Source organism: Kitasatospora sp. NPDC032150, assembly GCF_055579945.1.
The window spans coordinates 1-57,671 of the sequence record NZ_JBVIMH010000033.1; the positions used below are offsets into that span (position 1 = coordinate 1).

General features: G+C 70.8%; 46 protein-coding genes, 1 tRNA gene and 1 pseudogene (1 of these 48 running past the window's edge). 29 read left to right on the forward strand and 19 right to left on the reverse strand.

All coding sequences use genetic code 11. The features are described 5' to 3' along the window. From ACZ5ON_RS28900 to ACZ5ON_RS28910, 3 genes are all read left to right on the forward strand, one after another. A partial coding sequence (locus ACZ5ON_RS28900; protein ID WP_465598865.1) for a collagen-like domain-containing protein occupies positions 1-867 on the forward strand: 867 nt, incomplete at its 5' end. A gap of 313 nt (positions 868-1,180) precedes the next feature. Then, positions 1,181-1,678 (forward strand): tetratricopeptide repeat protein, encoded by a 498-nt coding sequence (locus tag ACZ5ON_RS28905; RefSeq protein ID WP_465598867.1) that lies wholly within the window; start codon positions 1,181-1,183, stop codon positions 1,676-1,678. After that, entirely contained in the window at positions 1,675-2,949 is a 1,275-nt protein-coding gene (locus ACZ5ON_RS28910; protein WP_465598868.1) for a glycosyltransferase, read from the forward strand. The genes ACZ5ON_RS28905 and ACZ5ON_RS28910 overlap by 4 nt, the downstream gene beginning before the upstream one ends. A 431-nt stretch (positions 2,950-3,380) precedes the next feature. Here the strand turns inward: ACZ5ON_RS28910 and ACZ5ON_RS28915 are convergent, their stop codons facing one another. From ACZ5ON_RS28915 to ACZ5ON_RS28930, 4 genes and pseudogenes are all read right to left on the reverse strand, one after another. Next, positions 3,381-3,677 (reverse strand): transposase, encoded by a 297-nt coding sequence (locus ACZ5ON_RS28915; RefSeq protein ID WP_465598986.1) that lies wholly within the window; start codon positions 3,675-3,677, stop codon positions 3,381-3,383. Next, positions 3,669-3,854 (reverse strand): annotated as a pseudogene (locus ACZ5ON_RS28920) (NF041680 family putative transposase); the annotation flags it as partial. The gene ACZ5ON_RS28915 and the pseudogene ACZ5ON_RS28920, both read right to left, overlap by 9 nt. 210 nt (positions 3,855-4,064) lie before the next feature. Further along, on the reverse strand, positions 4,065-4,943 hold the full coding sequence (locus ACZ5ON_RS28925; protein ID WP_465598870.1) for a hypothetical protein: 879 nt from the start codon (positions 4,941-4,943) through the stop codon (positions 4,065-4,067). A gap of 276 nt (positions 4,944-5,219) precedes the next feature. Then, positions 5,220-6,380 carry a GNAT family N-acetyltransferase gene (locus tag ACZ5ON_RS28930; protein ID WP_465598872.1) on the reverse strand — a complete coding sequence of 387 codons (1,161 nt, stop codon included), beginning with the start codon at positions 6,378-6,380 and terminating at the stop codon, positions 5,220-5,222. 556 nt (positions 6,381-6,936) lie between these two features. Between ACZ5ON_RS28930 and ACZ5ON_RS28935 the strand changes: the two genes are divergently transcribed. From ACZ5ON_RS28935 to ACZ5ON_RS28950, 4 genes are all read left to right on the forward strand, one after another. Beyond that, positions 6,937-7,833, forward strand: a complete 897-nt coding sequence (locus ACZ5ON_RS28935; RefSeq protein ID WP_465598874.1) for a hypothetical protein — start codon at positions 6,937-6,939, stop codon at positions 7,831-7,833. 138 nt (positions 7,834-7,971) lie between these two features. Then, positions 7,972-8,421 carry a hypothetical protein gene (locus tag ACZ5ON_RS28940; RefSeq protein WP_465598876.1) on the forward strand — a complete coding sequence of 150 codons (450 nt, stop codon included), beginning with the start codon at positions 7,972-7,974 and terminating at the stop codon, positions 8,419-8,421. A 335-nt stretch (positions 8,422-8,756) separates the two neighbouring features. Further along, positions 8,757-9,728, forward strand: a complete 972-nt coding sequence (locus ACZ5ON_RS28945; protein ID WP_465598878.1) for an aldo/keto reductase — start codon at positions 8,757-8,759, stop codon at positions 9,726-9,728. Positions 9,729-9,803: 75 nt separating this feature from the next. Beyond that, the gene (locus ACZ5ON_RS28950; protein ID WP_465598880.1) at positions 9,804-10,430 is read left to right on the forward strand and encodes a C39 family peptidase; all 627 of its coding nucleotides are present in this window, start codon (positions 9,804-9,806) and stop codon (positions 10,428-10,430) included. Between the two features lie 187 nt (positions 10,431-10,617). Here the strand turns inward: ACZ5ON_RS28950 and ACZ5ON_RS28955 are convergent, their stop codons facing one another. Next, positions 10,618-11,694 (reverse strand): hypothetical protein, encoded by a 1,077-nt coding sequence (locus ACZ5ON_RS28955; RefSeq protein WP_465598882.1) that lies wholly within the window; start codon positions 11,692-11,694, stop codon positions 10,618-10,620. 387 nt (positions 11,695-12,081) lie between these two features. Between ACZ5ON_RS28955 and ACZ5ON_RS28960 the strand changes: the two genes are divergently transcribed. Then, positions 12,082-13,116 carry a tetratricopeptide repeat-containing glycosyltransferase gene (locus tag ACZ5ON_RS28960; protein WP_465598884.1) on the forward strand — a complete coding sequence of 345 codons (1,035 nt, stop codon included), beginning with the start codon at positions 12,082-12,084 and terminating at the stop codon, positions 13,114-13,116. Positions 13,117-13,178: 62 nt separating this feature from the next. After that, on the forward strand, positions 13,179-14,717 hold the full coding sequence (locus ACZ5ON_RS28965; protein WP_465598886.1) for an ATP-dependent DNA ligase: 1,539 nt from the start codon (positions 13,179-13,181) through the stop codon (positions 14,715-14,717). 132 nt (positions 14,718-14,849) lie between these two features. On the opposite strand, the gene ACZ5ON_RS28970 is transcribed toward ACZ5ON_RS28965, so the two are convergent. Further along, entirely contained in the window at positions 14,850-15,704 is an 855-nt protein-coding gene (locus ACZ5ON_RS28970; RefSeq protein WP_465598888.1) for an SCO6745 family protein, read from the reverse strand. 235 nt (positions 15,705-15,939) lie between these two features. Here ACZ5ON_RS28970 and rpe point away from each other — a divergent pair, with 235 nt between their 5' ends. The 3 genes from rpe (at position 15,940) to ACZ5ON_RS28985 (ending at position 18,140) form a co-directional block, all read left to right on the forward strand. Then, positions 15,940-16,623, forward strand: a complete 684-nt coding sequence (gene rpe / locus ACZ5ON_RS28975) for a ribulose-phosphate 3-epimerase (protein ID WP_465598890.1) — start codon at positions 15,940-15,942, stop codon at positions 16,621-16,623. Positions 16,624-16,909: 286 nt separating this feature from the next. Continuing rightward, positions 16,910-17,869 (forward strand): pirin family protein, encoded by a 960-nt coding sequence (locus tag ACZ5ON_RS28980; protein ID WP_465598892.1) that lies wholly within the window; start codon positions 16,910-16,912, stop codon positions 17,867-17,869. A 197-nt stretch (positions 17,870-18,066) separates the two neighbouring features. Then, positions 18,067-18,140 (forward strand) — tRNA-Met (locus ACZ5ON_RS28985). A 427-nt stretch (positions 18,141-18,567) separates the two neighbouring features. On the opposite strand, the gene ACZ5ON_RS28990 is transcribed toward ACZ5ON_RS28985, so the two are convergent. The 3 genes from ACZ5ON_RS28990 to ACZ5ON_RS29000 all read right to left on the reverse strand — a co-directional run bounded on the left by ACZ5ON_RS28990 (position 18,568) and on the right by ACZ5ON_RS29000 (position 20,656). Further along, complete coding sequence (locus ACZ5ON_RS28990; protein WP_465598894.1) at positions 18,568-18,963, reverse strand: septal ring lytic transglycosylase RlpA family protein; 396 nt, start codon at positions 18,961-18,963, stop codon at positions 18,568-18,570. Positions 18,964-18,998: 35 nt separating this feature from the next. Next, positions 18,999-19,703, reverse strand: coding sequence for a polysaccharide deacetylase family protein (locus tag ACZ5ON_RS28995; protein WP_465598896.1), 705 nt, complete (start codon positions 19,701-19,703; stop codon positions 18,999-19,001). Positions 19,704-19,777: 74 nt separating this feature from the next. Next, positions 19,778-20,656 (reverse strand): RICIN domain-containing protein, encoded by an 879-nt coding sequence (locus ACZ5ON_RS29000; RefSeq protein ID WP_465598898.1) that lies wholly within the window; start codon positions 20,654-20,656, stop codon positions 19,778-19,780. A 444-nt stretch (positions 20,657-21,100) separates the two neighbouring features. Between ACZ5ON_RS29000 and ACZ5ON_RS29005 the strand changes: the two genes are divergently transcribed. Beyond that, positions 21,101-24,040: an AfsR/SARP family transcriptional regulator gene (locus ACZ5ON_RS29005; protein ID WP_465598900.1), complete on the forward strand. Its 2,940-nt coding sequence runs from the start codon at positions 21,101-21,103 to the stop codon at positions 24,038-24,040. A gap of 4 nt (positions 24,041-24,044) precedes the next feature. Here the strand turns inward: ACZ5ON_RS29005 and ACZ5ON_RS29010 are convergent, their stop codons facing one another. The 3 genes from ACZ5ON_RS29010 to ACZ5ON_RS29020 form a co-directional block, all read right to left on the reverse strand. After that, complete coding sequence (locus ACZ5ON_RS29010; RefSeq protein WP_465598902.1) at positions 24,045-25,769, reverse strand: serine/threonine protein kinase; 1,725 nt, start codon at positions 25,767-25,769, stop codon at positions 24,045-24,047. A gap of 100 nt (positions 25,770-25,869) precedes the next feature. Further along, complete coding sequence (locus ACZ5ON_RS29015; RefSeq protein ID WP_465598904.1) at positions 25,870-26,109, reverse strand: hypothetical protein; 240 nt, start codon at positions 26,107-26,109, stop codon at positions 25,870-25,872. Between the two features lie 79 nt (positions 26,110-26,188). Next, a complete protein-coding gene (locus tag ACZ5ON_RS29020) occupies positions 26,189-29,077 on the reverse strand; it encodes a BREX system ATP-binding domain-containing protein (protein ID WP_465598906.1) in 2,889 nt (962 codons plus the stop codon). A gap of 409 nt (positions 29,078-29,486) precedes the next feature. Here ACZ5ON_RS29020 and ACZ5ON_RS29025 point away from each other — a divergent pair, with 409 nt between their 5' ends. The 8 genes from ACZ5ON_RS29025 (at position 29,487) to ACZ5ON_RS29060 (ending at position 37,356) form a co-directional block, all read left to right on the forward strand. Beyond that, entirely contained in the window at positions 29,487-30,227 is a 741-nt protein-coding gene (locus ACZ5ON_RS29025) for a thioesterase II family protein (RefSeq protein ID WP_465598908.1), read from the forward strand. 73 nt (positions 30,228-30,300) lie between these two features. Next, positions 30,301-31,185, forward strand: coding sequence for a class I SAM-dependent methyltransferase (locus ACZ5ON_RS29030; RefSeq protein WP_465598910.1), 885 nt, complete (start codon positions 30,301-30,303; stop codon positions 31,183-31,185). A 491-nt stretch (positions 31,186-31,676) separates the two neighbouring features. Continuing rightward, on the forward strand, positions 31,677-32,504 hold the full coding sequence (locus tag ACZ5ON_RS29035; protein ID WP_465598912.1) for an AfsR/SARP family transcriptional regulator: 828 nt from the start codon (positions 31,677-31,679) through the stop codon (positions 32,502-32,504). 30 nt (positions 32,505-32,534) lie between these two features. Continuing rightward, positions 32,535-32,999 (forward strand): group II truncated hemoglobin, encoded by a 465-nt coding sequence (locus ACZ5ON_RS29040; protein ID WP_465598914.1) that lies wholly within the window; start codon positions 32,535-32,537, stop codon positions 32,997-32,999. 219 nt (positions 33,000-33,218) lie between these two features. Continuing rightward, positions 33,219-34,445 (forward strand): MFS transporter, encoded by a 1,227-nt coding sequence (locus tag ACZ5ON_RS29045; RefSeq protein WP_465598916.1) that lies wholly within the window; start codon positions 33,219-33,221, stop codon positions 34,443-34,445. Between the two features lie 79 nt (positions 34,446-34,524). After that, positions 34,525-35,274 (forward strand): methyltransferase, encoded by a 750-nt coding sequence (locus tag ACZ5ON_RS29050; RefSeq protein ID WP_465598918.1) that lies wholly within the window; start codon positions 34,525-34,527, stop codon positions 35,272-35,274. Between the two features lie 128 nt (positions 35,275-35,402). Further along, a complete protein-coding gene (locus ACZ5ON_RS29055; protein ID WP_465598919.1) occupies positions 35,403-36,860 on the forward strand; it encodes an NAD(P)/FAD-dependent oxidoreductase in 1,458 nt (485 codons plus the stop codon). A gap of 88 nt (positions 36,861-36,948) precedes the next feature. Beyond that, positions 36,949-37,356: a RidA family protein gene (locus tag ACZ5ON_RS29060; protein WP_465598921.1), complete on the forward strand. Its 408-nt coding sequence runs from the start codon at positions 36,949-36,951 to the stop codon at positions 37,354-37,356. 70 nt (positions 37,357-37,426) lie between these two features. Here ACZ5ON_RS29060 and ACZ5ON_RS29065 read toward each other — a convergent pair whose 3' ends face one another. Next, entirely contained in the window at positions 37,427-38,002 is a 576-nt protein-coding gene (locus ACZ5ON_RS29065; RefSeq protein ID WP_465598923.1) for a flavoprotein, read from the reverse strand. A gap of 224 nt (positions 38,003-38,226) precedes the next feature. Here ACZ5ON_RS29065 and ACZ5ON_RS29070 point away from each other — a divergent pair, with 224 nt between their 5' ends. From ACZ5ON_RS29070 to ACZ5ON_RS29090, 5 genes are all read left to right on the forward strand, one after another. After that, complete coding sequence (locus tag ACZ5ON_RS29070; protein ID WP_465598925.1) at positions 38,227-41,505, forward strand: non-ribosomal peptide synthetase; 3,279 nt, start codon at positions 38,227-38,229, stop codon at positions 41,503-41,505. Then, on the forward strand, positions 41,502-43,097 hold the full coding sequence (locus ACZ5ON_RS29075; RefSeq protein ID WP_465598927.1) for a GMC family oxidoreductase: 1,596 nt from the start codon (positions 41,502-41,504) through the stop codon (positions 43,095-43,097). The genes ACZ5ON_RS29070 and ACZ5ON_RS29075 overlap by 4 nt, the downstream gene beginning before the upstream one ends. 2 nt (positions 43,098-43,099) lie before the next feature. Further along, positions 43,100-43,849 carry a thioesterase II family protein gene (locus ACZ5ON_RS29080; RefSeq protein ID WP_465598929.1) on the forward strand — a complete coding sequence of 250 codons (750 nt, stop codon included), beginning with the start codon at positions 43,100-43,102 and terminating at the stop codon, positions 43,847-43,849. Between the two features lie 4 nt (positions 43,850-43,853). Next, complete coding sequence (locus ACZ5ON_RS29085; RefSeq protein ID WP_465598931.1) at positions 43,854-44,996, forward strand: acyl-CoA dehydrogenase family protein; 1,143 nt, start codon at positions 43,854-43,856, stop codon at positions 44,994-44,996. A 90-nt stretch (positions 44,997-45,086) separates the two neighbouring features. Further along, entirely contained in the window at positions 45,087-45,689 is a 603-nt protein-coding gene (locus ACZ5ON_RS29090) for a helix-turn-helix domain-containing protein (RefSeq protein WP_465598933.1), read from the forward strand. 42 nt (positions 45,690-45,731) lie between these two features. Here the strand turns inward: ACZ5ON_RS29090 and ACZ5ON_RS29095 are convergent, their stop codons facing one another. From ACZ5ON_RS29095 to ACZ5ON_RS29120, 6 genes are all read right to left on the reverse strand, one after another. Next, a complete protein-coding gene (locus ACZ5ON_RS29095; RefSeq protein WP_465598935.1) occupies positions 45,732-46,706 on the reverse strand; it encodes an NAD(P)/FAD-dependent oxidoreductase in 975 nt (324 codons plus the stop codon). A gap of 419 nt (positions 46,707-47,125) precedes the next feature. Beyond that, positions 47,126-48,634 carry an NADH-ubiquinone oxidoreductase-F iron-sulfur binding region domain-containing protein gene (locus ACZ5ON_RS29100; RefSeq protein ID WP_465598937.1) on the reverse strand — a complete coding sequence of 503 codons (1,509 nt, stop codon included), beginning with the start codon at positions 48,632-48,634 and terminating at the stop codon, positions 47,126-47,128. After that, the gene (locus tag ACZ5ON_RS29105; RefSeq protein WP_465598940.1) at positions 48,631-49,974 is read right to left on the reverse strand and encodes a hypothetical protein; all 1,344 of its coding nucleotides are present in this window, start codon (positions 49,972-49,974) and stop codon (positions 48,631-48,633) included. Before ACZ5ON_RS29105 ends, ACZ5ON_RS29100 begins: the two co-directional genes overlap by 4 nt. A gap of 233 nt (positions 49,975-50,207) precedes the next feature. Beyond that, positions 50,208-50,417 (reverse strand): hypothetical protein, encoded by a 210-nt coding sequence (locus tag ACZ5ON_RS29110; RefSeq protein WP_465598942.1) that lies wholly within the window; start codon positions 50,415-50,417, stop codon positions 50,208-50,210. 534 nt (positions 50,418-50,951) lie between these two features. Continuing rightward, positions 50,952-51,386, reverse strand: coding sequence for a hypothetical protein (locus ACZ5ON_RS29115; RefSeq protein ID WP_465598988.1), 435 nt, complete (start codon positions 51,384-51,386; stop codon positions 50,952-50,954). A 487-nt stretch (positions 51,387-51,873) separates the two neighbouring features. Further along, positions 51,874-53,556, reverse strand: a complete 1,683-nt coding sequence (locus ACZ5ON_RS29120) for a S53 family peptidase (RefSeq protein WP_465598944.1) — start codon at positions 53,554-53,556, stop codon at positions 51,874-51,876. Positions 53,557-54,062: 506 nt separating this feature from the next. On the opposite strand from ACZ5ON_RS29120, the gene lepB reads away from it, so the two are divergent. From lepB to ACZ5ON_RS29135, 3 genes are all read left to right on the forward strand, one after another. Then, positions 54,063-54,932, forward strand: a complete 870-nt coding sequence (gene lepB / locus ACZ5ON_RS29125) for a signal peptidase I (protein ID WP_465598946.1) — start codon at positions 54,063-54,065, stop codon at positions 54,930-54,932. 267 nt (positions 54,933-55,199) lie between these two features. Then, complete coding sequence (locus tag ACZ5ON_RS29130) at positions 55,200-56,930, forward strand: hypothetical protein (protein ID WP_465598948.1); 1,731 nt, start codon at positions 55,200-55,202, stop codon at positions 56,928-56,930. A gap of 385 nt (positions 56,931-57,315) precedes the next feature. Beyond that, a protein-coding gene (locus ACZ5ON_RS29135; protein ID WP_465598950.1) for a response regulator transcription factor crosses the window boundary here: on the forward strand, positions 57,316-57,671 show its 5' end (the start). The gene runs 373 nt beyond the window's last position; 356 of the gene's 729 nt are visible here — the first part of the coding sequence; its start codon is at positions 57,316-57,318; its stop codon lies beyond the right edge, outside the window.

Consider the following 57,671-nt stretch of genomic DNA (forward strand, 5'->3'; position numbering starts at 1 on the left):
ACGGGGCCGCAGGGCTTCCAGGGTGACACCGGTGCTCAGGGCGTCACTGGTGCTCAGGGCAACCAGGGCTTCCAGGGCGACGACGGTGCTCAGGGCGTGACGGGGCCGCAGGGTGTCACGGGGCCGCAGGGCTTCCAGGGCGATACCGGTGCTCAGGGCGTGACGGGGCCGCAGGGTGTCACGGGCCCGCAGGGCTTCCAGGGTGACACCGGTGCTCAGGGCGTCACTGGTGCTCAGGGCTTCCAGGGTGACACCGGGCCGCAGGGTGTCACGGGCCCGCAGGGCTTCCAGGGTGACACCGGTGCTCAGGGTGTGACCGGGCCGCAGGGTGTCACGGGGCCGCAGGGCTTCCAGGGTGACACCGGTGCTCAGGGCGTCACTGGTGCTCAGGGCAACCAGGGCTTCCAGGGCGACGACGGTGCTCAGGGCGTGACCGGGCCGCAGGGTGTCACGGGCCCGCAGGGCTTCCAGGGTGACACCGGTGCTCAGGGTGTGACCGGGCCGCAGGGTGTGACGGGGCCGCAGGGCTTCCAGGGTGACACCGGTGCTCAGGGTGTGACCGGGCCGCAGGGTGTGACGGGGCCGCAGGGCTTCCAGGGTGACACCGGTGCTCAGGGCGTCACGGGTCCCCAGGGTGTGACGGGGCCGCAGGGCACGAACGCGGGGGCGCAGAGCACGGTCGTCACCGGTGCACCGGGCGTGCAGAGCATCGCTTCGTGCAGTACCGGCAACGCGGTCGGCGGCGGCTACTCGAACCCGGACAGCGGCACCGTCACGTTCAACGGTCCGGTCGGTGGATCGCCGGCCACCGGCTGGGAGGCCGACGGCACGACACCCGTCACCGCGTTCGTGGTGTGCACGCCGTAAGCCGGATGCAGGTCGTGTCTTCCGTGCCCGGATAACCGGCGTTCACGGCGGCACTGTGCGGCGGTGTCCCCGAGCCGGTCTCGGGGACACCGCCGTGGGGCTGGCCTACGGCGTGCACATCGCCGGTCGGCCGCCCCGCCCTACTAGATCTATGAGGTGAACTCGCTTGAGACGAAGGCGATTGTGGACAGGTCTTGCCGCGGCGGTCGTGATCACCACTCTGGTGACCAGCTGGGTGCAACTGTCCGCGGGGGACTCGACTGGGTCCGCGAGATCGGCCGGCGCCGCGGCGCCCACGGGCCAGACGGCTTCCGTGGCAGACGCGCTGCTGAAAGCCGGCCTCAAGCAGGGAGAGATCCGCGATTTCGCCGGAGCGGAAGCAACCTTCAAGCGCGTCCTGGAGCTCGAGCCCAAGAACAAGCTTGCCTGGTACAACCTCGGTGTCGTCGCCCAGCACGACAACAGGACAGCCGACGCACGAGCGGCGTATGCCCACGCCTTGGAGATCGATCCGAACTTCAAGTCGGCCCTCTACAACAAGGCGCTCCTGTTCGAACAGGACGACCCGGACCAGGCGATCGAGCTGCTGCAACGCGTGGTGGCAGCCGACTCGAAGGCCGCCACCGCCTACCTGTACCTCGGGCAGGCGCTGGCGAAGAAGGGCCAGAACGAAGCCGCCTGGGATGCCTTCGGACAGGCGGTCCAGGCCGATCCCTCGCTCCAACAGCTCGTGCCGGACCAGGCCCGAGATTCCGCGAGCGCAGCACCGTCACCGTCACAGACAGCCACTCAGGCAGGTACCAACAAATGACGTCGTCCGCAACACCGAAGTTCTCCGTCTTCACCCCCAGTCACCGACCGCGTTTCCTTGACGAGTGCCTGGAGACGCTGCAGGCGCAGAACCGATCCGACTGGGAGTGGATCGTGTTGCTCAACAACGGTGCGCGGTGGCGGCCGGAGCGCCCCGACGCCCGTGTTCGGGTGGAGATCGCGGATGACGTCTGCGGCGTCGGAGCGGCCAAGCGCAGGGCTTGTGCATTGGCCCGCGGGGAGATTCTCGTCGAACTCGACCATGACGACTTGTTGGCCAGGAACTGCCTGGTGGAGCTCGGGAAGGCTTTCGATGACCATCCCGAGGCCGTGCTCGTCTACAGCAACTGTGCTCAGATCACCGAGGACGGCGGCCGGGACGACACCCGCTTCAACGAGGCGAACGGCTGGGTGTACAAGGAGGTGAACGTCGACGGGCGCCGACTGCTGCAGGCAGTCTCTATGGCACCGACGCCACACAACGTCGCGTACATCTGGTTTGCCCCCAACCATGTGCGGGCGTTCCGGAGGGATGTCTACGAGCAGGTCGGTGGATACGACGCCACCCGCACGGTGCTGGACGATCAGGACCTGATGTGCCGTCTGTTCCAGGCCGGCGATTTTCACTTGATTCCGCGTTGTCTTTACCTGCAGCGGATGCACGCCGGGAACACCCAGCGCGAAGAGGAGGTCAACGCGCACATCCAGCGTGAGACCATCGCTCTGTACGACAAGTACATCGAGGCCAACGCGCTCGCGTGGACCAAGCGACGGGGACTGCTCGCCCTCGACCTCGGCGCGGCCCACCGCAAGCCGCCCGGCTACCTGGGGGTGGACCAGTACCCGGGGGAGGGTGTCGACATCGTGGCGACCCTGCCCGGACGGCTGGACCTCCCTGACAACTCGGTCGGCCTGCTCCGTGCGGTCGACTTCCTGGAGCACGTGCCCGCGAAGGTACCGCTGATCAACGAGCTGTACCGGTTGCTGGCACCGGGCGGCATGCTGCTCTCGCTCACGCCCAGCTCCGACGGTCGGGGTGCGTACCAGGACCCGACGCATGTCGCGTACTACAACGAGAACTCGTTCTGGTACTACACGGACAACCAGTACCGCACCTTCGTTCCGGAGATCCAGGCCCGGTTCCAGAGCTCGCGGCTGGTGACCTACTACCCAACCGAGTGGCACGCCAGGAACAACATCTCCTACGTGGTGGCCAACTTGATCGCGATGAAGGAGGGCGCCGAACGTTGCGGGGGCCTCCTGTTGGTCTGACGGACTGAACGAGTCCGGAAGTCCCGGGAGTTGCGGGGATCGGAACGATGGCCTGACGGCCTGTTCCGGTCCCCGCACTTCGTCGAGGGCGGTCAGCTGCCGTCGGTGGACGGTGTCGGCGTGGCGCTGAGCGAAGCGGGTGCCGGTGCCAGCGGTCACCATAGCGTCGCACCGGCCGTCTGCGGGCAGTAGCCGGTCGAGGTACGCGGTACGGTCGGCTGCCGCTCAGACTGTCTGCGGGCTGCCCGTGAAGTCGTTCACGGTAGTGGTGGAACTGATCTGACTCGTGGCGTTGTCGCCAGCTTTGGCTGGATGGTCTTCGGGTTGCGCAGGTCGGACAAGTCTGGCGGTGCGGAGGATGCGGCGGACAGTGGCTCTGCTCACCTTGAAGTGAGCTTGCTCCGCTTTGATGGACACCGTCGGTGTGGTGGTCAGACCGCGAGGACGGTCTCGTACTCGGCGGGACTGTGGTAGCCGAGGCTGCTGTGCAGCCTGCGTATGTTGTACCAGGCTTCGATCCACTCGAAGATCGCGGTGCGGGTAGCGGCCCGGCTGGGCCAGGGCCGGTTGCCGAGCAACTCCCGCTTGAGCGTAAGGAAGAAGGACTCCGCGAGTGCATTGTCCCAGCACTGGCCGGTCCGGCTGACCGACAGACTGATGCGCAACACATCTGTCAGGATGGCGAATTCACGACTGGTGTACTGCTCGGATTCAACCGGTCGGTGCACCGCCTCCAGCGACAGCTCCGGCAGCGACACCAGTGGCCCGCCGGCGCACAGCACCGCGTCTGTCAGCTCGAACAGGGCATCCGCCCGCAGGGTCGGGCAGGAGCAGAACTCGCGGCGGAACCGCGACAACGCGGCCAGGTCCTCGACGCGCTCGGCGTCGTCTTGCAGACTGTCCATCAGGGCCTCTGGGCTGATCGACTGTCGACTTCAGCGAGAAGACACGATCACGCAAAGGCCGCCCGGCTGTCAGACGAACGACGAACCCCACCAAGAAGTGATCTTGGTGGGGTTAATGGTCGAGTTGAGTTGGTCCGGCCTATGGAATTGTCATCCCTGGGTTGAGTTCCGTTCCAAGGTCTGGGGGTTCCGTGCCTCCGGGTTTCTGCGTCAGCCGGTGCAGTCGGCGATGGCGATCGGGCTGCCCGCGCAGTTGGTGGGGCTGTTGCCGCTGACATCGCTGGCGACGAGAGCGACGCTGCCGGCAGAGTTGCTGATGCCACCGGGCGCGTTGACCGCGGTGTTCGCGTTGACGTGACTCTGGAAGAGGTCGGTCGTCCCGTTGCTGAAGTTGACGATGCCGGCGGCGGTGTTGGCCCCGTTGCTGTTGATCTCGCTGTCCTGCATCCGCAGGGTGCCGGTGTTGGCGATGCCGCCGCCCTGCAGGCTGGCCGTGTTGCCGACGACCTGGGTGCGGATGAGGGTCAGGCTGCCATCGTTGGTCAGGCCTCCGCCGTTCTGCGTCGCCTGGTTGGTCACGACCTGGGTGTTCACGAGGGTGGTGGTGCCTCCAGCGGCAGTGCCGATGCCGCCAGCGAAGTCGGCGTGGTTGTTGCTGATCACGGACTGCCGGACGGTGAGGATCCCGGAGTTGGCGATGCCGCCGCCGAAGGTGCCGGTGCCGTCGCCGTTGGTGATGAAGGCCTGACGCAGGTTGAGATTCCCACCCGCGTCGACCACGAGGATCTGGAACGGCGCCCCGGATGATCGGGTGATCGTGCTGCGGCTGCCGTCGATGACGACACGCCCGGTGATGTGCGGCAGCGGAGCGCTCAGAGCGTAGGTGCACCCCGAGGCGAGAACGAGAGTGTCGCCTGTGGAGTTGGCGGCAGTGATCGCGGCTGCGAGGGCACTGGGGTCACAAGGCACGGCCGTCTGCGCGGCAGCCGGGGAGCTCGAGACTCCAAGGCACACGACGCCGAGACACAGCGCTTGCGCAAGACGTGCCGCGGGCTTAAAAGCACGCATATCTGCTCCTTCGGAAGGCAAGAGAGGGCTCGCAGTTTCGTCCCAGTAGCGGGCACACGGGAATGGCGCCGATCTGAGAAGACCGAGCGAGGCATCCCCCGGTCGCAGGGAAGACTCAGCCTCTGGAGGCACATATCACCCGACCGGCTGAATGACGTGTCACTTTTGTCGCTGAGCGTCTGGGTTGCGATCACACTGATGAGCAGGCATCACCCGCTGAAGCGGCGGGGACTGGAAACGGAGCATCACGCCACCGCGCCAGTCCCCGACCCTACTGAGCCCCAGCGGCGTTTGGCTTCAGCCCCGGCGCAGAGCCAATAGGACCTTCTTGACCCGGGGCAGTCGCCTCAGCAGTACCTGAACGATCGCTTGGCGGATCAGGACTCCGACGACACGGGCGGCTGCGAATGGCGCGAATCGGCCGGAGCCCAGCACCAGCCGCTGGTTGGACAGCTGGTCCGGGCGCCAGCGCTCCTTGTACGACTCTCGCCCGCGCAGCAGACTCAGAACCGCGCTCTCGGTAGTCCGTACTTCGTCCAGTGCACCGCCGAACAGCAGCCCGGCAATGTCCAACCGATCACGCAGAGTCGGGTGCGTTCCGTAGATGTAGAGGCCGCCGAACGATGGGCAGAGCAGTAGCAGGCAGAGCGCGACCGGCTCGCCGTCGAGCGAGTAGCACTGCAGGGCGGCACGACCAGTGGCGACCAGTCCGGCAGTGGACTCGGCCAGATGGGCGGCGAAGCGCTCGGTGCGGTGCTCGCGTGTGACGCCACGACCTTGCCACTGGAGGAGATGCAGCCGCAGTAGTTGCTCAATTGCCTCGGGCACCTGCTCCGGGGGTACCAAGCTGACCTTGATGCCCGACTCGGCGATTTTGCGCTGCTTGGCCCGATGGCGCCGGGCGGTCCTGCTGGGGAGCCGCTCGAGCAACTCTTCCATCGGCACCGCCGGGAGATACTGGCAGAGCGAGTCCGAGAGGCGATAGCGGCGGCCCCGCCAGTGTTGGAAGACTTTCTGGATGGCTGCATCAGGATGCACCTCGCGCAGATCCAGGCTGTGCCAGGGACGCTGGAGCGGGAGGGCACGGGCGAGTTCAGCGGCGGCGCGGTCGGCACAGGAGTCGTCCAACAGGACGTCAGTGAAGTCGACCAGCCCGCCGCCGAGGTTGGTCAGGCCGCCAGAGCGGGAGCGCCGACGCAGGGCTGCGGCCCCGACCAGTCGCCTGTCTTTGCGCACCGACACCACGACCAGCTCGCCCGGGCGGCCGTAGTGGCGCCACCAGGAACGCAGCCAGGCAGTGGACTGGAAGGGCGTCGCGGTGGCGCACCGTCCCACCAGGTCGTCCCACTCCTCGGCCAGCCGGTCCAGGGCGTCGTCCGATCGCAGCACCTCAGAGTGCCAGACCTGCCCGTCCAACTGAGAAAGCACATCGGCACTGGTGAGTTGCTTGGTGGTCATGGTCAGCTCTCCGTCCGGTGGCGCATCGGATCCGTAGTGGGCCTGCTTCGCTCTGGGCCCCGCGGGCGGGGCGGCCTCGCGGAGCGCGGCGCCGCCCGGGTCCGCCGGAGTTCAGAGTCCGACTTCTTAAATCGGTGATCAATACATATTATGAATAACCCATCCTTATGGGATTCCCTGCAACGCTTCTTCCTGGGGTTGGTCTCGCCGCGTGACACATGGTTGCAACAGTTTGCGGAGGCTTGAAGTCGCGATAAGTTTCAGCCAATTAATTTCCAGCTCCAGCGAGATGATCGAGCTTTGCCGGACCGCTATCCCCGGCAATGGCTGCATTCAGCCGAAAGGAGTATTTATGCACGGAAGGCTCAGGGCTGTCGCACTGTCGTTTGCTGTTCTCTTCGCTCTTGTGCTTCCCCGTCATGCGACCGCGGTATCGGCGGTCACGGTCACCCAGGACAGCCTGACGCCGACGACGGCCGCACCGAGCGCGCCGGTCATCGCCACATTGAGGCTGCACTCCTCGGCTTGTACCGCGGTGTTGCAGGTGGGGGTGGCTGTGCGCGATTCAGCAGGGAACAACTACGACTTCCCCGGGTCTGTCACCAATGCGCTGCTCTGTCCGAGTGGCTACACACTCACCACTGGATCACGAGCCTTTCCAGCCGGCGCCTACACGGAGTTCGGCTACTACCTGGACGCGGCCGGCTACCACAACCTCACTCAGATCGCCCTGACCGTGGCCCCGTCAGGAACTCCGGGGGATCCCACCGGGGGGAAGACCCTCACCTTCGCGGAGGACTTCAGGAGCCCGATCACCTATGGCACACGGTGGCAGGCCAGCACGACCAGCTCCTATCAGTACGGCACCCACAACCCCAACGACGACAAGCTCGACTGGCTGAACCCTGCCAACATCACCTACAGCCCCGGGCTTGCCACCTTCACTGCCCGCCCCAGCACCCACACCCTGGAGAACGGCAAACGGGCCTGGGAGACCGGCCTGCTCACCACGGAGGGCACAACCCAGGGCTTCCAGGTCAGGACCGGTGACTATATCGAGACAACGGTCTCGATGCCCCCGCGCCTGGGGGCCTGGCCTGCGCTGTGGAGCTGGAAGAACGGCGACACCGAGGTCGACGCGTTCGAGTACCACCCCGACAACCCGAACCTCCTGGAGCTGACCAACCACGTCAACGAGGCCCAGAACTACTACAACAACTCCAGCGCGGTTGGTCCCAATTGCTTCGTGAAGATCGGAGCAGTCTACGGCGCCAACTCGGTTGACTGGTACGTCAACGGCGTCAAGGCCTTCTCCGACGGCAAGGGTGTCGGTAGCTCGTTCTCGGCATACATCATCCTGAACCTCTCCATCGATGCCGGAACCTGGCATCCCGCACCGGAGAACAACAACCCGATCAGCTTCTCCGCGCAGTACGTCCACGTGTGGCGATGAGAAGACCAGCGTCCTCCAGCGCCACCGACGACCCGGATGCCGAAGTCCGCGCCGTCAACTACGCCATCAGAACCGCCTGACCTGCAGTGGGTCCCTGGCGCCCAACCATGAGGAGGATGCGCAGTGCTTCGAAGGATCGTGACGGCGGCAGCAGCACTGGTTCTAGCCACCGGGACGGCCCCGTCGGCCTTCGCCGCCGATGTGGACTACCACCTCGCGGTGGTACGCATCGATCCCGAGCCAACGACCTGGGGTGGGAGCACCGTCGTACATGCGTTCATCGCCAACAGCGGACCCGACACCACCGACGTGCCGTTCACCGTGACGATCACCATCCCCAGTGGTACGACCGCCACCGGCCCCTTCTACCCCAGCAACTGCCAGGTCGATGCCGCGGAGACCCGGATCCGCTGCACCTTCCCCGCCGGGCTCCCGGCACTGGCGACGGCCACCGCGCTGATTCCGGTCCAGGTCTCAACGTCCGTCATGCCGCCTGCCAGCTTGGAGGGGCTGATCTCCGTACAGAGCGCGCATGACTCAACCGTGCGCCAGAATGCCGTACCGTACAGGATTTCGGTGACGAACTGAGGTGACAGAGCCGATACAGACAACGGCGCTGCTGCAAGTGGGGCAATCAGGGAATGGCTGCGTCGCGCATCGGTGGTAGCGAAGCATCACGGGCCAGCGGATGCATAGAGATAGGCATCCTGCACAGTTCGGGGATCGTCGAGGTCCTACCGATCATCGTCGGCTCCCGCGGCGGCGCATTGCTTCAGGTCGTGAAGCAATACGTCGAGAACCAGAAGCGGCCGGTCTGGCCGCCACCCCGCGTGCCGCAGCGAAGTCCGTCGCTCCGCGATTCCGGGCCAAGGATCGCATTTCCTCCCGGTCTGAAGGCCGGGATTCCCTGCGAAGATCAGGGGATGGAGTTCACCCATCTCGGCCGCACCGGCCTCACCGTCTCCCGCCTCTGCCTGGGCACCATGAACTTCGGCCCGTACACCGAGGAGGCCGAGGCGCACACGATCATGGACACCGCCCACGATCTGGGCATCAACTTCTTCGACACGTCCAACACCTACGGCGGGCGCGAGCACAGGGGCCGCACCGAGACCATCATCGGCAACTGGTTCGCCAAGGGCGACGGCCGCCGGGAGCGGACCGTACTCGCCACCAAGCTCTACGGCGAGATGGGGCAGTGGCCCAACGAGGGCAAGCTCTCGGCCCTCAACATTCGCCGCGCGGTGGACGCCAGCCTCCGGCGGCTGCAGACCGACCACATCGACCTCTACCAGATGCACCACATCGACCGGCTCACGCCCTGGGACGAGATCTGGCAGGCGATGGAGGTCCTGGTCGGCCAGGGCAAGATCATCTACGTCGGCTCCAGCAACTTCGCCGGCTGGCACATCGCCCAGGCCCAGGAGACCGCCAGGGCACGCCACTTCCTTGGCCTGAGCAGCGAGCAGTCCATCTACAACCTGATGGAGCGCAATGTCGAGCTTGAGGTCGTCCCGGCCGTAGAGCACTACGGTCTCGGCCTGATCCCCTGGTCGCCACTGCACGGCGGACTGCTCGGCGGGATCCTGCGCAGGGAGCGCGAGGGCGTCCGGCGGCTCGACGAGGTCGCCGAGCGCCGACTGGCGGGCCGGCGCGAACAGCTCGCCGTGTACGAGGACCTCGCCGCCGAACTCGGCCACGAGCCGGGCGACATCGCGCTCGCCTGGCTGCTCTCCCGCCCCGCCGTCACCGCTCCCATCGTCGGTCCGCGCACCCTGGCGCAGCTGCACGCCGCCGTCCGGGCAATGGGTCTGACACTGGACCAGAAGACACTGGACCGCCTGGACGAGATCTTCCCCGGCCGCCGCACCGCCCCCGAGGACTACGCCTGGTAGGAGGGCCGGGTACGTCCGGCGTGCCTGCCGTCATGCTGAGGGGCGGCGGGCACCCCGTGCGCCACAATCTGATCCGTGAAATCGATCGTCCACCAGGTGCCGTACCACTCCCAGTGGGAGTCCGCCGACCTCGTCCCCGACATCCTCGACGGGACGGTGCTCGCCGCCGACGACCCTTTCTGGCCGCGCTCGGGCGCGGCGAGCCCGGAGGAGTACGAGTACTGGTCCTGGCGGCTGTGCGGGATGGCCTGTCTGCGGATGGCGCTCGAGTTCTGGTGGGGTGTCAGCCCCGCGCCGGTCGCCCTGGCCGAGGAGTGCCTGGCGGCGGGCGCGTACGTCCGGTATCCGGACGGCAGGCTCGACGGGCTGATCCACGCGCCCTTCGCGGCGTACGTGCACGAGCGATGGGGTCTGGCGGCCGAGGCCCGGTCGCCGTTGCCCGCCGAGGAGTTGCCGGGCCTGCTGGAGGCCGGACGGCTCGCGATGGTCTCCGTGCACCCGTCCATCCGCACCCTCGATCCGCAACCGCCGCACACCGGGGGGCACTTGGTGCTGGCCGTCGGAGCGGGCCCGGAGGAGCTGCTCATCCACAACCCCTCCGGTTTCCCCGACGGTTCGCAGAGTTTCGCCCGGGTACCGTGGGGCGACCTCGGACGCTTCTACGCGGGGCGGGGGATCGTGCTCGGCCCGTACCCGGCTTGAGGACGGAGGCCGGGCGGTGGCGGTGGCGGCGGCAGTGGGCTGAGCGACGGGCGGGCGGGTCCGTCGGACATGCGGTGCCGCGAAGTCGATAGGAGGACGGCGGAGGGCAGGGGTGCGAACCGGGAACGGCCCCGCCCGTCCCTGCCGCAGCGGCGGGGACGGGCGGGGCTACCGGTACCGGGACGCGTCAGGACGTGCGCCGGAACTTGGACTCAGGCCGCGCCAGTTCGGGCTTCAGCAGTGCCTTCTCCGGCTGTGACATCGCCAGCACCGGAAGTGCCGTCAGTGGGGACCACGGGTTGTTGTCGCAGTCCAGGGTCGGCGAAGGACCGGACGTGTCACAGAAGGTCTCGAAGACTCTGCCGTCCGTGGTGAGCGTCTTGATGAAGACGTCTTCGCCCATGTTCGCTACCGCGACGCCACAGGCGAGGCCTGTCGGGAAGCCCGGGTGGTCGGTCAGATCGACCCAGTTGACCGAGTTGAAGCCGACCGGCGGGAGCGGATTGATGGTCTGGCGACCGATGAGAACGTGGCCGCCACTGAGCACGGTGGTGAATTGCGAGTTGCCCATGACGTTGGCGTCGATGTTGATGCAGGGGCCGACCGGACCCGTTGCCCCGGTTGCACCCGTGGCGCCCGTCGCGCCGGTTGCTCCGGTTGCACCCGTGGGGCCGGTGGGGCCGGTGGGGCCGGTCTCGCCCGTTGCTCCGGTTGCTCCGGTTGCACCCGCGGGGCCGGTGGGGCCGGTCTCGCCCGTCGCTCCGGTTGCTCCGGTTGCTCCGGTTGCACCCGCGGGGCCGGTGGGGCCGGTGGGGCCGGTTGCTCCGGTGGCGCCCGTCGCGCCGGTCGCGCCCTTGGGGCCGGTGGGCCCGGTGGGGCCGGTCGGTCCGGTGCGGCCCTCCTTCTTGCAGTTGTGATCGCGGTCCTTGCCGCCACCACCACCGAGGTTCTTGTCGTTGCTCATGCTGTTGTCGCGCAGGCGAGGCCGGTCCTCGTCGTCGCAGCACTTGCCGCCGTCATCGCCCTTGCCGTGGTCGTCGTCGTCGCAGCACTCGTCGTCGCTGCGGCCCATGACCTGCTGGCCGTTGGCCGACACGTTCCGCTCGTGACAGTGCCGATCCGGCTTTCCGTCGTGGAAGGAAAGCGCCGAGGCGGTGCCGCCGGTGGCGGTGATGGCGGCGAGGAGGAGGGCAGCGCTTCCGACCAGGGTTCTGCGGCGGTTCGACGCGATCCCGAGCGGGCCGAGCGGTCTGCGTGAAGTCATTCGGAGATTCCTCATCTATGGGAAGCCGGGGCAGCTGGCACCGGAGCTCTGGTATGACTAGCCACAGTCAAGCCGGGCGGGACCGGCGCACTCCGCAACTCTCCGCCGCGCCGCACGGGAACCATGCGTTCGGACCTCACAGTCCCGCCAAACGGGGCATTCCGAGCTGGAATCGGTTGGATAATTCAACATCGGACAAACGGAATTGATTGATCGTCTGACTACTTGTCCGAGTCCGGGACGGTCCGTGTTGAGCAACGGGTACCGAATTTCGTCGAACTACCATCGGGAGCCTCCCCCCGTGCCCGATTCCAGAGACCGCAGATCGAAAGGCACCCCGTGGTACAGCACAGTTCGTCCCAGTCGAGGCGGTCCATCTGCCTCTGCATGATCGTCAAGGACGAGGCGAAGGTCATCGAACGCTGCCTCGCCTCCGTGCGAGGCCTCATCGACACCTGGGTGATCTCGGACACCGGGTCGACCGACGGCACCCAGGACCTGATCCGCCGGGCGCTCGACGGGATCCCCGGCGAGCTGCACCAGGAGCCCTGGGTGAACTTCGGGCGGAACCGCACGCTGAACATCGAGCACGCCCGGGGCAAGGCGGACTACCTGCTGCTCATCGACGCCGACATGGTGGTACGGCAGGACGGCCCGATGCCCGCGTTGACCGCCGACTCGTACATGCTGCGGCACGCCTCCGACATGGAGTACCGGATCAAGCGGCTGGTCAGGGGCGACATGGTCTGGCGCTACGAAGGCGCGACGCACGAGTACCTGACCACCGACCAGCAGGACCGGGTGCTGAACCTCGATGCACTGGTGATCGAGCACTTCGCCGACGGCGGCTCCCGCTCGGACAAGTTCGAGCGCGACGCCAGGCTGCTGAGCGAGGACCTGGAGCGCGACCCGGACAACCCGCGTACGGTCTTCTACCTGGCCCAGACCATGCGGGACATGGGCCGGACCAAGGAGGCCGTCGAGCTCTACCAGCGGCGGGCCGGCATGGGCGGCTGGATCGAGGAGGTCTACTACGCGCTGCTCCAGGTCGGGGTGCTGAAGGCCGACGCGGGCGACTGGCCGGGGGCGATGGACGCCCTGCTGCACTCCTGGGAGACCCGGCCCGAACGCATGGAGGCCTGCTACGAACTGTCCTCACGGCTGCGCCAGATGGGTCGCTACCAGGCCGCGCACGTCTTCGCCCGGGCCGGCGTCGACCGCCGGATGCCCGACGACTGGCTGTTCACCCAGCCCTGGGTGTACGGCTGGGGCATGCTGTTCGAGTACTCCATCACCGCGTACTGGGTCGGTGACCGGAAAGGATCGATGGAGGCCTGCGACAGGCTGCTCGCGATGCCCGAGCTGCCGAGGCAGTACCGCGAACAGACCATCCGCAACCGGGAGTTCGCGGTCGCCAGGTGAGCGCATCGGCCGCGTAATGGGTAGGCTCCGACAGTCGCCACCGGTGTCCCGGAGGGTCCGCCGTGCTGCTCCAACGCCTCGCCGCCACCTCGCGCGCCACCGCCGCCGAAACCGGCCGCAACGCCAAGATCGCACTGCTCGCCGACTGTCTGCGCGAACTCGGCCCGGAGGACATCCCGGCCGCGGCCGCGCTGCTCTCCGGCGAGTCCCGGCGGATGCGGATCGGCGTCGGGTACGCCGCACTGCGGGAACTCCCGCCCCCGGCCCGGACCGCCACGCTCGGCGTCCGCGAGACGGAGGATGCGCTCACCGCAGTGGCGGCCGTCCACGGCAAGGGGGCCCAGACCGAGCGGGCCCGGCTGCTCGCGGAGCTGTTCGGACGGGCCACCGCGGAGGAGCAGGAGTTCCTGCGGGCGGTGCTGGTGGGGGAGTTGCGGCAGGGCGCGCTGGACGCGGTGCTCGGCGACGCCGTGGCCAAGGCCGCCGCCGTGCCTGCGACCGCCGTACGCCGTGCGCTGATGTTCCGGGGCTCCGCCCGCGCGGTCGCCGCGGCCGCGCTCTCCGGTGGCGCCCCCGCACTGCGCGCCTTCGGCCTGCGGCTCGGCCGTCCGGTACGGCCGATGCTGGCCGCCTCCGCACCCGACGTCGCCGAGGCACTGCAGCGGATCAGCCCCGCAGCGCTGGAGTGGAAGCTGGACGGGATCAGGGTCCAGGTGCACCGCGACGGCGACCGGATCTCGGTCTTCACCCGAAGCCTCGACGAGATCACCGCACGGTTGCCCGAAGTGGTCGAGGCCGCGGGCTCGTTGGCGGTCGGCTCGGCCGTCCTGGACGGCGAGGCCATCGCGCTCGGCCCCGACGAGCGCCCCCGTCCGTTCCAGGTGACCGCCGCCCGTACCGCCTCCCGGCAGGACCCGGCCAGGCTGCGCACCGAAGTCCCGCTCCGGGTCTTCTTCTTCGACCTGCTCCACCTGGACGGCCAGGACCTGATCGACCTCCCGGCCGAGCGGCGCTGGGCCGAACTCGTACGCGTGGTACCCGAACACCTGCGGGTCCCGCGCACGGTGACCGGGGAGAGCGGGCCGGCGGCCGCGTTCTTCCGCGACGCGCTGGCGCACGGCCACGAAGGCGTGGTGGTCAAGGACCCCGCCGCGCCGTACGCGGCCGGACGGCGCGGTGCCGGCTGGATCAAGGTCAAGCCCCGGCACACGCTGGACCTGGTCGTGACGGCCGCCGAGTGGGGCAGCGGCCGCCGCCGGGGCTTCCTCAGCAACCTCCACCTCGCCGCCCGCAACGACGGCGAGGCCGGCCTCGGACCGTGGGTCATGCTGGGCAAGACCTTCAAGGGTCTCACCGACGAACTGCTCGCCTGGCAGACCGAGCAGTTCCTGGCCCGAGAGGTCTCCCGGGACTCGTACACCGTGTACGTCCGCCCCGAACTCGTCGTGGAGATCGCCTTCGACGGCCTGCAGCGCAGCCCCCGCTACCCGGCGGGTCTCGCGCTGCGCTTCGCCAGGGTGCTGGGCTACCGTGCGGACAAGCCGGCTGCGGAGGCGGACACCATCGGCACCGTCCGCGGCCTTGCGGCGGACAAGCTGTAGCGGTCTCGCGCGGACGGGCTGTAGCGGTCCCAGGAGCGAGTGCAGGGCGTCGTGGTCTCCGCGAGGGCGCCGCCCTGCGAGCTTCGGTGGTGCCGTCGCGGTGGTTCCGAGGCAGTGGTTCGAGGGGAGCGGTCAGCTGCTGTTGGGCAGCCCGATCGGGTTGAGCTGGGGGAGTTCGGCGCGGCAGGCGGTGGAGATGGGCTTGAGGGCCGCGGCCAGTTCGTCCAGCTCGGTGCGGTGGAAGCCGGACCAGACGCGGGCGGCGGCCAGATCGGTGGCGGCCTCGAGTGCCTGGTGGCGGCGGCGGCCGTCAGGGGAGATCGTGCCGTCCGGGTTGAGCCAGTCGCGTTCGACCAGGCGGGCGGTGGCGGCGTCCCACTCCTCATCGGTCCAGCCCCGGAACGGCTGCATGACCTCACGGCGGACGTCCAGCGCGCAGCGCACCACCAGCGCCTCGCAGCCGTCGAGTCCTTCGGTGACCAGGGCTGCGACATGACCGTCGCCCCGGTGCTCGCGCAGCACGGTGGTGGCGTGCCAGAGCCGGGCCAGCCGGCCCTCGGGACGGGGCAGCGCGGCGTTCGCGGCGGCCAGCACGCGCCCGCAACAGTCCAGGCCGCCCACCGCGCGCTCCAGCAGTTCCACCGAACGATCGATCAGATCCGGCTTCACGGTGGCCAGGACCCGCTCGAGCGCGGCCGATGCCCCTGCCACCCGGGCCTCCAGCGTGGCCTCGGGAGTGGCACGCTGCCAGACGTCCGGGAGTGCCCGCTCGATCATTCCCGGAGCGAAGTTGAAGAAGGCGGCGATCACCGGGGCGGCCTCCACCGGCCCCAGCGGCGCGGACCGCCCGGCGAAGTAGCCGCGCCAACTACCGTGCAGCCCCGCCGTCTCGTAGGCCGCGCGCCCCTCGGGCGAGAAGTAGGTGAGAGCGTGCACGGGTTCGAAGAGCCACCACAGGGCGCGTGCGGGATGCACCGGCTCGGTCATCAGGACACCTTTCTCGGAGCGGGCCGCGGTCGGGGGTCGCCGCCGGCGGCCCGCGGGCAGGTCTTGCGGACGGGCTACCGTGAAAGCGGCCACAGCGTACGAGACTCCGGCACTGAACCGTTGTGATGCGGGTCACGCGCCGATCTCCCGGTACGTCCTGTACAGGCCACAGGAGGGATGATGGACCTCAAGGTGGCCTCCCGCCGCCCGCACCGAATCGTGAAGGTACCCGGAAATGGCGCAGATCAACCCCAGCATCCTGTCCGCCGACTTCGCCCGCCTCGCCCAGGAGGCAGAGGCGGTCCGAGGCGCGGACTGGCTCCATGTGGACGTCATGGACAACCACTTCGTCCCCAACCTCACGCTCGGCGTGCCGGTGGTGGAGGCGCTGGCCCGGGCCACCGACATTCCGCTCGACTGCCACCTGATGATCGAGCAGGCTGACCGCTGGGCCCCCCAGTACGTGGAGGCGGGTGCCGGTTCGGTGACCTTCCACGCCGAGGCCGCCGCCGCCCCCGTCCGCCTCGCCCGCGAGATCCGGGCCAAGGGCGCCCGGGCCTCGATGGCCCTCAAGCCGGCCACCCCGATCGAGCCCTACGAGGACCTGCTGCCCGAGCTCGACATGGTGCTGATCATGACGGTCGAGCCGGGCTTCGGCGGCCAGGCGTTCCTGGACATCGTGCTCCCCAAGATCCGCCGCACCCGTGACCTGATCGACAAGCACGGCCTGGACCTCTGGCTCCAGGTCGACGGCGGCGTCTCCGCCACCACCATCGAGCGCTGCGCCGAGGCCGGCGCCGACGTCTTCGTGGCCGGCTCTGCGGTGTACGGCGCGGCCGACCCGGCCGAGGCCGTCCGCGCCCTGCGCACCCAGGCGGAGGCGGCCACCGCCACCGCACCGTGGGCCTGCGCGCACTGACGCAGACCGCTCGTACGGGCCCGCCGGCCGCGCGCCGGCGGGGCCTTGCGCGTCGGGCGAGCTGGCGGAGCCGGAACGGGAACGGGTGCACGGAGTTGGGACGGTCTGCGGCACGGGGAGTTGGACGGTCTGGGCCGCGTGGCACCCAAACCGCAGCCGCATTCTGGAAGTCGGCCGGGAGTCGGCCGTGCCGCGGGGTGTGGCTGGCGCCTCGTGAGACGTACGGTATGCATCGGTACCGCCTGTCGGAATCACGGTGAACCCGGCCGCCTGCCCTGGAGTTCGAATGAGCAACCTGGACCTCAAGCCCACCCCGACCTCCTGCGGCGGGGAGGCGCACACGGGACCGGTGAAGGAGCTGCTGACCGGCCGGCAGGTGCAGCTGGGAGAGTCCACCCAGGTCCGGCGGCTGCTGCCGAACCTCGGCCGTCGGATGGTCGGAGCCTGGTGCTTCGTCGACCACTACGGTCCGGACGACATCGCCGACGAGCCCGGCATGCAGGTGCCGCCGCACCCGCACATGGGCCTCCAGACGGTCAGTTGGCTGCACGAGGGCGAGGTGCTACACCGCGACAGCCTCGGAAGCCTGCAGGCCGTGCGCCCCTTCGAACTCGGCCTGATGACCTCCGGTCGCGCCATCTCGCACTCGGAGGAGTCCCCGCGCGAGCACGCCCGGTTCCTGCACGGCGCCCAGCTCTGGGTCGCCCTCCCCGGCGAACACCGGCACACCGACCCCGCCTTCGAGCACCACGCCGACCTCCCGAAGGTCACCGCGTCCGGCCTCGACGCCACCCTGATCCTCGGCTCCCTCGACGGCGCCACCTCCCCCGGCCGGACGTTCACCCCCTTGGTGGGCGCCGACCTCGCCCTGCGCGAGGGCGCCCAGCACCGCCTCCCGCTGGAGCCGGACTTCGAGTACGCGGTCCTCGCGATGACCGGCGGCGTCGACGTGGACGGAGTCCGGGTCGAACCCAACTCGATGCTCTACCTGGGCTGCGGCCGCCGCGAACTCCCGCTGCTGGCACGGACGGACAGCTCGATCCTGTTGCTCGGTGGCGAGCCGTTCGAGGAGCGGATCGTGATGTGGTGGAACTTCATCGGACGATCCGGCGAGGAGATCGTACAGGCCCGCGAGGACTGGCAGAAGGGGGTCCGGTTCGGGGAGGTGCACGGTTATGCGGGCGCTCGGCTGTCCGCTCCTACGCTGCCTTCGGTGCCGCTGAAGCCGCGCGGACGGGCACGCTGAACTGCGGAAACTCAGCCTGAGCGGTGTGTCTGGGTATTGCTGGCCGGTCGGGGTCGGATGTCCCGCCGGTGCTCCGATGGGCAGGCTGTCAGACGGGCTTGTGGGTGCCGTGACCCGCCGTGCAACGCCCGTGCCCGTGTCCGGTGGGCAATGGATTTCCGTAGCAGCCCGCGGTGCCGTATGGTTGGTTTCACCAACGCGGGGTGGAGCAGCTCGGTAGCTCGCTGGGCTCATAACCCAGAGGTCGCAGGTTCAAATCCTGTCCCCGCTACGACGAAGGCCGGGTCCGAAGCACGATGTGCATCGGACCCGGCCTTGTTCATCTGTCCCATGCTTTGGCCGGGGCCAGACGTTCGGCGGATCTCCCGAGGGGGCGCCCCGGGGATTGCACCTCTGGGTACGGTCCCACTGTCGATCTCGACTTTCGACGTTCTGGCAGGACTGATCAAGCGGCGGTGTCGAGGCTGGCTGCGGCCCTCGTCCTGGCCGGCAACCCCGGTGCGGGCGGCTACTACACGCCCTACCTCGACGAGCACGAGCGCGCTGCGTTCGGCTTCAAGACCGGCGAACTCGAATCGGCGCGCGCCGAGTTGTCGATGCTGCACGACGACGAGCGGCTCACCCTGCTCGCCGACGTGATGACGGTGGGGCGGGGCCCCGGCCCGGGCGGCCGAGGACCCCGCCGGTGCGGACGGGCGTCAGTTCTCCGCGATGTCCAGCGTCACCGTGGCCAGGCCCTGGTCGGGGTCGGCGATGGTGCTGAACGCGCCGAGGGTGAGGTCGATGCATCGGCTGGTGTTGGTCGGCCGGTCGTTGATCCGAACCGTCACCGATTGCCCGGTGTCGGTGTCGGTCACCGTGACCTCCGATCCGAAGGGCAGGTCGGGGCTGGCCGCGGTCATCGCCTGCGGGTCGAACACCTCGCCGTTCGCGGTCGTCGAGCCCGGTGGTATCTCGCCGGGCGCTCCGTACCAGGAGGCGGTGCAGGAGTCGGCGGCGTGCGCCGGGGCCGCTGCGACCGCCGGCACGCCCACGGCGAGCAGCGCCGCGGCCACCGCTTGCCCGGCTAACCTGGTCAGCTTTGTTCCTGTCATCGGGGCAACTCCTTCTGGCTGTCTCGGCGGTGTGCTCAGCCGAGCACGGCCGGGGCGTCGTCGGTGAAGTTGTTGTTGGCGAGGTCGCCGAGGATCTGGTCCATGGCGGCCACGCTCTGGCTGCGGTCGTTCTCCTCCGAGCCGTCGTGCATGAGGATCACGCCACCACCGCTGAACTCCCGCTTGTAGTTCTGGAAGATGGTGTCGACGCCCGGGGTGCGCCAGTCCTCGGTGTCCACGGACCAGCCGATGGGCTGCATGCCCTGTTGGGCGGCGTACTGTGTGGCGTCGGGGGTCCAGCCGCCTTCAGGCGCGCGGAAGTACTCGATGTCGGCGCCGGGTGCGGCCGCGTGGATGGCGTCCGAGGCGGCCTGGATGTCGGCCCGCTGCTGGTCCGGGGTCTGGGTGGTGGGGTTGACGTGGTGCATGGTGTGGTTGCACAGGTGGTGGCCCTCGGCCACGATCCGCTGCACCAGGTCGGGATACGCCTGCGCGTGGTCGCCGATGAGGCAGAAGGTCGCGTGCACACCGTGGGCCTTGAGCAGGTCGAGCACCTGCGGCGTCCACGTCGGGCTCGGACCGTCGTCGATGGTGAGGGCGAAGGTCTGGCTGCCGGATCCGGTCGCGGTCTGGGTGACCACGTCGGGCGTGGCGGCCGAGGCGGTGCCGGGCACGGTCAGCAGGACCACCCCGACGGCGGCGGTGGCGCAAAGGCGGGTCAGGGTACGGGTGATGCGCATGGGAACTCTCCTGTTCGGTGAGTGAGTGGTGAGCACCGGTCGTGAGGAAGACCGGGGCTTGAACTGGTGGAGCGTCAGGCCGCGAAGTCCTGAGCCCACCAGTAGGTGCCGTTGACGACGGTCAGGCCGACGCCGGTGTAGGTGAAGTCGCCGAGCATGTTGGCCCGGTGGGTGGGCTCGTCGATCCAGGCCTGCACCACCGACTGGGCATCCGTCCAGAAGCCGGGCGCGCCGGCGGCGTTCTCTGCCACCGCACCCATCGGGTGGCTGTAGCCGTAGGCCTGCAGCGAGGCGAAGATGCGGTCGAAGGTGTAGTGCCCCTGCTGCCCGTGCGCGGCTTCCGCATCGGCCTCGTCCTGCGCGGTGTGTGCCAGTGCCGGGTCCGGCTGGAGCGGCGGCTTGCCGTTCTGCGCGCGGTAGTCGTTCACCAGGTCGATGACCTGTTGCTGGAGCGTGGACGGGTCGGACGGTCCCTGTGGTGCCGTCCACACCTGGGCACCGCTGTGGTTGCAGGTGTATATCTGCACCTGGGTGCCGTTCGTGGTGGTCCCGTCGGGCACGTCCAGGCACTTGCCGGACTGCGGGTTGACGAGGGTGCCGCCGCCGGCGTACGTCCAGTTCTGCGAACCCATGCCGTTGCACTCGTACAGCTGGACCGGGGTCCGGTCGTCCGTGCCGCCATCCGCGACGTCCAGGCACTTGCCCAACGCGGTCAGGGTGTTGGCCGAGCTGTCATGCGTCCATTGCTGCTCATCGGAGCCGTTGCAGTCGTTGATCTGCACCGGCGTCCGGTCGTCCGTGCTCGCGGACCGGACCTCCAGGCACTTGCCGCCGTTCCCTTGGATCTGGCCGCTCTGCCCCGCAGCGGCCTGGGCGCTGCCGGTCAGCCCGGCGCCCGCGGCGGCCAGGACGGCCGCGACGGCCAGGGCCCTGCTCAGTACGCGTACTGCCACTTGCTCGCTCCTCCCTTGGGCGTACCGCCGGACCGGACGGGCCGACGGTGCGTTGGGCAGGACCCTAGGAGGGGTTGATGGACGGTCGATCGACGGATCCGGTCATCGAATGTCGACCTGCTGTCGACGTACACGTGAATGTGCCCAGCCGCGTACGAGTGAACGGGCCCTGTCGCAGATCTCGCGATCCGGCCCGGCACGCTGGCCACGTCCGTGATCACGTCCGGCGTGCAGCTCACGAGATCTTGAGACGCTTCTCCCTTGCCTGGCTGGCGTGGTGGTCGAGTCAGTCGACCGCTCGGCTGAGGCGGTGAGGCTCCGTGCGCGTGCGCGAGCCGCCGTCGTACCAGTCGCACCACCGGAGGCGTCAACTCCCGTTCAGGGGCGATGCGGTCGGTATCATGTGTGGCGATTGGTTTGTGGACGGACAGAGGGGGGCGGCTGGTGGGCGGGTTGCGGTTCGCCGTGCTCGGGCCGGTGCGGGGGTGGCGGGACGAGGGGGAGCTCGCGCTCGGGCCGCCTCAGCAGCGGAGCATGCTGCTCTCGCTGCTGCTCCGCGCCAATCATCCGGTGTCGGCCCAGCAGCTCATCGACGACCTGTGGGGCGAAGAGCCACCCGCCAAGGCCATGGGCGTGATCCGGACGTACGTCCACCGTCTGCGCCGGATCCTCGGGCCCGCCGCGCTGACCTCGCTCGGCGGGGGCTATGCGCTCGCGGTCGAACCGGGGCGGCTGGACACGGATCGTTGCGAGGAGCTGATCAGCAAGGCGAAGCGGTTCCGCAGCGCCGGGCAGTGCGCTCGCGCCGCCACCACGCTCCGCTCCGCGCTGGCCCTCTGGCACGGCGAACCGATGCCCGGACTCCCCGGCCCCTACGCCGAGCGGCAGCGTGGCGAGTGGACCGAACGACGAGTTGCCTTACTGGAGTTGTGTCTGGAGGCCGAGGTCGAAGCCGGGCTGTCCGGCGAGACCGTGGCCGAGCTGGCCGCCGTCGCGGCCGAACACCCGCTCCGGGAGCGGCTAAGCGAGCTGCTGATGCTCGCGCTCTACCGGACCGGCCGGCAGGCCGAGGCCCTGAACGTGTACCGCGCGACGGACCGGCGGCTGCGGGCGGAACTCGGCGTCACCCCGGGGCCCGGCCTGCGCGAGTTGCAGCGCCGGATCCTGGCGGCCGACGCCACCCTGGTAGCGCCCGCTCCGCCCCGGCCCAACGCCGAGGAAGCCGAAACATCGCCGCACCAGGCGCCGGTACGGCCGACCCAAGTCCCGGCCGACGTCACCGACTTCACCGGCCGCCAGGCGGAGATCACGGCTCTGCGGACCGTCCTGCTCGCTCCCCGCAGCATGCCCGTGGCGGCCGTCGCAGGCCTGGGCGGCGTGGGCAAGACCGCGCTGGCCGTCCATGTCGCGCACGGGCTCGCCGCCGACTTCCCCGACGGCCAGCTCTACCTCGACCTGCACGGGGCCGACGGCCGCCCGACCCGGCCCGAGGAGGCACTGGGCGCCTTCCTGCGTTCCCTCGGCGTGCCGACGGAAAGCATGCCACCCAAACTCGCCGAGCGTTCCGCCCAGTTCCGCTCACTGCTCTCCGGCCGACGGGTGCTGGTCGTGCTCGACAACGCCCGGGACGCGGAGCAGGTCAGGCCGCTGCTACCGGGCGGGCCCGGCAGCGCCGTGCTCATCACCAGCCGGACCAGGCTGGGTTCACTCCCCAACGCGCACTTCACCGAGCTGTCCGTCTTCACCCCGGAGGAGGCCGTCGGCCTGCTCGGCCAAGTGGTCGGCCAGGAGAGGCTACTGGCCGAAGCAGACGCGGCAGGGGAGCTCGTCCGGCTCTGCGGCCACCTCCCGCTGGCCGTACGCATCCTCGCCGCCCGGCTGGCCTGCCGCCCGAGTTGGACCGTGGCCCGGCTGCTCGACAAGCTGTCCGAGAGCCGCTACCGCCTGGACGTGCTGCGCACCGGAGACCTCGCCGTCGAGTCGGCCTTCCGCTTCGGCTACGACCAGCTGGGCGCCGAACAGGCGCGTGCCTTCCGCCTGCTGGCGGTGCCCGATGCGCCCGATCTGTCGCCGGCCGCGGTCGCGGCGGTGCTCGACCTGCCCCAGTACGAGGCCGAGGAGCTGGCCGAGTCGCTGGTCGACTGCTCGATGCTGGAGACCGTGGCGCCGGATCGCTACCGGCATCACGACCTGCTGCGCGCCTTCGCCCAGCGGCTCACCCAGGACTCGGAGAGCATCGAGGACTGCCGAGCCGCGGCCCTCGTCCGGCTGGCGGTCCATCACCACACCGAGACCACTGCCGCTCTGGGCCCGTCAGCCGCCCGTGCGGCGCTGCCCACCACCAGGGCGCCGCACGCTCCCGACTCCCGCGCGGCCGCTCGCGGTCGCGGCGAGTACCTCAGCATCGGCGCACTGGTCAGCCAGTACGCCAGGCTCCCCGAGCCGACCAGCCTCGATCTGATGGCCGAACTGCTGCTCGGATGCAGCCTGTTGTGCGAAACCGGCCAGGCGACCCGGCCGCTGGGTCATGCGGCCAAGGTCCTGCTGCAGGCCGCCATCCAGCAGGGCTACCGCACGGCCGAGACCAGGGCCCGGCTGGTGCTCGGGCGGCTGCTGACCGAGGTCGGATCCGAACCCTCCGCCCTGGCCGAACTGCTCAGGGCCCGCGATCTCTGCACCGCCCACGACCTGCCGAGGCCCCTGCTCGCCCTCGCCCACGCCTCACTGGCCGCCTGCTTCGTCCAGGTCGGCAGGCCGAGCGACGCGGTCGAGGGCTTCACGGCGGCGGTCTCGGTCTGGGAGCGGCTCGGCGACCGCCGCTCGGTGGCGGGCGAGCTGCTCAACCTGGCCGGTGCGTTCGCCGAGCTCGGCAGGTTCGAGGCCGCGATCCGTGTCATCGACCAGTCCCTGGCGATCTGCCATGAGCTCGCCGACCGCGAGCTCCAGGCGCTCGCCCTCGACTCGTTGGGGACGATCGCCCACGACCGCGGTGAGTTCGAGCAGGCACTGGACCACCACCGGGGTGCCCTCGCCCTGCTGCGACCGGACGACCGCCGCCGGACCGGCCGTACGCTCCTGCGGCTCACCGAGTCGCTGCGTGCCGTAGGCCGGAGCGCCGAGGCGGTGGAGGCAGCCGGCCGGGCGGTCGAGGTGCTGACGCTCGACGGCGACCGCAGGGGTCGGGGGCTGGCCCTGGCGGCGCTCGGTGACGCGCTGGCGGACCGCGACGCCACCAAGGACTCGGCCCAATCCTGCTGGTCAGAGGCTCACGACATCCTGGCCGCCATCGGCTCCCCCGAAGCCGACCGACTGCACGCCCTGATCGGACCTGGCCGGCCCGCCGACCGGCCCCGTCGGCAGTGGCCGTCGTGGCTGCCGGCCTGACGGGTCAGGAGATGGTCCACACCTGGTTGGCCGCGTTCGAGCAGGCCTGCACGAAGGCCCACTGGGCGAGTCCGCCGGACGTCAGGCACTGCTTGGTCCAGGAGTTGACGATCTGGTAGCCGCCCGTGACCGGCACGAAGGACCAGAGCTGGTTGTCGTCGCCCGGTGGGTTCGTCCAGATCTGGATCCTCGCGGTGGCCAGGTCCAGATCCAGCACCTTGGTGTAGTTGCTGGAGCCGTTGCGCAGGAAGTACTTCCCCTCGGAGAACTTCTCCAGCCGCCACAGCTGGGCCGGGGTGCGGTTGACGAAGTAGGTGCCGACCAGGTTCCCGTCCTTGTCGGTGGAGTTGGAGTTGTCCAGCGCGACACCACCGCTGGTGAGCTGCGCCAGCGCGGGCAGCTGCGGCTCCGGCTTCGGCGGCGGCGTGGGTCGCGGTTGTGCGGTGTCGGTGGCTGTAGCCGTGGTCGTGGTCGGTGCGGAGGCGGCGGACGTGGGCGGGGCCGCGGAGGTCGGCGCGGACGGGGTCGGCCGGGTGGGCGCGGCGGAGGTACGCCGAGCGCCGGACGCGGGCCCGGCGATGGGCGTGCCGCTCTCACCGGCACTGGGGCTGGCGGACGGTGCCGGAGTCGTCTCCTGCGTCGACGGCAGCCCGCCGAGCGGGCGGCCGACACACACCGGTCCGGGCTTGACGGGCCGCGTGAGGTCCACCGTCGTCCCGGCGCCGATCGGATCGCCGGCCGTCAGGTTCTCCCGGCCCTGCTGGAACACCGTCGCCCCGGCAGCCCAGGTGAAGCAGGGCAGTAGCACCACCGCCACCGCAAGCAGCACGCGCCGGCGAAGGCCCGCACGCGGGGTACGCCCGGCGACCGGCCGGAGCGCGTCGGGGGCCGGCGCTACGTCAGTTCCGACCATCGCCAGGGCCTCCCGCACCGCCGTGGCCATGGCCGCCGCGTCGGGCCAGCGCTCGCCGGGCTCCTTGGCCATCGCTCGTTCGACGAGCGCCCGCACCGGCTCGGGCACCTGGGCGGGAAGCGGCGGCGCGGGCTCCGTCAGGTGCTTGAGGATCACCTCGAGGGCGGTCTCCCCGTCGAAGGGCAGGCTCCCGGCGAGGCATTCGTAGAGGACCACGCCGACTGCGTAGAGGTCCACCGAGGCGGTGACCGTCCCGGTGGAGGCCTGCTCCGGCGCCTGGTACGCGGCGGTGCCGAGCACCATCCCCGGTACGGTCAGCCGGGCGTTGCACCCGGGCCGGGCGATGCCGAAGTCCGCGATCACCACCTGCTCGCCACGGACCATCAGGTTGGCCGGCTTGATGTCCCGGTGGACGACTCCGGACTCGTGCGCGACCTCCAGCGCCTCCAGGACCTGGAGAGCCATCCGGAGGGCCTCCGCCACCGGCAGGCGGTCGCGGCGCTCCAGCACGGTGCTCAGCGGTTCCCCGTCGATCAGCTCCATGACCAGGTACGCGACCGAGCGGTGCCCGTCCTCGGTACTGTGCCCGTAGTCGTGAACGCCGACGATGCCGGGATGCCGCAGCCCCGCCATGACACGGGCCTCGGCATGGAAGCGTTCGGCGAATCCCGACTCGTCCAACAGGGCGGGCTTCAGGACCTTGACCGCCACCCGGCGGCCCAGGACCTCGTCCTCGGCGAGCCACACGTCGCCCATCGATCCACCGCCCAGCCAGTCCACCAGCCGGTAGCGGTCGCCGAGCGCGGTGCCACGCATGGTTCTCCCTGAATCAGCTCTGCGGGCGCACTCCGGCCCGTCCCCCGTCCGAGATACGCTCCGAGGAGCGTGACACCGGCCGATAAGTGCTGACTTGCCGTCAGATAAATGAGACCGACCGGCAATAGGGCTTGCTTCCTCCCCGCCGCCTCAACAGGTCACCTGAGCCCGGGTGGCCGCATCGTGATTCCGATGCGGCCACCACGCCGTCCAGCGGGTTCTTGTCGTAGAGGTCGAGCCGGTGCGCGTCGAGGAGGATCGACTCCAGGCCGTCGAAGGCGTTGGACCGCGTCGCCAGGCCGGCCCCGTTCCGCTCCATCGTCCGGATGGAGCCGTCCACGACCTCGTGATCGAAGATGGCCGCTCGATGGCTCCGGAGAGCCGGGAGCAGGTGGTGCTCCAGCGAGGCGGAGGCGGCCTCAGGCCGCGGGATGCGAATCCCGGCGTTCCTGGCTGCGGTAGAGCTGCGGAGCGGGCCGGGCCACGCGAAGACTCGGGTGGCGAGCCGGCGACTCGTCCGTGCGGCCGCGGCGAGGCAGGACGGGAGCGCTGCGCGGTTCCTCCTCGGACGGGAAGTACCTTGCCAGCTCGTGCCGCCCGCTGATGCGCAACTTCCGGTAGGAGTGGGTGAGATGGGACTCGACGTTGCGCAGGCTCACCTTCAGCTGCTGGGCGATGCTGCGGTTGCTCATACCGCGTGAGGCGAGTTCGGAGACCTGCCGTTCGGTGGGGGTGAGCAGCGATTGCGTGGAGTCCTTGCGCGGGTCGGGTCGCCCGCCCGCGCCCCTCAGTTCCCGCTGCACCGCCTTCACCAGGCCGTCGGCGCCGAGTGAGATGCCGACCTCGTTGGCGCGGTGGAGTAGTTCGCGGGCGCGCCCGATCTTGCCGCTCTGGCAGTGGGCGCACCCCGCCGCGTACAGGGCGTGGGCGAACTGCAGTGGTGTCGAGGCCGGTTCGAGGAGTTCTGCGGCTTCGCTGGCGAGCCGGAGCGCCTCGCGTCCCGAGCCGACGGCGGCCTGGGTGACCAGGGCGCGGGCCAGGGCGAAGGGGGCGTTCCAGCGGCGGGCCAGATCGGTCTCCTCCTGGGCGATCCGGCGGGCGTCGGCCACGTCGCCGAGTGCCATCCGGAGCGTGGCCAGGGTCGAACGCCAAGGCAGGATCGCCGGGTTGACGACGCCCCGGCGCTCCAGCTCCGCCGCGCAGTGGGCGATCAGGGCGAGGCCGCGCTGGGTCTCGCCCAGCCGTCCGAGAGCTCGTCCGGCGCTGTGCAGGAGGTGGAGCCGCCACCAGGTGCCGGGTTGGTCGCCGGGGAGGGGCGGGGCCTGGTCGAGGAGGGCGCCGGCTCCGGCGATGTCGTCCTTCTCCAGGGCTGAGTCGATGAGGACACTGCGGGCGAGCGCCCCGGTGTGGTACCGGTCGGCGCCGATCCCGGTGAGCAGGTCCATGGCGTGGCGGGCGTCCTGCTCGGCCTCGGTCAGCAGACCGCGGTGGAGCTGGGCCAGGCCGCGTACGGCCAGGGCCTCGGCGATCCGGGTCACGGTCCCCTCGGCACGAGCCAGTCGTACCTCGGTGTCCAGGTGCCGCTGGACCTCGTCCACGTCGCCGGCCCAGAGCAGGGCGAGCAGCGCGTGGTACCAGGTGGTCGAGCCGTACGGGGCACGCGGTACGGACAGGATGCGGTGGGCGATCCGCCGTACCGCGGGCGCGGAGTCACCGGCGGCGGTACGGAGCAGCAGCACCCGTGCCAGCCGGTCCCCGTCCCCGTCCCAGGCTTGGTAGGTGCCCTCGTGGATCCGTACGTGGGTGAGCCCTTGGTGCAGTCGCGCGGCGGCGGAGGGGTCCCGGCCACCTGTCTCCCGCAGGGCGTCCTCCAGGACTTGGCGGGCGCGGGCGGGTTCGTCGAGGCGGAGGAGGATGTCGGACAGCCGCAGCGCCTGGCGGGTCCGTTCGGCGGGAGCGGAGGTGATGGCGACGTGTCCGGTCAGCGCGCGGGCGGAGGCGGGCAGGTCCAGGCCGGTGAGGGCCTGGATCCGCAGGTCTTCGGCGCGCGTGGCCAGGTCGGTCGGTACACCGTGCAGCACGGCCTTCTCGATCAGGTGGCGGGCGCCCGCCGGGTCGAGGCCGACCATGCCGTGGGCGATGTCCAGCAGCAGCCGGGCCATCCACGGCTCGTCCAGGCGGTGGGAGCGCAGCAGATGGCCGGCGATGTCCTCGCAGGGGGCGCCGCGCAGTCTCAGGCAGCAGGCGGCGAGGCGGTGGAGTTCGGAGCGCTCGGCGCAGGGGATGTCCTGGTAGAGCAGCTCGGCCAGCACGGGGTGACGGAACTTCAGGTCGTGTGGACACAGCAGCCCGGACTCGGTGAGCCGGCTGAGACATCGGCAGACGTCCTCCGTGGACACCCCGCACAGGTCGGCGAGGAGGGCGGCGTCCAGTGCCGTGCCCAGGATGCTGGCGGACCGGGCGACCTCGACGCCGTTGGGGTCCAGGCGCCGGAGCATGCACAGGATGCGTTCCTTGACCGACTGGAGGCGCAGCCGTTCGTCCGGTGGGTCCGCCGGTCGGGCCCCGATGGGGCGGGGAGGAGCGGTGCGGGCCGCGGGCACGGTCCGTATCTGCTCGGTCAGCAGATACGGGTTGCCGCCGCTGTCGGCGATCAGGGCGTCCACGGACTCCTGTCCGTGGCCGCAGAGTTCGGCGGCGAGGTCGAGGGCGGCGCTCGGGTTGAGGTCGTGCAGATGGATGTAGCGGTCGGGGCGGATGCCCTCCATGAACTCGACCAGCAGGTGCTGGTCGGTCGCCGCTTCGCCGCGGCGCTTGGTGACGAGCAGCAGGACGGGGAGGTTCTCCAGACGGCGGCTCAGGAAGCCCAGCCACAACAGGGACTGCCGGTCGGCGTGCTGGACGCAGTCGACCGTCAACAGGATCGGGGTGCGCTGCGCGGCCCTGCCCAGACAGGCGCACAGCTCCGCGAGGAGCGGGTAGACGGCTTCGGCCGGCTCGCCGTCACCGCGGTACGCACCGCATAACGAGAAGGCGCGCTGCCATTCCCCCGCCGCTTCGGGCAGCGTCCCGAGGAGCTGGTGCACGACCCCCAGGGGAAACCGCTGCTCGGTCAGGGACGCGGTGGCCGAGAGCACGACCATGCCCTGCTCCCGGGCGGTCTCCCCGGCCCAGCGCAGGAACGAGGTCTTGCCCGTGCCGATGATCCCCTCGACCAGCGCGACCGCGCCCGCGCCGACTCTCACGGAGTCGAGCAACTCAGTGATGATCTTGGATTCTTCGCTCCTGCCGAATAGTTCCAGGGGCACGGCCCCTCCACCTCCTGCCTAATCGGTGAACGACCTGGGTGACGCGGAAATTGCCTGAGGCTGCCGACCTGCGGACTGAGAAACGCCGACCACGCAAATGGCGTGTACACACAGATGTGAACTGACGTTAGCACGACCGCCGTTGAGTTCCTACAGCGTATTGGGCCCGACGGTTCCCGAGAGCGGTCCTTCGGTCAGTGCTTCGGAGCAACCGTATTGATGTCCACGGGCACCGCACGGTTACGGTCGGCATGGCTCAGCGCCGTGACCTGCGACGGGTACGGAAAGCAGCTGCGGCGCATCGCGGAATATTCACTTCCACCTGTTGGCGGAAATCTGACGGAAGGATCGGTACCCGCGTGTCTGCGATCAGTGAGCGCTGCGCCGAGGCACGGCAGGTGAGCGGCCGATGGTGAGCGACTGCTCCGTGCGGCTGTTCTGCCTCCCGTTCGAGGGCGTCTCGGCGGGCGTGTACCTGCCCTGGAGCGACGTGCTCGGGCCCGCGGTGGTCGTCACACCGGTGGAGTTGCCGGGGCGAGGCCGCCACCCGCGGACCCGCCCGTACGAGCGCCTGGAGCCGCTGCTGGCCGAGATCACGCAGTTCGTGTGCCGCATGCGCGACCGGCCGTTCGCGCTGTACGGGCACGGCTTCGGCGCTCTCCTCGCCTACGAGATCGCGGCCCGGCTGGAGTGGGAGCACGACGCGGTGGCCGAGCGGCTGTACGTGTCCGGCGCCGGCGTGCCGCACCGGCCGGCGCCGGAGCAGGCGCTCGGCCGGCTGCCGGACGCCGAGCTGCTGCGCAGGCTCGGCGAGCGCGGCCGGATACCCCCGGGCGCCCAGGACCCCCGGCGGGCGGTTCGGGTGTTGCCCGCGCTCCGGGCGGACCTCGCCGTCCTGGGGGCGTACCAGCGCGATCCGCGCCATGTCCTGCACTGCCCGATCACCGCCATGGGCGGGGTGGACGACCGCAGCGTCACCCGCGCCGACCTGGCCGGATGGCGCCGGTGCACCCGGCGCGCCCTGCGGGTGCGGACGTTCCCCGGCGGCCACTACGTCCCGCTCACCGCCCGAGCGGAGCTGCTGGAAACGCTCAGCTGGGACCTGATGCACCAGCAGACCGCGCCCCGCACAGCCGCCCGGGCGTACTGAGCGGTCCCCAAAACGGCAACAAGAATTGTCCGGCAGGCGCGACGTCCACATGCTGGGCGTCGGAGGTGACCGTATGACCACGCATCACACCGAGGACCTCGACGGTGACGCCCACCGGGCCGAGCCGGAACTGGAGGCGGAAGTCCACTCCGGCTGCCTGGCGGAGGCGGCTCGCTGGCTGCGGGGCCTGCTGGGGCCCGAGGAACGGGTGACGGCGGCGGTGCGCCGGGTGCTGGACGTGGGCAGCGGGCCGGGGGTGGCCTCCTGTGAGCTCGCCCGCGCCTTCCCGCAGGCGGACGTCATCGCGGTTGACCGGTCCCACTCGCTCCTCGCCCGGGCCGGGGTCCGGGCGGCGGAGTGCGGGCTGACCGGACGTCTCACCACGCTGCGGGCCGAACGTCCCGAGGAATTCGGTCAGTTGGGACCAGCCGAGGTGATCTGGACCGGCAACGTCTGCCGCCACCTGGGTGACCAGCAGGCGGCCCTGCGGAGCCTGGCGTCCGCCCTGCGGCCCGGCGGGCTGCTCGCCGTCTGCGAACGCGGTCTTCCGCTCCGCTTCCTGCCCCGCGACATCGGCATGGGCCGGCCCGGCCTCCAGGCCCGCCTGGACGCGGCGCTGGAAGAGCGGTTCGCGGCCCGCCGCGCCGGGCTGTCGGGCACCACCTCCGTGGTCGAGGACTGGCCGCTCCTGCTGGCGGCGGCCGGGCTCGTCCCCACAGGCAGCCGCACCTTCCTGATCGACCTCCCCGCCCCGTTGGGCCTGGCCGCGCGCCGCTATCTGCACACCCGGCTGACCCGGCTGCTCGCCGAGATCGGTGACCAGCTCACCCGCGCCGACCGGCTGACTCTGGAGCGACTCGTGGACGAGGAGGCAGGTACCGGCATCCTGTGGCGATCGGACGCCTTCTACCTCACGGCGCTCACCGTGCACACCGCCCGCCGGTGCGCTCACGCCTGACCGCCCCGTCTGCGCGATCAGCCCCGTGACCGGCGCAGCGAAGGTCTGGAAGGTCGGCGCGGTGGCGCAACCACGCACCAACTCCAACACGGTGAGCGGCGAAGCGGGTACGGTCGGATCCGGAAGCGTCGGCGGGTCCCTCCCCGGAGGCGACGCGAGCACCGCCGATGCTTCTCCGCAGCCGGCGGCCGAAGCGGCCGGATGACGCCGTATCACCCACCCGAGCGACCCACACGACGATCAACGAAAGCGTCGAGAGTCGAAAGCGGAATGCGCCTGCGGATTTAGGGCACGCCGGCTCCGAAGAGCACGTCCTCATTCCTTGCCACGGAGGGCGTGCCCTTCGGCATGCCCGCCAGCCATTCGGCGCCGATTCTTCGGTCAGCTCTACGGTCGCACCGTATTGAGGCCCCCACCCCCGCACTCCTAGGTTCCTTCCCGTGGCCGTCGCCACGAGGAATCGGATGAAACGGATGGATGACGGAGGGCGCGTGAAGATTCAGGTTCTCGGCCCGCTGCATGCCGAGACCGGCGGAGTTCCGGTCGTCCCGACGGCGGGCAAGCAGCGGCAAATTCTGGCGCTCCTCGCCCTCCATGCCGGGCAGCTCGTGCCGGTGACCACGCTGGTCGAGGAGATCTGGGGCCCCCGGCCGCCGCGCAGCGCGCGCACCACCGTCCAGACGTACGTCCTGCGGCTGCGGCGCACCCTGGCCGCCGCCCTCGGCGGCCCGGACGGCCCGGCCCGTGCCCGGGGGCTGCTGGCCACCGGGCACGGGGGTTACCTGCTGTGGGCCGGTGAGCAGGACGTCGACGCGTTCGCGTTCCAGCGGGAGGCGCAGGCCGGCCACGCCGCCTTCGCGGACGGTGACAACGAGGCGGCGGCACGTCGGCTGCGCCAGGCACTGGCGCGGTGGCGAGGGCCGGCGCTGCTGGACGTACCGGCCGGAGCGGCGCTGCGGATCCAGGCGGCTCGTCTGGAGGAGAGCCGGCTGCTCGCGACGGAGCGCCGCATCGACGCCGAGCTGCGGCTCGGTCGGCACGGTGAACTCCTCGCCGAGCTGGTCGAGCTGACGGTACGTCACCCATCCAATGAGCGGCTGCACTCGCAGGCCATGGTCGCGTTCTATCGCTCGGGACGGCGGTCCTCGGCCCTGGAGCTGTACCGCCAACTGCGCCGACGGCTGGTCGAGGAGCTGGGCCTGGAGCCCATGCCCCAGCTCCAGCGGCTGCACCAGGCGATGCTCTCGGTCGATCCCCGGCTGGACATGGTCGCGCAGGGCGGCAGGCCGACGCCGACCTTCGACCTCTTCGCGGCCTGAACCTGCCTCAACCGAACGGAAGGTGACACAGTGACGGATCGGGTTCCCACCCTGTACGAGTGGGCCGGCGGCGCCGAGGCGCTGGAACGGCTGACGGAGGAGTTCTATGCGCGCGTCCGCAAGGACGAGTTGCTCGCCCCGCTCTTCGCCCGCATGGACGACGACCACCCCAAGCACGTCGCGACCTTCCTCGGCGAGGTGCTCGGCGGCCCGGAGCACTACACCGAACACCACGGCGGTTACCACCACATGGTCTCCCGCCACCGGGGCCGGGCCATCAAGCCCGAGCAGCGGGCACGGTGGGTGGAGCTGATGCGGGAGTCCATGGACGTGGTGGGGCTGCCGGACGACGCGGAGTTCCGCTCGGCGTTCATCGGTTACATCGAGTTCGGCTCACGCCGCGCCATGGCCAACTCCCGTCCGGGCGTGGGGCCGACGAAGCGTACGACCATCAAGAAGTGGGGCTGGGGGGAGGCTCAGCCCGGTGACGACTGATCAGGCCGACGGCCTGCCCCGGTGTCCCGGTATCGGCAACAAATGTTGTCCGTTCGTCACGCCTGGATCCAGCATGGGGACCAGGGGTGATCACCCTCCCGCCATCCGGCAGGCCGCCGCGCACCCGCCGTGATCCGTACGCCCCAACCATTCGAACAAGGAGCTCGCCATGCGCTTGACCATCCCCCTGCCGGCGCACCTGACCGGAGGTGGCCGCCGATGAGCGTCCAGACCGAACAGCCGCAGGCGGCTTCCGGCAGGGCCACCGCCCGACTGCCGCTGGGGGTGTACCTGCTCGCGTTCAGCTTGTTCGCGATGGGTAGCGCCGAGTTCCTGCTCGCCGGCGTCCTGCCGGACATCGCCGACGACCTGGGGATCTCGCTGTCCTCCGCCGGAGCGTTGATCTCGGCGTTCGCGATCGGCGTGGTGATCGGCGGACCGCCGCTGGCAGTGTTGACCCTGCGTTGGCCGCGGCAGCTCACGCTGGTGGCCTCGCAGGCCCTCTTCGCCGCAGGTGTGGCGGTCGGCCTGGTGAGCGACAACTTCACGGTGCTGCTGGTCACCCGCTTCCTGTGCGGCCTGGCCTACGCGGGGTTCTGGGCGGTCGCCGCGGTCACCGCGATCGGCCTCGTCACCCCCGACCGCACCGCCCGCGCCTCCGGCGTGGTGGTCAGCGGACTCAGTGTCGCCATGGTGGCCGGTGGGCCGGCCGGCGCGCTGTTGAGCCACTTCACCAGCTGGCAGGGCGGGTTCTGGGCCGTGGTCGGCCTCACCGCGATCGGTACGGTCTCGACCCTGGTCGCCGTGCCCTCGACCAAGGCGGCCGAAGAACCCAGCGTGCGGCGGGAGTTGCGCACTATGAAGCAGCCGCAGCTGTGGGTGGTGTACGCCGCGACCCTGCTGAGCACCGCGGCCTACATGATGTCGTACAACTACCTCGCGGCCTTCCTCACCGACATCACGAGCATGAACTCCGTGTGGGTACCCGCGATCCTGACCCTGTTCGGCATCGGCGCCTTCATCGGTCTGTCCATCGGCGGCCGGATCGCCGACGGGCGCCCGCACCACGCGCTCCTGGTCGGGGCGGTCGGGATCCTGGTCTCGTCGGTCCTGCTCGCACTCCTCGGCCGGTACGCAGTGGCCGTCATCCCCCTGGTCCTGCTCCTGGGCGTCTCCGGGTTCGTGCTCAACCCGGCCATCTACGGGCGGGTGTTCACCGTCGCGGCAGGGGCGCCCACCCTCGCGGGGGCCACCGCCGTCTCCATGTTCCAGCTCGGAATCAGCCTCGTCCCCGTCCTCGCGGCCGTCGTCCTCGTCGGCGGCGCCGGCCTGACCGCCATCCCCTGGCTCGGCGCCGGCCTGGCGGTCCTCACCATCCCGGCCGTCCTGATCGACCGCGCGATGACCCGCAGCCGGGCGAAGAACCCCCAGCCCGGCGACAACTGACCCGCTCGCATTCCACCGTCGAGAGCCGCGGAGCACGTGTTGATCGAACTGCTCCGCGGCTCCCCCAAGGGAGGATCGCATGGACAACAAGCTCGGCTACGAACTCGGAAACCGGGTCGTGTCGCAGATCCAGAGTCCGGATCGTCCGACGCAGACGACGTTCTCGCTGCTCGGGCTGGACTGGGACCTGCTCCCCGAGGTGTTTCCGCCCTACACGGACCCGGGCCCCGGCCTGTTCGCCTCCTGGGTGCCCTACCAGAAGGGCAGCCGGTTCCTGGAGATGGGCTGCGGCGCGGGCATCGCCGCGGTGATCGCGGCGCAGCGTGGCTGCGAGCGGGTGCTGGCGCTGGACATCAACCCGGCGGCGGTGGAGAACGCCCGTCGCAACGCCGCCCGGCACGGGGTGGCCGGCCAGGTGACGGCACTGACCAGCGATCTGTTCGACGCGCTGGACCCGGCAGAGGTGCTCGACGTCGTCTTCTGGAACACCCCGTTCATCGAAGCGCCGGAGGACCGTCTCTACACCGGCCAGATCGAGCGGGCGGTCTTCGACCCCGGGTACGAGATGGTGCGCAGGTTCTTCCGTGACGTGGTGCCCCATCTCTCGACGGAGGGGCGGGTGTACCTGGGCACCAGCGAGGCGATGGGGAATCCCGAGAAAATGCTGCGGGCCGCCGCCGACGCGGGATTCGAATCCCATCGGTACCGCAGCGAGTCCGTCGAACTTCCGGCGGCGGACCTCGGCGACTCCCCGGTGGTCAAGGCCCACACGAACGAGCGCGGAAACGTCGACATGGACTTCACCATGTACGAGTTCCTGCGCCGCTGATCCCTCTTTCGCCACCGGCCGCGGAAATCCCCGCAGGACGCTCACCGATCCACCAGATCCGACGGAATTCAATTCACTATCAATTCGATTCCGGGCGACACGACAGCGCCTTGGAAGATTGGAGTTTGATGAACGCCAACGGGAAGGCAGACGGCACCGGCTTCGATGTGGTCATCGCCGGAAACGGAGTCCTGGGGCTGTCGCTGGCCTGGGTCCTGGCCCGGCGAGGACAGCGGGTCGCCGTGCTGGGCCAGCCGCATCGCCCCTGGGCCGGCTCAACGGCGGCCGGTGCCATGCTCGGCTGTTTCGGAGAGGTCACCACCTCCCTGCTGGCCAGCGAGCACGGCCGGGCCAAGCTGGAACTCGGCATCCAGGCCACCAAGTTGTGGCCGCAGTGGCTGGCGGAGCTGGAGGACCGGACCGAGGGCGCCCCGGTCAGGACGGCCGACGGCACCACCGTCATCCTCAACACCATCGGCACGGCCGAGATCGACGACGCCAACTACAACCTCATCCGCGCCGAACTCACCCGTTACCAGGAGCCCTTCGAGGACGTCGAGCCCCGCGACCTCGACTGGGTGGACGCCGAGCCGATCTCCCGCCCGCTGAAGGCCTTCCACATACCCGGGGAGCACGCCGTCAGCGCCGCGGCCCTGCTGGAGCGGCTCGAGTCGGCGGCCGTCCGGGCGGGCGCCACCCTCGTCACCGAATTCGCCACCCGCGTCGAGTACCAGGGCGAGCGGGCGACCGGAGTCGTCCTGGCCTCCGGGGAGCGGATCGGCGCCGACCACGTGGTGCTGGCCGCCGGGGCGCGCACCCAGGAACTCCTCGACAGCCTGCCCGTCGGCCCCCGCATCCCCCGCCTGGTCAGCGGCTACGGCGTCTCCTCCCTCATCAGGACCGTGGACGGGACGACCCCGGACAGCGTCATCCGGACCCCGAACCGCTCCTTCGCCTGCGGACTGCACGTCGTCCCCCGCGGCGACGGGCACATCTACGTCGGCGCCACCAACGTCATCTCCGTGGAGCCGCGGGACACCCCCGAGATGCGCGACCTGGTCTTCCTCCTCCAGTGCGTCAACCGCCAGATCCGCCGCAACCTGTGGAACAGTGAGGTCGCCAAGGTCCAGGTCGGCAACCGCCCCGTCTCGATGGACGGCTTCCCGCTGCTCGGCGAGGGCGGCATGCAGGGCCTGTGGATCATGACCGGAACCTACCGTGACGGCCTGCACCTCTCGCCGCTGCTGGCCCAGGACTTCGCGGCCCGGATCCTCGGCGAGCAGCCCCAAGCCGACCTCGCGCGGTTCGCCCCGGTGCGGCAGCCGCTCCGGACCGGAACGCGCGAGCAGATCGTGGATGTCCTCGTCGACCACCAGATGGGCATCGGCTACGAGCAGGACTGGACCATTCCGGTCGAGTGGCACCACTGGATCGAGATGGACGTGCGGCCGGCCACCCTCACCTGGGCGAACGAGCTCGACCCCGAGTTCACCCCGCCGGCCGAGCTGCTCTTCGCGTCCCGCTTCGACCCCGAACTCGTCAAGCTCCTGCGGAGGTACTACGCCACCTGCCGCGAGCACAGCTGAGCCTTCCCCAGAAACGCATCACGGTCACCGTACGGGCAGGCAGGCACAACGCGCCTGCCCGTACGGCCCCTTCGAGAAAGGACAGAGCATGGCTGTCAAGACGATCGACCCGCCGGAGCTGCCCACGCCGTACGGATGGCGGCAGCTGGCCGTCGGCACCGGGAGCCGTCTGGTGTTCCTCAGCGGTCAGACCCCACGCACCGCCGCCGGTGAACCGGTGGGAACGGGAGACCTGGCCGCCCAGACCGAGCAGGTGTACCTCAACATAGCCGCAGGTCTGGCCGCGGCCGGCGCCACCTTCGACGACGTCCTGCGCCTGACCATGTACGTCAAGGACTGGTCGCTGGACAAGTGGGACGAGATCGGGGTGGGCGTCGAGCGTGCCGCCGCCCGGCTCGGCGCCGACCTCGTCAAGCCCACCACCCTGGTCGGCGTGGCCACCCTCGCCGAACCCGACTTCCTCATCGAGATCGAGGCCACCGCCATCGTGGCCTGACGCGCGAACACTGCTGAGCGGCCCCCGGCCGGGAACGAAGAGTTCCCGGCCGGGGGCCGCTCGGCGTTGGTCAGGCCAGGAGGTCGCCGATCACCTTGGCCACCGTGTGCGGGGAGGGCAGGGCCGGATGGTGGCTGGCGATGCCCGTGGACGGGTCGTAACCGTCATGCCACTCAGGCTCGTTGACGAGCTCGCCGTCCGCGCGGATCTGCGCGATGTTCCGCTGGACGGCCGGCTTGTGCCACATCCTGGCGCCCATCACCGGGAAGTACACGACGGGGTAGTCCACCGACAGCGCCACCGTCAGCAGGCGATTGGGCGCGGCGCCGGCCGCCGCCGAGGCGAGGGTGTGGGCGGTGGCCGGCAGCACGGCGAGCAGGTCGTGGTCAGCCGCGAGCCGGGACGGTTTGTCGGTCGGCCAGTCCGCCGGGGATTCCCCGCTCACCACCCGCTCGGCGAACAGCGCGAGACTCTCCGGGGAAATGAACGAGCTCGCGGTGTGCGTCAGCAGAACCGTGAACGTGCTGCCCGCGATGTGCCGGCGCATCGCCTCGATATACGACGGAAGCCGGGTCACCGCAATCGATCCGGTGGCGCCGATGAGGATGCGTTTCCCGGCTGCCGCCGGGGAGTTCTGAGTGGCCATTCCTCGATGATGCCGCTACCGTCCCACCACCGGTCAATGGCGCATTACCCGACTGCCGGGGGAAGTCCGCCACGAGTCCAGCGGCGGTCCAGCGCGCACCAAATACTTCGGTTGCCCCTTCGGTCGAACCGTATTGAGACGGGGTCCGCCGCTGCCTAGCGTTCCGTTTGCGCACAACAATTCGAAGGCCCACCAGGGCATCTGACGAAAAGGGGCGGACGTCGATGGAGGATCTCTTCGCGGAACTGCGCGGCAGCGACGGCCGGCGTCGCCTGGACGAGGACCGGCTGCCGGAACTCAAGCCGCAGCCGGACAGGCGTCACGAGCCGTTCCCGCTCACCGACATCCAGCAGGCGTATCTGATCGGCCGGCACAAGGGCCTGGAGCTGGGTGGCATCCCCAGCCAGTACTGTCTCGAGTTCGACTGTCCCGGTCTCGACCTCGACCGGCTGACCGGCGCCCTGCGGAAGGTTGTCGCCCGGCACGAGGCGCTGCGCACGGTGGCCGGGACCGACCAGACACAACGGATCCTCGCCGAGGACGAGCTGGAACCGTACGTCATCCGCACCACGGACCTGCGCGGTCGATCGGACGGGGACCAGACGGCGGAACTGGAGCGGATCCGAACCGAACTGACGGAGCAGGTGCTGCCGGTGGACCGGGCGCCGCTCGTCGACATCCGCGCCACCCTGCTGGACGGCGACCGCGTCCGGCTCCACCTGGCCGTGGACCTGCTGTTCCTCGACATGCGCAGCCTGTTCCGGCTGCTGGAGGAGTGGCGCCGGTGCTACGACGACCCGGCGTGGCGGCCGGAGCCGCTGGAGCTGTCGTTCCGCGACTACGTGCTGGCGCAGGAGGAGCTGCGCGAGGACGACCTGGGCCGGGAGGCCGCCGCGTACTGGGCGGACCGCCTGGACGCGCTGCCCCCCGCGCCCGAGCTGCCGCTGGCCGCGGCGCCCGAGCAGCTCGGCACCCCGCGGTTCGTCCGGCACCGGGCCGTGCTCGACCCCGAGCGCTGGGCGACGCTGCGGGCGGCCGCCGCGCGGCACGGGCTGACGCCGTCGGGCGTGCTGCTCGCGGCGTACGCGGAGGTGCTGCGGACCTGGTCGCGGCGGCAGGAGTTCACCCTGACGGTCACCCAGTTCCACCGGCTCGGGCTGCACCCGCAGGTCGAGGAGATCATGGGCGACTTCCTGGCGCCCGGCCTGCTCGCCGTCGGCGGGCGGCCCGAGGAGACGTTCGAGCAGCGGGCGAAGAGCCTCCAGGATCGGCTCGTGGCGGACCTGGCGCACTCCGCGTACGGCGGCATCCGGGTGCTGCGCGACCTGGCCCGCCGCCGGGATGACCGCAGGGCGTCGATGCCGGTGGTCTTCTCCAGCACGCTCGGCGGCGGCGAGGGCGTCCCCGGGGCCGGGGCCCTGGAGTCGTTCGGCGAGCTGGTTTTCGACCACAGCCGGACGCCGCAGGTGTGGCTGGAGAACCAGATCCTGGAGCTGAACGGCCGGCTCAGCGTCAACTGGAACGCGGTCGAGGGCCTGTTCCCCGAGGGGACGCTGGAGGACATGGTCGCCGCGTACGTGGCGCTGCTGGACCGGCTGGTGGACGACGAAGCGGTGTGGGGCGCCACCCGCGGGATCGTGCCGCTGCCCACCGCGCAGGCCGGTGAGCGGGAGCGGGCCAACGCCACCGCCGAGGACATCCCGCCGGCGCTGCTGCACGAGCTGGTCGCCGAAGCGGCCCGGCGCCGTCCCGACGCGCCGGCGGTGATCACGCCCGGCACGGAGACCACGTACCGTCAGCTGACCGAGGCCGCGCACCGGATCGCACACCGGCTGCTGGCCGGCCCCGGTGCCGGGCCGGGCGAGATCGTTGCGGTGTCGATGCGTCCGGGTGCCGCGCAGTACTCCGCGCTGCTCGGGGTGCTGCACACCGGTGCCGCGTACGTGGCCATCGACCCGGAGCTGCCCGAGGAGCGGCGGCTGAAGCTGCTGGCCCGCTGCGCGGTGCGGGCCGTGGTGACCGAGCCGGACCTGCGCGACGCGCTGCGCTGGCCGGCGGGCGTGGCGGTGGTGACCCCGCAGGACGAGGCCACCCTGGCGTGCTCCGCCGAGGCGCCCGAGCGCCGCCAGGGCCCTGACGACCTGGCGTACGTGATCTTCACCTCGGGCTCCACGGGCGAACCGAAGGGCGTGATGATCACCCACCGGAGTGCCGCCAACACCGTGCAGGACATCAACCGGCGGTTCGGCGTCAGCGAGCAGGACCGGGTGATGGCGCTCGCCCCCACCGGCTTCGACCTCTCGGTGTACGACATCTTCGGAGTCCTGGGCGCCGGCGGCACCGTGGTCGTGCCGGACCCGGTGCGAGGCAGCGACCTCGCGCACTGGTCGCAGCTCATCAGCCGCTACGGCGTGACCATCTGGAACAGCGTGCCCGCCCCGATGCGGATGTGGATCGACTCGCTCGGCGACGGGGGCGCCCCACGCGGGTGCCGGCTGCGGCTGGCCCTGCTGAGCGGCGACTGGATCCCGGTGGACCTGCCGACCCGGACCCGGGAGAAGCTCCCCGCGATGCGGGTGATCAGCCTGGGCGGTGCCACGGAGGGCTCGATCTGGTCGATCCACCACCCGATCGAGACGGTCCGGCCGGAGTGGTCGAGCATCCCCTACGGCAAGCCGCTGGCCAACCAGACCATGCACGTGTTCAACCAGTGGCTCGAGCCGTCCCCCGTCGGGGTCACCGGCGAGATCCACATCGGCGGCATCGGCGTGGCCCAGGGCTACCTGGGCGATCCCGAGCGCACCGCGGAGCGCTTCCTGGTCCACCCGGTCACGGGGGAGCGGATCTACCGGACCGGCGACCTCGGCCGGTACCTGCCCGGCGGCGACATAGAGATCCTGGGCCGCGAGGACTTCCAGGTCAAGATCAACGGCTACCGGGTCGAGCTGGGCGAGATCGAGGCCGGGCTCATCCGCCAACCGGGCGTGCGCACCGCGTTGGTCACCGCGCCCGCCCACGCGCGAACCGGACAGCGGCAGATCGCCGCGTACGTGGTGCCCGACGCCGGGGCGGACCTGGACCCGGCCGCTCTGCGGGCGGCGCTGGCGTCCCTGTTGCCCGGCTACATGGTGCCCAGCCGCTTCCTGACGCTGGACACCCTGCCCCTGACGGGCAACGGCAAGATCGACCACAAGGCGCTCCCCACCCCGTGGAACGACGACGCCGAGGCCGGCGACGGGCGGACGGCGCCCCGCAGCCGGGTGGAGGAGCGGCTGTTCGCGCTCTGGTCGCAGCAGCTCGGTCACAGCGACTTCGGCGTGGAGGAGGGCTTCTTCGACATCGGCGGCGACTCCCTGCACGCGGTCGGCCTGCTCGCGCTGCTGCGCACGGAGTTCGGCATCGGGTCCGACGTGGAGACGGAGCTGGTCGAAGGGTTGTTCATGAACGCGTCGATCGAGTCGTTCGCCGAACTGGTCGCTTCCGTCGAGGAGTTGGCCGCGTGACTGACGAGTGGGAGTACGTGATCGTCGGAGCGGGCTCGGCCGGAGCCGTCACCGCCGCCCGGCTCGCCGCCCGGGGCTCCGGGAACGTCCTGCTGCTTGAGGCCGGCGCCGACCAGCCGCGTCCCCGGGACCGGTCCCATCCGCTGGCCGACGCCGGCCGCCTGGTGCTGTCCGGCTACAACTGGGACTACCGGGCCAACCTGCGCACCAGCAGCCGCCTGGAGGACCTGGTCGGAGCGCGGGCCGGCGGGCCCGCGGCGGCCCGCGCCCTGTGGGAACGCTTCCCGTACCAGCTCGGCAAGGTCGTCGGCGGCGGCTCCGCCGTCAACGGCGCCATCGCCCTGCGCGGGCTGCCCCGCGACTTCGCAGCCTGGGCGGCGTACGGCAACCCGGACTGGTCGTGGGAGCGGGTGCTGCCGTTCTACAAGGACATCGAGAACGACGCCGACTTCCCCGGCCGCCTCCACGGCGACAGCGGCCCGCTGCCGGTCCGCCGCACCCCGCGCGAGGAGGTGCACGAACTGGACGCGGCGTTCTGGGCGGAGTGCAACCGGCAGGGCGTCGCCGACCTGCCGGACCTCAACGCGGGGGAGGAGGCCGGGGTCGGCCCGATCCCCGGCAATGCGGTGGACGGCGAACGCGTGGACGCCGCCACCGCGTTCCTCGCCGGCGCGCGCGACCTGCCCAACCTCCAGCTGCGCACCGGGATCCGGGTCATCCGGGTGCTGTTCGAGCAGCACCGGGCCGTCGGAGTGGAAGTCGAGACGGACGGTCGGCTCACCGCGATCCGGGCCAGGCACGTCGTGCTCAGCGCCGGGGCGGTCGGCACGCCCGTCATCCTCCAGCGCTCGGGTGTCGGCGACGCAGCGTTGCTCCGGGTGCTCGGCATCACCCCCGTGGTGGACCTGCCCGGGGTCGGCCGGGACCTGGTGGACCACCCCTCGGTCGTCATCTGGTCCAAGCCCGCCGACGGGGTGTGCACGCCGGGCCTGCCCTGGCGGCAGGTCGCGGCGCGGATGAGCAGCGGCTTCGACAGCGACGTGGACATCCAAGTGGGGCTGCTCAACAACGTGGAGAGCCACACCATCCCCGGCTTCGTGGACCGCCTCGGCTGGCCGCTGGTCGTGGGCGCCTCGGTGATGCTGATGCGCCCGCGTTCCCGGGGCCGGGTCTTCCTCGACCGCGCCGACCCGTACGCCGCACCCGTCATCGAGCTGGGCCTCGGCACCGATCCCGAGGACGTGGAACGGCTCTGCCACGGCGTGCGCCGGGCCTGGGGCCTGCTGCGCTCACCCGGCCTGGCGAGCCGGCTGACCGCCACCCAGTTCTGGAGCGACCGCATGATCGCCAGCGACGGGGTGGTGCGCAGCGGCGTCCGCAACATCATGAACCCCGGCTGGCACGCTGCCGGTTCGTGCCGGATGGGACCGGTGACCGACCCGTGGACGGTCGCCGACCAGGACGGCCGGGTGCACGGCACGGAGAACCTGCGGATCGCCGACGCCTCGCTCTTCCCGACGATCCCCAGCGCGCCCACCAACCTGACCACCCTGATGCTGGCCGAGAAGCTGGCCCGGAACACGAAGGAGTGACCGTGCGGCCTGAATCCAGCTCACCGGCGCTGCTCTACTGCTTCCCGCACGCCGGGGCGACCTCGCTCGTCTACCGGGGCTGGCAGTCGCTGGGCGAGCCGCACCTGTCGGTCCGGGGCGTGGACGCGCCCGGCCGGGGGACCCGCCGCCGGGAGCCCAGGGCCGTCGGCTTCCACGCCCTGGTGCGGGCCATGGCCGAGCACGTGGTGGCCGACCTGCTGGCCGAACGGGAGCGATCGGCCGGCCTGCGCTGGGCGACCTTCGGCCACAGCTTCGGAGCGACGATGAGCCTGGCGGTGGCCGCCGCGGTGGCCCGCCAGGTGGGTGTGCCGCCCGTCCGGGCCGTGCTGTCCGGGGCGGTGCCGCCCCGGCTCCAGCGGCCCGGCGCGCTGCTCGCCTCCGTACCCGACGAGGAACTGCTCGCCCGGACCGCCGCCGACGGCGGCACGCCGCCCGCGGTGCTGGCCGATCCGACGATGAGCCGCATCCTGCTGCGGATGCTCCGCGAGGACGACGCCGTGCGGGCCGAGTTCGTGCAGGAGGCCGCCGGGCTGCGGGTGGACTTCCCGCTCACCCTGATCGCCGCGCGGGAGGACGTACACGCCCCGCCGGACAAGGTCTGGCCGTGGTCCGCGCACAGCTCGGCCCCGACCCGCCGGGTCGAGATCGAGGGCGGCCACTTCGCGGCCGTGCAGCACCCCAAGGAAACCCTGACGACCATCGCCGACGACACCGACCCAGGGGAGAGGTGACCGCATGGCCCGCAAGCGGTACGAGGCGGAGCACGAGCACTTCCGGGACGCGTGCCGGGAGTTCCTGAGCCGGGAGGTGGTGCCGTACCACGCCCAGTGGGAGCGGGAGGGCATCGCCGACCGCGAGGTGTGGCGCAAGGCCGGGAAGGCCGGCCTGCTCGGCATCGGCGTGGACCCCGAGTACGGCGGGGGCGGCGAGAGCGACTTCCGCTACCCGGCGGTGTTCGCGCAGGAGATCATGTGGGCCCGGGCGACGGCGCCGACCTTCGTGGCGCACAACGACGTCATCGCCGGCTATCTGGCCGAGCGGACCACCGAGGAGCAGCGCAGGCGGTGGTTGCCGGGGTTGTGCTCGGGCGAGCTGATCGCGGCGATCGCGATGAGCGAGCCCGACGCGGGCTCCAACGTCGCCGACATCCGCACCACCGCCTTCCGCGACGGGGACGGCTACGTCCTCAACGGGCAGAAGACGTTCATCACCAACGGCGAGCACGCCGATGTCGTCGTGGTCGCCGCCAAGACCGCCCCCGAGCGCGGCGCCCAGGGCATCAGCCTGCTGGTGGTGGAGCGCGGCACGCCGGGCTTCACCCGCGGCCGCCGGATGGAGAAGCTCGGCTGGCACGCCAGCGACACCTGTGAGCTGTTCTTCGACGACTGCCGGGTGCCGGCCGAGAACCTGATCGGCAAGGAGAACGCGGGGCTGGCCTACCTGATGGCAGGGCTGCCCCGGGAGCGGCTGAGCATCGCGACCGTCGCCCTGGGCGCGGTCGAGCGGATGCTGACGGACACCCTGGAGTACGCGAAGACCCGGGAGGTGTTCGGCCAGACCATCGGCGGCTTCCAGCACAACCGCTTCCAGCTCGCCACGATGGACACCGAACTGACCATCGCCCAGGTCTTCCTGGACCACTGCATCACCCAACTCAACGCCGGGCGGCTGTCCGTGACGGACGCTGCGAAGGCGAAGTGGTGGACGACGGAGTTGCAGGTGGACATCGCCGGCCGGTGCCTGCAGATCCACGGCGGCTTCGGCTACCTGAAGGAGAGCGCGATCTCCCGGGAGTGGGCCAACAGTCGGGTGCAGACGATCTACGGCGGGACGACGGAGGTGATGAAGGAGCTGATCGGCCGGTCCCTGGGTCTCTGACGTCACGGCACCGCCCGCCGCCCTCCGGCGGGCGGTGCCAATTCGGCACCTGTGGTTGCGAGTTCGGGAGTGGCGGGATGTAATGGCGGCATGACGCAGTCCCCGACCATCGCCCAGGCCCTGTCCGAGGTCGGCCCGCGGCTCAAGTTGCTGCGCACCGCCCGCGGTGTCACCCTGGCCGCACTGTCGGAGGCCACCGGGATCTCCAAGAGCACGCTGTCGCGGCTGGAGGCGGGCCAGCGCCGCCCCAGTCTGGAACTGCTGCTGCCCATCGCCCAGGCCCACCAGGTTCCCCTCGACGAGCTGGTCGGCGCCCCGGAGGTGGGCGATCCGCGCGTCCGGCTGAAGCCGCACCGGGTGAACGGCAACACCGTGCTGCCGCTGACCCGTCAGCCCGGACCGCTGCAGAGTTACAAGATGATCCTGCCGACCCGTCGCACCACCCCGGAGCTGTGCACCCACGAGGGGCACGAGTGGCTGTACGTGCTCTCCGGGCGGCTGCGGCTCATCCTGGCCGACCACGACGTGGTGCTCGGCCCCGGCGAGGTGGCCGAGTTCGACACCCGGCTGCCGCACTGGTTCGGCAGCACCGGCGAGGGTCCGGTCGAACTGCTGAGCCTCTTCGGCCGCCAGGGCGAGCGCATGCACGTGCGCGCCCGTCCGACAGCGCGCACGCCCGCCTCCGGCGGATGAGCCGGGGCGGGCGGATCGAGGCGTCGCCGGGCGCGGGTGGGGTCAGGCCGCGGGGGTGGGCGACACGGACCGGTACGCCGCGAGGGCCTGCTCGACCTCCTCGTCCACCAGGTCGTGGTTGAGAGCGAAGGCGGCGGCGGCCCCCATGCCGGCCGCGGTGACGGCCTGGGCGCGCGGGTCCACCACGTTGCCGACGGCCCACAGGCCGGGGCGGGTCGTGCGGCCGGCCCGATCGGTGACGAGCCAGCCGGCGCTGTCCTTCTCGCAGCCGAGGCCGTCGAAGGGCGCGTCGTTGGGGGTCATCCGGGGGAAGACGAACACCGCGGCGCACTCCAAGGTCCGCCCGTCGGCGAGCTCCACCGCGTGCAGCCGCCCGTCCTTGGCGAGCAGGCAGGACACCGGCCCCTCGGCCACCTTCACCCCGCGCGCGTCCAGGCGCTCCCGCTCCTCGTCGCCGAGCGGCTGGGTGTGCGGGACGTACACGACGTCGTGCGACCACTGGCGCAGCAGCAGCGCCTGCCCGGCGGACGCCGGGTGGACACCCAGCACGACGAGTGGCTGGTCGCGCAGCTCGTAGCCGTGGCAGTACGGGCAGAAGAGGACATCCGTGCCCCACAGCGCGCGCAGGCCCGGGATGTCGGGCAGTTCGTCGCGCAGCCCTGCGGCGAGGACGACGTGGCGGGCCTCCAGCGTCGCGCCGCCGACGAGCCGGACCAGGTACCCGCCGACCTCGCCGGCGTCCACCTGGTCGACCTGACCGTTGATCAGCACCGCGCCGTACCGGGAGATCTCGGTGCGGCCGGTCTCCAGCACTGTGAGCGGCGGGACCCCGTCACGGGAGAGAAAGCTGTGCATGTGGGCCGAGGGAGCGTTGCGGGGCTCCCCGGCGTCGATGACGGCGACGCTCCGGCGGGCCCGGGAGAGCACGAGTGCGGCGTTCAGCCCGCCCGCTCCGCCGCCTATCACGATGACGTCGTACGAGGTTCGGTTGGTTGTGTCGTTGATTGCGCCAGTCATGGCGATCACCTCCGTCGCAAGAGTGCGTCTGAGGTGGCATCACGAGCAATTTTTGTTGCCGTTTCCGGAACACTTGCTTCGACGTTCTCGTTGATCGTCGTGCTGGTCGCTCGGCTGGGTGATGCGGCGTCATCTGGCCGCTTCGGCCGACGACAGCGGAGAAGCATCGGCGGTGCTCGCGTCGCCTCCGGGGAGGGACCCGCCGATGCTTCCGGGTGGTCGGGTTCGCGGCCGGTCACGCCGTGATGGCGCCGTGTCGCGGCCGGGTTCGCGCTCCGTCAGGGGATCGTTGCCGAACCGAGCATTCGGATGCGTGCGGTGTGCGGCGCCTGCTCGATCGCCGGACCGGGGGTCTCGCCGTCACGGACCAGCTGGTCGACGACGGCTGTGCGCAGACGCCCGGGTCCTCGGCACCCGGCTCAGCGGCCGGACAGGGCGAAGCGCAGGGCCAGGGCCGGGCACTGGTTGACCGCCCGTTTGGCGGACAGAGTCAGCCAGACCGGCACGGGTCCCTCGCTGACCACCGGGAAGCCGTACCGGTCGAGCGTGAACAGCTCCGGGGCGATGTCGGCGCACAGCCCGTGCCCGTCGCACAGCGCCCAGTCCACCTTCAGGCTCACCCGGCCGACCTCGGCGGCGCCGGGGTCCGGGCTCCAGGGCACGGTCGGCAGCACTCCGCGCACCCGCCGTCCGCAGCCGGCGCGCTCGGTGTGCGCGCCGACGTCCTCGGCGAAGGCGGTGAGCGCGGACCGGACGAACCCGGCGGAACCGTCGGGGTGGGAACAGGCACCCTGTCCCACCACCGCGGCGGCCAGCCGGCGGACCTCCTCCACCGCACGGGCGCCGCCGGCCACCATCGCGCCGAAGGCCCGCGCCAGCTCAGGCAGTCCGCGCCGGCAGGGGCCGCACTGGCCGGCCGACTCCGCGGCCAGCCACTGGACGATCCGGTGCGCCTCGCCCAGCGGACAGGTGTCCTCGGGCAGCGGGATGACGATCCCGGCGCCGAAGGTGCCGCCGGCCTGCCGCATCCCGGCCCGGGAGCAGGGAGCGGACACCGCCGACGCCGCGTCCAGGAACATGCCGTGGTAACCGCCGACCAGCACTCCTTGACCCGGCCCGGTCCCGCAGGCGTCCAGCACCGTACCGAGCGGGGTCCCGGCGGGGGCCTCCACCACCACGGGCCGCCGGGCGCCCGCCCGGTTGACGGTGAGCAGCACCGTGCCGGGCTCAGCCTCGGGGCCGACGGCGCAGTACGCCTCCGCTCCGATCCGGGCGGCGACGGCCAGTTGGGCGTACGTTTCGGCGTTGGAGAGCAGCGTCGGCAGCCCGTCGACGCCGCCGAGCCCGCCGTCGGAGGAGCGGACCTTGCGGCTCGGCGGCAGGGCGACCAACCCGTTGATGCCACGGATCAGCGAACCGGACTCGCCGGAGACGAAGCGGGCGGGCTGCTGCACGACCCGGATCGGCAGCCGGGCACGGCGTTCCGCGACCGCCGCGGGCATCGAGGTGACGCCCGGGCTGCCCTCGTCCACGCCGACGGCCACGCTCTCGGCGCGTAGCGCCTCGCCGACCAGCAGCGCACCGTCCAGGACGAGGTGCGGGGCGCGGGCGAGCAGCATCCGGTCCTTGGCGCTGCCCGGCTCGCCCTCGGTGGCGTTGACCACGACGGCTGCCGGCCGACGCCGACGCCGGGTGGCGTCGATCACCGCCTGAAGCTTGCGGGCGAAGGGGAAGGCAGCGCCGCCCTTCCCGGTGAGACCGATCCGCTGGGCGAGGTCGACCAGCTCCAACGCGTCGTACCGGGGCAGCGGCCCGTGGAAGGCGAGATGAGCCTCGTAGCCCATCCGGATGTACCGGTCGAGTCCGGCGGTGAGCCTGGGCGGCCCCATCCGGATGACCTCCGGGACGTCCGCGGTGTCAGCCGTCATCGGTTCTGCCAGGGGTCGACGGTGTACCCGGAGGGCTGCGGCTGGATGGGCTGGGACCAGTAGCCGGGGGTGGGCCAGGACGCCACCGCGGACGGGAACTGCGGGCCGGCGTCAGGCGCTTGCGGGTACTCGGGCTGGCCGGCGAACGGCTGGGACGGATACTGCCGGGCATACAACTGCTGGGCGTACAACTGCTGGGCGTACTCGGCCTGCTGCTGCTGTTGCTGCTGCTGGAACGCCGTCTGCTCAGCGAGGTACTGCTGACGGCCGGCGTCGAGCATCGCGTTGAGTTCACCGGTGTCCCAGGCGTCCACCGTGAACTGGGCCTGGTACTGCGCTGGTTGTTGCTGTTGGAACGCCGCTTGCTCGGCCAGGTACTGCTGACGGCCGGCGTCGAGTAGGGCGTTCAGCTCACCGGTGTCCCACTGCCCGGCGGCGGCTGCGTCTACGGGCAGCTGGGAGGATGCCGCGGCAGCCGCGACGGGTTCCGGCGTCACCGCCGGTTGGGCGTCCGGAAGTTCCACGTCCAGCGCCAGCAGCGCCGAGGACTCGCCGAAGACGGGCAGCTGGTCACCGAGCGGCGGGTAGCCCGCCTCCTCGCCGGGGCCGATCAGGTCCACGGCCATCAGGCGGCGGTTGGCGTTGACACCGGTGGTGTTGCGCCCGGCTCCGTACAGGAACTTGATGAGCAGCACGAGTGCCACCGCGGCCATGTTGATGCCGTACGACCACACGACCCAGCCCTTGGCCGGCCGCCCGGCCTCCAGCCCGTGCGCGAGGGCCAGCGGCCACGAGGCGTAGGCGACCCAGTGCAGCGGTCGCCAAAGCCGGGTGAGGCGCGGGTCGTTGGCGAAGCGGCCGCGGAGCGCGCCGGTCACCGTGGCCAGGACCAGCAGCTCCCCGGCGATGGTGCCGACGCCGACCGCGAAGCTGGTGCCGGAAGCGAACGGCACCACGGCCGCCGACGGAGCGGCATGCCCCTCGGCGACCTTGTTGCCGATGTGGATCACCAGCGTCACCACCGCCGCGGTGGACACGGCCCGGTGCAGGGCCTGGACGACCACTCGGTGACGCGGCGTCATCAGCCGTCGTTCGGCCGCCAGCAGGCCGAGTGTGACACTGCCGCTGAGGGCCATCAGCGTCAGCACGCCGAAGAAGAAGTCGACGAACCGGTGCACCGCCTCCGTGCCGCTGCGGTTGTGCACCGTCGCCGGGAGCTCGAGCGCCTGCAGCACCGTGGCGACCACGGCGAGCACCACCACCACGGCGGTGACCAGGACCGGGACCGGTGGCCTCGGCAGCTCCGGTGCCGTGCCGGCGGCCGCCGCGCGAAGTCGCACCGCGGTGTTCCGCGGGGACCGGCGACGTGGCCTTGTCGAACTCTTCAAAGTCTCTCCTCGTCCAGGGGTGGTGGTGGCCCGACAGTCGACGCGGACCGGGTGCCCACGGGCGTGGGTTCCTGATGTCATCGCAGACGGCATCAGGGCCCCCGGGGCGCCGGGGGAAGCTGCGAGAGGACCGGCCGCCTGAATGCCGATGCTCCTCCGGCGGCCGGCGGCCGGCGGGTGGCGGTCTACCAGTGGCTGCCGTAGACCGGCGTGGGGTCATTGCCCGTCGCGGTCGGCATGCCGGTGGGCGGATCGGTCGGCCCGGACGTCAGTACTTCGGTCGGCATACCGCTCGAACCGGTGGTCGGCCGGCCGGGCGGCATGCCGGTCGGCTTGGTGGGGGGCATCCTGCTCGGCTTCGAGGCCGGCATGCCGGTCGGTCCGGTGGTGGGCATCCCGGTCGGCATACCGGTGGGCCCGGACGTCGGCAAGCCGCTGGGCCCGGACGTCGGCATGCCGGATGGTGTGCCGACCGGGCTCGCAGTCGGCACACCGGCCGTGCTGACCGACGGCGCCGGAGCGGCAGGAGGAGCGGCCGTCGGGAGGGTGGGGACGCACGCTGCGGCGAGCAGCGACGTCCCGGCGGCGAGGAGGCCGTACTGCGCCGGCCTGCGGCCGGACGTCCGGCCACCACCGCTGCGGAGACGGAGCGGAGAAGTTCGGAATGAGAGTTTCAAGTCTGCGGTCCTCCGTGGATGAGCAATCCGGTGATTTCCGAGGTGCGGCAGGCTGCGGAGCCGGGCGAACGGGCCCAGGAGGTGAGCCGCGGGCTACGCCCCTACCGGCCGGGCAGCCGGTGATGCGGATCCGACCAGGCATTGCAGAGCGTCCACGACGGCCGGGGGAAGGCAGCCGAGGCGTACCCCGACGCACCGTCGCCTGAAGCGGCACTCACAGGTGCCGCCGATCAGCGGCCACCGGCTTCGCGGTCATCCGGCGGCGGCCAGCGGGAAGGGGGGCTTGTCGTCGGTCTGCGCCGGAGCGGCTGCCTGCCGCACCGGAGACTGGGCCGGCGCAACGGCCGCGGGCCGGACCGGCGTACCGCTCTCCAGTGACGCGGGTGCGGCCGGCTTGCCCACCGTGGCCGGTGCCTGGCGAGGAGGTTCCAGGGCCGCGCCGGGCAGCGGCGTCGCAGGCGTGCTGCCTCCGGCGGTGCCGACGGTGCCGTGGGCCGGGGCCACCGGGCGGAAACGGGAGGCCAGTTGGTGGCTCACCGCTTCGTCGAGAGTGACGGGCCGCTTCGCCTCGTTGGCCAACTCGGATGCGAGGAGCCCGAGTTCGGCGACGTGTTCCCAGCCGAGGCGGACCACGAGGCGCAGCTCGGCGCCTCCGTCGGGGGAGGCTGTGACAGCGGGGATGGCCATGTCGTTCACGAGTGGTCCTTACGGTTCGGGTCGTGGCGAGGACGCGTCGGCAGATGATCGGGGCCACCGGTCCGGAGTGCGCCGGCGTGGGCCCGGACGCCGGCTGCCGGACAGGCCGCGCGATGGCGCGGGCGGGTGACGCGAGCCCGGTGCGGTGATGCCCGTGCCGGGCTGGGTGTGAAGACAGTACGGCCTTCCGACCCGTCGAAACACAGCCGTCGCGGAATTTTTGAATCTGCTAAGGGAGTGCTCATCCCGGGCTCAGACGGTACCGCCCGGGCCGCGCCCAGTACCACGGTGGCGCGACCAACTCCCCTGCAGTTCCGAGGCGTTGGGAAGACCGTCGCCGTGCGGCCGGTGTGGACCTCTTGGCCCACACCGGCCGTGTCGCACCTGAGGTCGACCGCCGGGATCCGGTATGCCTCCGGGTGGGTGCCGGGCAGGTCACCGGCACGTCGGACCGGGACTGCGACGCGGGCCGTCCCGTTCAGTGGCGGGCGGCGAGCAGTCCGTCGGCCAGCCGGTCGGACACCGGGGTGCCCCAGCCGGTGACCTGGTCGTAGCCGGTCTTGGCCCGGAAGTCCTGGTTGCCACCGGAGGTCACGTCGTGGAACGCCGACCGGTAGCTGCCGGAGCGGGCCAGTGCGTACACCTTCGGGTTCACCTCGCCGAGCACTGCCTGGCCCGCGGCCTTGGCCTTCTGGTTGTAGAGCGCGGTGAAGCCGGACCACAGCGGAGCGGCCGCCGAGGTGCCGCCGAAGATCTGCCAGCTCGGGCCGGCCTGCCCCTGGGTGAAGATCGCGAACCCGCTGTTGGGATCGGCGTCGGAGGCGACGTCCGGTACGGTGCGCCCGGTGGCGTTGACACCGGTGCCGCTCTGCCAACTCGGTTTGGCGAAGGCCTTGGAGGTGCCGCCGCCGGCGGTGCTCCAGGCGCTCTCGGCGGAGTAGGTGTTGCCGCTCACCTTGAGGTTGGTGCCGCCGACACCGGTGTTGTACGGGCTGGAGGCCGGGAAGTCGACGGCCTTGACCGAGGAGCCGCTGGTGGAGCGGGTGCAGTCGCGCGAGCCGTCGTCACCGGAGGCGGAGAAGATGCTGATGCCCTGGGCGGCGGCCTGCTTGAAGGAGTTGTTCACGGCGGTCATGATCGAGGTGGTGGTGTCCGGCTCGCAGGAGCCCCAGGAGATCGAGATGACCGAGGCCCTGTTGTCCGCAACGATCTTGGCCGCCATGTCGACCTCGCCCCGGTCGCTGTTGGGCGCCTCGTAGATCAGCTGCTGGGCCTTGGGGGCGACACCGCGCACGATCTCGGAGTCCAGTTCGACCTCACCCTGGCCCTCGCCGGGGCGGGCGTCGTAGTTGGCGCCGTCGACCGAGACGGTCCGCACGGCCGGGCCGGTGAGGCCGAACTTGCGGTCGTACGTGGTCAGGTCGGACGAGCGGTAGCCGTCGAACTCCCAGAGGGCGACCGTGGTGCCGGTGCCGTCGGTGCCCATCTTGTTCAGGTCGTAGGCGCCGTTGTACTGGGTCGGGCCGTAGCCCCTCGGGGCGGCGGCCGGGGTCGAGGCGTCCGGCTTGGCTATTCGGGTGGTGCGGTTGGTGTGGTCGTCCAGGCCGACGATCCCCGCGACGACGTCGGCCAGCTCGGACGGCACCGATGCGGGGGTGTCGTTGGCGTAGAAGGTCCGGTGCTGCACGCCGTCGACGTACGTGCTCTCGTGGGTGCCGAAGGCCGCGGCGATCCGGTCAGCCGCGCCTCCGACGTTGACCACCTGCCGGTTGGCGCTCACCCCGGTCACGGTCAGGCCCTGGGAGGAGAGGAAACGGCTGACCTTGTCCACGTCGCTCTGGGTCGGACCGTATTCGGCGGTGAACTGGTCCGGCGTCAGGTACTTTCCGAACAGCGGATCGCCCGGGGTCGAGACCGCGGTGAGAAACCGGTCGAGGGCGGCGGTGTTGCGCAGCTTGAGGTTGACCGAGACCGCGAGCTGCTGTGCGGCGTTGAGGGCGCCCTGCTTCTGGGAATGGGACACGGCCGGGGACATGGTGTCCGGCAAGGCCGTTCGGGCGGCCGCAGCCTGCGGAGTCAGCGAGGCATTGGCACTCAGCGAGACGGCGGCCAGCGACAGCACGGCCAGGGCGGCGGACAGGGCGAACGATCGGGATCGCACAGACTCCTCCAGACGGCAGGGAACGTTCCGGGTTCGAGAACGTGCGGACGAGCCTTGCAGAAAACCTTTTAAAGGAGGCTTAGGTCTGGTTTATCGCCAGGTGATGGAAAATCACATCGACATTTCCGCAGGCGTCCCACGAAATGGAGCAGGGAAGGCCAGGGCACGGCCACCGGGCTTCCGGCTCTGCCCGGCCGAGCGTCGAGCAGGCTCGGAGTCGGTCTAAGCTCTGGCCGATGAGAACTCGAGTCATTCGCGGTTCGCGACGACGGGTACGTCGCCCGGGGTTCGGACTCGGCGTCGCGGATCGCGGCCGATTTTCGGGACACGGTGAACCCCGTGGATTCCTCGGCGGGAGGTCCACCGCGCGCTTTGCCCCGGCCGGTGTTCCGGTCGTGCCGGGGTCACGTGCCGCTCGGGGACGAGCCGAGCGGCGCAGGGCCGCGCGGCGCGCGGCGCGCCGGAGGAAACGTTCCCGGCTGCGTGAGCTCCCGCTGATCGCGTTGGTGGCACTCGTGCTGGCCCTGCTGCTGAAGACCTTCCTGACGCAGGTGTTCGTGATTCCCTCCGGTTCGATGCAGAACACGCTCGGCATCGGTGACCGGGTCGTGGTCGACAAGCTCTCCCCGTGGTTCGGCGGCCAGCCGCACCGCGGCGACGTGGTGGTGTTCCGGGATCCCGGCGGCTGGCTGGAGACGGGTCGGAAGAACGCCTCTGACGGACCGGTACTGCGCGGGGTGAAGACGGCCTTCTCCTTCATCGGCCTGCTGCCCTCCGACGACAGGCAGGACCTGATCAAGCGGGTGATCGGGGTCGGCGGCGACACCGTGGCCTGCTGCGACGACCACGGCAGGATCACCGTCAACGGCGTCGCGGTGAACGAGTCCTATCTCGCACCGGGCAACGCGCCTTCTCAGCAGACCTTCGACGTCACGGTGCCCGCGGGACGGCTCTGGGTGATGGGCGACCACCGCGACGTGTCCGCCGACTCGCGCTTCCACATGGGGAATCCGGGCCGGGGAACCATTCCACTGACGAGCGTGGTGGGCCGAGCGGTCGCGATCGTCTGGCCGCTCTCGCGGATCCGGCACCTGGATGCACCGGCTGGGCCGTCCGCGCCGCCCTCCTCGGCGGGCCGTGGGCCCGGTCGGCCATCGTCCGGTCTCGATCCGCTCCCGGTGCAGTCCCCGCCCGCTCTGGGCGCGTTGGGCGTCCTCGTGCTCCCCGTCCGGCGACGACGGGGCGCCACCGGCGCGATCCGGCCGACCGCCGGGTGCGCGGCGGCACCACCCGGCTGCCGCATCGGGCCGTCGACCGGGCAGGCCGGCCAGGGGCGAGGTAGCGAGCGGTACGGCACCGGCCGGCGTACTGGTTGAGCGGATCCTTAGGTGACTTTTAGGGGATCTCGCAGTCGGGGGTCCCGGCCTTCTGCACCTCCTACGATCGAACACATCGACGTTCGAGGCAGGTTGAGACCCCTGCTCCACCTGCGGCCCCGAAGCGGACTTCCGAGTCAACCCGAGTACCGGTCCGCGAGCGGCACTTCCCGACGGCCCCTGACCTACCGTCATGGCGCCTTTGTCAGAGGACCTCACATGACCCCACCGTCAGCTCGTCATCGCTCTCGCGGCCGAAGCCGCCGGGTGACCAAGCTCAGCATCGGTCTTGCCGGTGCGCTGAGCGCCGGCGTCGCCCTCCTCGGCGTCTCCTTCGCCGCCACCGCGCCGACCGCGCCGCACGCCGACGGACCGACCCAGCCCAACCCGAACTGCACCCTCAAGATCCCGGCCAACCCGCTCACCGCCCAAGGCCTGGCCACGCCCTACACGTTGGTGGCGACCGATCCGGCCCAGGGCGCCTGCCACGAGTCCAACGCCAACCAGTCGGCGTTCGTCCAGGCCACCGTCCTCGACCCGGCCACCGGCGCGATCTCCGTCTACAGCCCCCTGGTCATCGACAAGGGAACCGCCCCCGCCGCGGCACCCGTCGTCCCGACCCTGCCGGCGAACGCCGTGGTCGGCATCTGGTTCGGCTACAACGGCAACGTCCTGTCCCTGGCCGGCCGCACCGCCTCCGGGAAGTGCGTGGGCGGCACCCCGGGCGGGCAGCCCTTCGGCCAGTTCGCGTACTGCAACGCGCCCGCCTTCTTCACCGCCGCCAACGCCGCGGAAGCAGCGGGCAAGCTCACCGTCCCGCCCCTGGGCACCGCCCGGGACGGCAGGCCCTGCCCGACCACTCGTGACTTCGGTGTGGTCGACCAGGACCAGAGCGACAACGTCACCACCGAGTACCTGTCCACCGCACAGGGCACGACCGCCCAGAGGACCGCGAGGAACCTCGCCGCCCTGCGCGGCGGAGCGACGATGCAACCCGCCGCGCTGCTCAACGGCAGCGACAACCTGCTGCTCGACAACTTCGTCGACCCGGCACTGGGTTGCACCCCGTGGAAGGCCCCCGATCTCGCCGACCCCGGCAGCAAGGTCACCTCACTCGCGCTCAACGAGCTCCAGGCCGCCAAGTACCAGGCGGCGCCCGTCGCGATCGTTCCGCTCAGCGACCCCATGGTCAACGAGAACAACCAGCAGAACCGGAACAAGACCAACCTCTACCGCGCGGGCGTGGACCAGCCCGCGCTCAGCGCCGCCGCCAACGGCGACCCGACGGCCTACTGCACCAACCTCACCACACGCGGTGCCCAACGCCTCAACCTCGACAAGCAGTTCACCGCCGCCGTCGCCTCACCCCAGGACGGCCAGAACCTCTTCGACTTCCTCGCCCAGCGCTTCGCCGCCTCCCTCACCAATCTCGGCTGCCAGCAGGCAACACCGACTCCGACACCGACCGCAACCAGCCCCACCCCGACCACCAGGCCCACCGCCACCCCGACCGGCAAGCCGACCCCCACCCGGCCGTCCGGTACCTGCTCCCCGGCGCAGTTGCTCGGCAATCCCGGCTTCGAGACCGGCGAGGCCACGCCATGGACGGCCAGCAACGCCGTGATCGACGATGCTGAGGGAATGCAGCCCCGCTCCGGCAACTGGGATGCCTGGTTGGACGGTTACCGCTCCCGCCACACCGACACCCTCTCGCAGCAGGTGACCATTCCGGCGGGCTGCAGGGCCAGCCTCGGCTTCTGGCTGCACGTCGCCAGCAACAACCCGTCCACCGGCGCCGACACCCTGACCGTCAAGGCCAACTCGACCGCCCTGGCCACCTACTCCAACCGGGACACGGCCGACGGCTATCTGCACAAGACCGTGGATCTCTCGGCCTTCGCAGGTCAGAAGGTGACGATCACCTTCACCGGCATCGAGGCCACGGGCGCCGAGTGGACCAGCTTCGTGATCGACGACACCGCGCTCGACGTCTCCTGACCACTCCGGCGGGCAATCAGGGCGAGGGGCCTTAAGGACGCACCGGCGAGGCCCGGCCGGGCCGGCCGACCAGCCGAGCACCACGCCGTCCGGGCACCGACTCCGGCGGGCGCGGCATCCCGCTGCGCCCGCCGGCCCGTACGCGGTCGGAGGTCGCAACCTTCCCTCACCGCCGACCGATCCCGCCCCGCTGAACGTTCGTTGAGGAACTGCTAATACTCGCCTAAGCTTCCCCGAATCCTGTCCACCGAACGCCGCTGACCAGCGAAGACCAACGATCGCCGGGGCCGTGGCCAACCGGCCGGCCCGGTGTGCCCACCCCTGCCCGCCCGCCGATCCGAAGATGCCCGTCGACCGGCTCCACCCGTCGGCTACGGTGTGCGCCATGACGTCCATCCTTGTCGTCGAGGACGACCCCGCCATTCGAACCTCCCTGATCGAGCTGCTGGCCGGCCATCAGCTGGTGGTGCGCAGTTCCCCGGACGGGTTCGGCGCGCTGCGGGAGGTCGCCCAGTGGCAGCCGGACGCGGTGGTGCTGGACCTCGGTCTGCCGGACCTGGACGGCGCCGACGCGCTGAAGATGATCCGCGGCCTGTCCCAGGTGCCGGTGCTGGTGGCGACGGCGCGGGACGACGACGCCGAGATCATCAAGCTGCTCAACGCGGGGGCGGACGACTACCTGGTCAAGCCGTTCTCCGGCGGACAGTTGCTCGCCCGGCTGACCGCTGTCCTGCGTCGCTG

Excerpts from the sequence above, each read along its gene's own strand:
- ACZ5ON_RS28910 (WP_465598868.1), top strand. The coding sequence starts at position 1,675 with ATGACGTCGTCCGCAACACCGAAGTTCTCCGTCTTCACCCCCAGTCAC.
- ACZ5ON_RS28930 (WP_465598872.1), bottom strand. The coding sequence starts at position 6,380 with ATGACCACCAAGCAACTCACCAGTGCCGATGTGCTTTCTCAGTTGGAC.
- ACZ5ON_RS28945 (WP_465598878.1), top strand. The coding sequence starts at position 8,757 with ATGGAGTTCACCCATCTCGGCCGCACCGGCCTCACCGTCTCCCGCCTC.
- ACZ5ON_RS28955 (WP_465598882.1), bottom strand. The coding sequence starts at position 11,694 with ATGACTTCACGCAGACCGCTCGGCCCGCTCGGGATCGCGTCGAACCGC.
- ACZ5ON_RS28960 (WP_465598884.1), top strand. The coding sequence starts at position 12,082 with ATGATCGTCAAGGACGAGGCGAAGGTCATCGAACGCTGCCTCGCCTCC.
- ACZ5ON_RS28970 (WP_465598888.1), bottom strand. The coding sequence starts at position 15,704 with ATGACCGAGCCGGTGCATCCCGCACGCGCCCTGTGGTGGCTCTTCGAA.
- rpe (WP_465598890.1), top strand. The coding sequence starts at position 15,940 with ATGGCGCAGATCAACCCCAGCATCCTGTCCGCCGACTTCGCCCGCCTC.
- ACZ5ON_RS28980 (WP_465598892.1), top strand. The coding sequence starts at position 16,910 with ATGAGCAACCTGGACCTCAAGCCCACCCCGACCTCCTGCGGCGGGGAG.
- ACZ5ON_RS28990 (WP_465598894.1), bottom strand. The coding sequence starts at position 18,963 with ATGACAGGAACAAAGCTGACCAGGTTAGCCGGGCAAGCGGTGGCCGCG.
- ACZ5ON_RS28995 (WP_465598896.1), bottom strand. The coding sequence starts at position 19,703 with ATGCGCATCACCCGTACCCTGACCCGCCTTTGCGCCACCGCCGCCGTC.
- ACZ5ON_RS29010 (WP_465598902.1), bottom strand. The coding sequence starts at position 25,769 with ATGCGTGGCACCGCGCTCGGCGACCGCTACCGGCTGGTGGACTGGCTG.
- ACZ5ON_RS29025 (WP_465598908.1), top strand. The coding sequence starts at position 29,487 with ATGGTGAGCGACTGCTCCGTGCGGCTGTTCTGCCTCCCGTTCGAGGGC.
- ACZ5ON_RS29030 (WP_465598910.1), top strand. The coding sequence starts at position 30,301 with ATGACCACGCATCACACCGAGGACCTCGACGGTGACGCCCACCGGGCC.
- ACZ5ON_RS29045 (WP_465598916.1), top strand. The coding sequence starts at position 33,219 with ATGAGCGTCCAGACCGAACAGCCGCAGGCGGCTTCCGGCAGGGCCACC.
- ACZ5ON_RS29050 (WP_465598918.1), top strand. The coding sequence starts at position 34,525 with ATGGACAACAAGCTCGGCTACGAACTCGGAAACCGGGTCGTGTCGCAG.
- ACZ5ON_RS29055 (WP_465598919.1), top strand. The coding sequence starts at position 35,403 with ATGAACGCCAACGGGAAGGCAGACGGCACCGGCTTCGATGTGGTCATC.
- ACZ5ON_RS29060 (WP_465598921.1), top strand. The coding sequence starts at position 36,949 with ATGGCTGTCAAGACGATCGACCCGCCGGAGCTGCCCACGCCGTACGGA.
- ACZ5ON_RS29065 (WP_465598923.1), bottom strand. The coding sequence starts at position 38,002 with ATGGCCACTCAGAACTCCCCGGCGGCAGCCGGGAAACGCATCCTCATC.
- ACZ5ON_RS29070 (WP_465598925.1), top strand. The coding sequence starts at position 38,227 with ATGGAGGATCTCTTCGCGGAACTGCGCGGCAGCGACGGCCGGCGTCGC.
- ACZ5ON_RS29085 (WP_465598931.1), top strand. The coding sequence starts at position 43,854 with ATGGCCCGCAAGCGGTACGAGGCGGAGCACGAGCACTTCCGGGACGCG.
- ACZ5ON_RS29090 (WP_465598933.1), top strand. The coding sequence starts at position 45,087 with ATGACGCAGTCCCCGACCATCGCCCAGGCCCTGTCCGAGGTCGGCCCG.
- ACZ5ON_RS29095 (WP_465598935.1), bottom strand. The coding sequence starts at position 46,706 with ATGACTGGCGCAATCAACGACACAACCAACCGAACCTCGTACGACGTC.
- ACZ5ON_RS29100 (WP_465598937.1), bottom strand. The coding sequence starts at position 48,634 with ATGACGGCTGACACCGCGGACGTCCCGGAGGTCATCCGGATGGGGCCG.
- ACZ5ON_RS29110 (WP_465598942.1), bottom strand. The coding sequence starts at position 50,417 with ATGCCCACCACCGGACCGACCGGCATGCCGGCCTCGAAGCCGAGCAGG.
- ACZ5ON_RS29115 (WP_465598988.1), bottom strand. The coding sequence starts at position 51,386 with ATGGCCATCCCCGCTGTCACAGCCTCCCCCGACGGAGGCGCCGAGCTG.